Below are 55642 nucleotides of genomic sequence, written 5' to 3'. Positions count from 1 at the left end.
AGCAGGCGATGCACGCCGGCACGATAGGCACCCACCAGGGTCTTGCCGGCGACGTTGTACTGGCCGACGACATGGATGGCAGCGGAAGAGAAAGAAGCTTGCGTGGTCATGTGATTTCCTGGAAGTTGATCGGTCGCGGGATTCGCGATGGAGTGATCTTCTTCCAGACCGCCTAGGCCTGAAAAGCTAGAACCGTCGAAAAACTAGTCCAACTGCCCCAATTTTCCGGCCGCAGCCTGCCGATCATGCCGCAGCAGCCGCCCTGGCGCGCTTGGCCGGCGCGGCGGGCTTGCGCGGCGGCGCCTTGCCCGCGGCCGCCTTGGCCGGCACCTTCCTGGCGGCGGTCTTGGCTGCCGGCACCTTGGCCGCGGGGGCTTTCGCCGCGGGCGACTTCTTTGCTGCCGCCTTTTTGGCTGCGGGTTCCGCGGCAGGCTTTGCCGCCGCTTTCGCGACAGGTGCCGGTTCGGGCGTGGCCGCCTTCGGGGTCGCCGCGCCCGCTGCCGCGGGATGGCTCTGCGTGAGGCTCATCAGCAGCTGGTGCTCGGCCAGCAGGTAGTCGCCGATCTCGGTGATGTCGGGCACCGCGCGGCGGCAGGCGATGAGGCCGTAGTCCATGCGGCCGTTGTAGCTCTGCACCGTGACGTTGAGCGCCGTCCCGTGGCTCGCGATGGAGACCGGGTAGTAGCTGGTGACCAGCGCGCCTGCAAAGTACATCGGGAACGGCGCGCCAGCCACGTTGGAGATGGCCACGTTGGCGGCCGGCGGCAGCAGGTTCACGAGCCCCGAACGGCCGACCATCGAGGCGATGCCCGACACCAGCCAGGGGGCGGCAAAGGTGGGAAAGTCGTCCAGGATCACCGCCTTGAAGCGGTTCATGGTCGACTTCGAGCTGGTCGACGAGGCGTTGATGGCCTTGAGCCGCTGCACCGGGTCGGTGATGTCCGTGGCCAGGCTCACGAGGATCATGCTGGCCTGGTTGTTGGCGGTTTCGTCGCCCGCTTCGCGCAGGCTCACGGGCACGCCGGCCACCAGCGGCTTGGCGGGCAGCTCGTTGTTGTCGGCCAGGTAGTGGCGCAGCGCGCCGGCCACCGTGGCCATCACCACGTCGTTGAGCGACACGCCGAAGTGCTTGGCGATGTGCTTGGTCTCGGCCAGCGAAATGGTGCGGCCCGCAAAGGTGCGCTGGTTCGTGATCGACACGTTGAGCGAGGTGCGCGGCGCAAAGAGGTTGAACTTCTTCGGCGCGCTGGCGGCCGCCTTCTCGGCCGCCTTCTCGTCGGGCTTGGCGAGGCCGCCGAGCGCACGCGCGATGGCCGGCGCCATCTTGAAGAGCTTGACGTACTGCTGCGCCGTGTTGCGCAGCGCCGCGGTCGCGAGTTCGGCCATGCCGAGCTGGTAGCCGCTGCTGCGCGGGCGTGCGCGCGGCGGCTTCACCACTCGGCCCGTGGGCTCGAGATCGAAGATGGCCTTGCCAAGGGCCACGCCGGCCTGCCCGTCGATGCCCGCATGGTGCACCTTGGTGTAGAGCGCCACCTGCCCGCTTTTCAGGCCGTCGATGATGAAGAACTCCCACATCGGGCGGCTGCGGTCGATCAGCGTGGAATGCAGCCGCGCCACGTACTGCTGCAGCTGCCGGTTGGTGCCGGGCTTGGGCAGCGTGATGTGGCGCACGTGGTAGTCGATGTCGATGTCGCCGTCGTCCACCCACACGGGGTTGGTCATGTCGAAGGGCATCAGCGCGAGCTTGCGCGTGAACACGTCGGCCAGGTGGATGCGGCTGGCCATGAACTGCTTGGCATCCTCGTAGAAGTCGCCCTCGTAGCCCTTGGGCAGATCGAGCACGTTGAGCGAACCCACGTGCATCGGCATCTCGGGGGTTTCCAGGTGCAGGAAGGTGGCATCAAGACCGCTCAGGTGTTTCATGTGTCATGTCTCCTTGTGTGCGCAGGCGCCCTCCGGCAGGATACCCGTGCACGGCCCTGCCCATCGAGCCGAAAGCATCGAACGCGGGTTTGTCCCGAGACCCTTGCGCGGTGCGCTATTAATTCAATAGCTTCAACGGACCTTGCCCGGGACATGCCCTCTTCACGCCGGATTCGTACACTGGGCCCATGACATCCATCGCTTCCATGCAGACCGACGAGTTCCTGTGGCTCGAAGACATCGACGGGGCCGAACAGCTCGACTGGGCCCGGCAGCACAACGCGAAGACCGTGCAGCGCTATGCGCAATCGCCCGCCTTCAAGCAGATGGAGCAAGGCATCCTCGAAGTGCTCGACTCCGATGCGCGGATTCCGATGGTGCACAAGATCGGCCCGCTCTTCTACAACTTCTGGCGCGACAAGAAGAACCCCAAGGGCCTGTGGCGCCGCACCACGCTGGCCGAATACCGCAAGCCGCAGCCCGACTGGGAGACCGTGATCGATCTCGATGCGCTGGCCGAGGCCGACAAGGAAAACTGGGTCTGGCACGGCGCGCAGTGCCTCCAGCCCGACTACAAGCGCTGCCTGGTTTCGCTCTCGCGCGGCGGTGCCGACGCCGACGTGGTGCGCGAGTTCGACCTCGAGCTCAGGCAGTTCGTCACCGGCGGCTTCACGCTGCCCGAGGCCAAGAGCAACGTGGCCTGGAAAGACATCGATCATCTCTACGTGGCCACAGATTTCGGCCCCGGCTCGATGACCAGCTCCAGCTACCCGCGCATCGTGAAAGAGTGGAAGCGCGGCACGCCGCTTGCGAGCGCGGCGACGGTGTATGAAGGCGGCGCGGAAGACATGACGGTCAGCGCCTGGCGCGACAACACGCCGGGCTTCGAGCGCGACTTCGTGTCGCGCCAGATGGACTTCTACGACAGCGAGACCTGGCTGCGCGGCAGCGACGGCCGGCTGGCGAAGATCGACGTGCCCGACGACGCCAACGCCGAGGTCACGCGCGAGTGGATGCTGGTCGAGCCGCGCAGCCCCTGGACGGTGGGTGGCGCCACCTACAAGCCGGGCTCGCTGCTGGCGACGAGGTTCGACGACTACATGGCCGGCAAGCGCGAGATCACCGTGCTGTTCGAGCCCGACGACACCACCGCGCTCGACGACCATTCGTGGACCCGCCACCACCTGATCCTCAACGTGATGCACGACGTGGTGAACAAGCTCGAAGTGCTCACCCCGCAAGCGGGCTCGCAGGAATGGAAGCGCGAAAGCCTGGGCGGCGCTCCAGAGCTCTCGACCATCGCCGCCGGCGGTATCGACGAAGACGAGAACGACGACTATTTTCTGACCGTGAGCGGCTTCCTGCAGCCGACCACGCTCTACATCGGCACCATCGGCCAGGGCGAGCCCGAGCCGCTGAAAGACAGCCCCGCGTTCTTCGATGCCTCGCGCCATCGCGTGAGCCAGCATTTCGCCACCTCGAAGGACGGAACGCGCGTGCCCTATTTCGAGGTTGCCCCGAAGAACCTGCAGGCCGACGGCAGGAACCCGACGCTGCAATACGCCTACGGCGGCTTCGAGATCTCGCTGCAGCCCAGCTACAGCGGCAGCATCGGCCGTGCCTGGCTCGATCAGGGCGGCGTGTACGTGGTGGCCAACATCCGCGGCGGCGGCGAGTACGGGCCGCGCTGGCACCAGGCCGCGCTGCAGCAGAACCGGCTGCGCACCTGCGAAGACTTCGCCGCTGTTTCGGAGCACCTCATCGCGCGCAACATCACCTCGCCCCAACACCTGGGCGCCATGGGCGGCAGCAACGGCGGCTTGCTGATGGGCAACATGCTCACGCTTCATCCCAGACTCTACGGCGCCATCGTGAGCGAGGTGGCGCTGCTGGACATGAAGCGCTACACCCAGCTGTCGGCCGGCGCTTCGTGGATCGCCGAATACGGCGACCCGGAAGATCCGCAAGAATGGGCGTGGATGCAGGCGTTTTCTCCCTATGAGAACGCCCGGCCGGGGCAGCCCTACCCGCCGGCGCTCTTCACCACGTCGACGCGCGACGACCGCGTGGGCCCGGTGCATGCGCGCAAGATGTATGCGAGGCTCGCCGCCATGGGCTACGACACCAGCTTCTACGAGAACATGGAAGGCGGCCACAGCGCGGCGGCGGACAACAAGGAATCGGCCTTCATGGACGCCCTGGGCTACGCCTACTCTGGAAGCACATCGGACGCACATCGACATGAGCAACGACAACGGCACCACCCTCGAACTGATCGGCGCCCCCACCGACGTCGGCGCCAGCGTGCGCGGTGCCGGCATGGGCCCCGATGCGCTGCGCGTGGCGGGACTTCCGGAGGCGCTTGCGCGGCAGGGCTTCACCGTGCTCGACCGCGGCAATCTCGCCGGGCCGGCCACGCCCTGGACCGCGCCGGCCAACGGGCTGCGCCACCTCGACGAGGTGATTGCCTGGAACCGTTCCGTCTACGCCGCCGTGGACACCGCGCTGGGCACCGGCCATGTGCCGCTCATGATGGGCGGCGACCATTGCCTTGCCATCGGCTCGATCAGCGCCGTGGCCTGGCATGCGCGCAAGCGCGGCAAGAAGCTGCGCGTGCTGTGGCTCGATGCGCACTCCGACGTCAACACCGAAACCACCAGCCCGAGCGGCAACCTGCACGGCATGCCCGTGTCGTGCCTGCTGGGCCACGGGCCCGCGGTGCTCACCGGCTGGAGCGGCGAACGCGCGGCGCTGGAGCACGACGCCATCCGCTTCATCGGCATCCGCAGCGTCGACGCGGACGAGAAAGAGGCCATCCGCACCCTCGGCCTGCACGTGTTCGACATGCGCCACATCGACGAGCACGGCATGCGCACCACCATGACCGAGGCGCTGCAGGACGTGGACGAGGACACCCACCTGCACGTGAGCTTCGACCTGGACTGCCTCGATCCGGGCATTGCGCCCGGCGTGGGCACGGGCGTGCGCGGCGGACCGACCTACCGCGAGATGCAGCTGTGCATGGAAATGATCGCCGACACCGGCCGGCTGGGCTCGGTCGACGTGGTGGAGCTCAATCCTGCGCTCGACGTGCGCAACCAGACCGCCGAGGTGGCGGTGGAGCTGATCGAGAGCCTGTTCGGAAAATCGACGCTGGTGCGCTGAGCGCGTCAGGCCGGTCTCAACCCGGGATCGGAACCGGCTTCACGGGAAAAGGCGTGGCCGGCGCCGGGGGTGCCAACGGCGCCGATGGCCGCGGCGCTTCGGGCGCGACGCTGGGCACTTCGGGCTCTTCGCCGCCCTGGCCCTCGAGAAAACGATCGAGCAGCGCAAAGAAGCGGTCGTAGAAAAGCTCGTCGGTCAGCGTTTCGCTGGCTACCTTGACCATTGCGTCGTCGCTGCCGGCAAAAGGCAGCGAAAGCGAGCCGAAGGCGCCGACCCCCACGCTGGCCGAACTATTGACCTTCTTGATGCCGTAGCGGTCCTGCAGCGCGGTCGCAAAGGCCACGGTGCTGCGCTTGCCGGCCTTGCCGCCTTCGCGCGCGCACACCACGCGGAACTCCACCTCGACATGCACCTCGGAGGCCGGCTGGAAACTCTTGCGCCCCGTCACCAGGTCGGGGTTGGCCGCGCTGATCATGTAGCCCTGGCTCAGCAGGGCGCGGCGCGCGGCTTCGCAGGTCTGGGCCTCGGTGGCGGCGTAGGTGCGCGTGTGGGTGGTGGTGGAGTCGAACTCCTCGGTCTCGTACGACACCCGGCGCGGGCTGCTGCCGCAGGCGGCAAGCAAGAAGATCGACGACAGGCCGAGGACCAGAACCGGAGCGCGAACGACGGAAAAGGCGGAAGAGAAACGAAGGGGCATGGTCATGGAGCGGCGAATCCTAACCGGCGTCTCCGCCGGCGAGGTTTCGAGCATCGCCGGGCGCCGGCGTTCCCCAACGCGGCACAAGAATTTTCAGGACCAGCGCAGCACGTGGTGCGCACGCACGCGCGTCGCGGCAATCAAGCGGGCATTGGGCGCGTCGGTGCGGGCCACCCAGTCGCGCGCGGCCTCGGCGCTGCGGCCGAACTGCTGGTGGCGCTTTTGCAAGCGCTCTTCGCGCACCGCATCGTCGATCTCGACGTACCAGACCTCGTCGAGCATGGCCGCAGCGCCGGCCCAGGGGCCGTCGTCGTGCAGGAGATAGTTGCCCTCGGTGATCACCAGCTGCGTCTGCGGCAGCACCGCGATGGCACCGGCGATCGGCTCCTCGATCTCGCGGCGGAACTCGGGGGCGTAGACGATGGGGTCGTCCGGCCCCTGCGCGCGCAGCCGCTGCAGCAGCGCCACATAGCCGGCGCTGTCGAAGGTGTCGGGCGCGCCCTTGCGGCCGGCTCGGCCGAGCCGTTGCAGCTCGACGTTGGCCAGGTGGAAACCGTCCATCGGCACGACCTGCGCACGGCCCGCGCCCACGGCCTGAAGCAGTGCCAGCGCGAGCGTGGACTTGCCCGCGCCAGGTGCGCCGACCAGCCCCAGCAGCTTGCGCTGCCCGCTGGCCAACAGGGCCTGCAGGCGGGCCAGGCCGTCCGCAGGAATGGGAGGGAGTTTCTGCACGGGGATGGTGGTCATGCCCCGAGCGTACCGCCCCTTTCCGTCAAGAAATCACGGGTACAAACCGCGCTCTTGACGAGCCATCAGGATGCGTTCGCAAGCCACGGCATATGTCGCCGTGCGCAGCGAGATCTTGTGCTTGTCGGCCGTGTCCCAGATCTGGTTGAGCGCGTTCATCATGATGCGGTCCAGGCGCACGTTGATCTCGTCCTCGTCCCAGAAGAAGGAAGAGAAGTCCTGCACCCATTCGAAGTAGCTCACCGTCACGCCGCCGGCGTTGCAGATCACGTCGGGCACCACCAGCACGCCGCGCTCGGCCAGGATGTCGTCGGCCACAGGCACCGTGGGGCCGTTGGCGCCTTCGAGCACCAGCTTGGCGGTGGTCCTCTGCGCGCGCTCGGCCGTGATCTGGCCTTCGAGTGCGGCGGGAATCAGGATGTCGCAGGCCACGCCCCAGAAGTCTTCGTTCGGCACGATGTCGCCGCCGGCCTTGAAGCCGACCACGCCGTCGGTGCGCGAGATGGGCACCAGCTTGGCGAGGTCGAGGCCGTTCGAATTGACGATGGTGCCGGTGTGGTCTTGCACCGCGACGATCTTGGCGCCCGCTTCCGCAAAGAGTTCGGCCGCGACCGAGCCCACGTTGCCGAAGCCCTGCACCGCGATGCGCGCGCCGCGCAGGTCCATGCCAAGGCGGCGCGCCGCCTCGCGGCCGGTGACGAACACGCCGCGGCCGGTGGCCTTGACGCGGCCGAGCGAGCCGCCCAGGTGCAGCGGCTTGCCGGTGACCACGCCGGTGGCGGTGCCGCCGACGTTCATCGAGTAGGTGTCCATCATCCACGCCATGATCTGCGCGTTGGTGTTCACGTCGGGCGCGGGAATGTCGGTGTGCGGGCCGATGATGATGCCGATCTCGCTCGTGTAGCGGCGCGTGACCTTCTCCAGCTCCTGCAGCGACAGCTTCTTGGGATCGACGCGGATGCCGCCCTTGGCGCCGCCGTAAGGCAGGTTGACGGCCGCGGTCTTGATGGTCATCCAGGCCGACAGCGCCATCACTTCTTCCAGCGTGACGTCGGGGTGGAAGCGCACGCCGCCCTTGCCCGGGCCGCGGCTCATGTTGTGCTGCACGCGGTAGCCCTCGAAGTGGGCGATGGTGCCGTCGTCCATCTCGATCGGCACGTCGACGATCAGCGCGCGCTTGGGGCGCTTGAGTGTTTCGACCCAGCGGGCCAGCGGGCCGAGGTAGGGCACCACGCGGTCGACCTGCGAGAGGTACGTGCCCCAGGGGCTGTTGGCGGTCGGATTGACGAAGGAGAGCTTTTCACTCATGGGAGGTCCCTTGTTTTGAATGGATGGCCGCAACGATAGACCTCTCCCGCCCGCCGCGCCATGGCTTATGCACGCCGCGTTGGACGGTTATGCAAGAGCGGCTTGGCCGGCCACCCGCCCAAGGGCCTACGCCACCGCGCTCAGCAGGGCCGCATTGCCGCCGGCCGCCGTGGTGTTGACCGTGACCGTCTGCTCGGCGCAGAAGCGATACAGATAGTGCGGCCCGCCGGCCTTGGGCCCGGTGCCGCTCAGGCCCTCGCCCCCGAAGGGCTGCACGCCGACGACCGCGCCGATGATGTTGCGGTTCACGTAGATGTTGCCCACGTGCGCGCGGGTGGCGAGCGCCTGGGCGCGCGAATCGATGCGGGTCTGGATGCCGAGCGTGAGGCCGTACCCGAGCGCGTTGATGCGGTCGATCACCTCTGCGGGATCGCTCAGCCCGCCCCGGCCCCAGCGCGCGATCTGCAGCACCGGGCCGAAGATTTCGCTGGTCACGCGGTCGATGGAGGTCACCTCGAAGGCCTGCGGCACGATCAGGTTGCCCTCGGTCGAAGAAGAAGCCGGTGCAAGAAGACGCTTCGCCTCCGAATCCAGCCGCTTCAGGTCGCGCCGGATGTTGTCGGCGGCTTCGCGGTCGATCACGGGGCCCACGTCGGTCGACAGCCGGGCCGGGTCGCCGGCGGCCAGTTCCCCGGCCGCGCCGCGGATCATCTCGATCACCGCGTCGGCAATGCTGTCGTGCAGCACCAGGAGGCGCAGCGCCGAGCAGCGCTGGCCGGCCGAGCGGAATGCGCTTTGCACCACGGCATCGACCACCTGCTCGGGCAGCGCGCTGGAATCGACCAGCATCGCGTTGATGCCGCCGGTCTCGGCGATCAGCGGCACGATGGGGCCGTCCTTGGCCGCCAGCGCGCGATGGATGATCCGCGCCACCTGCGTCGAGCCGGTGAACACCACCCCCGCCACGCCCGGCGCCGCCACCAGCGCCGCGCCCACGGTTTCGCCCGGGCCATGCAGCAATTGCAGCGCGTCGGTCGGCACGCCGGCGGCGTGCAGCAGCTTCACGGCTTCGAGTGCGACGGCTGGCGTCTGCTCGGCCGGCTTGGCCAGCACGGTGTTGCCCGTGGCCAGCGCGGCCGCCACCTGGCCCATGAAGATCGCGAGCGGAAAATTCCAGGGGCTGATGCAGACCCAGGGCCCGCGCGCGGTGAGCCGCAGCTCGTTGCTCTCGCCAGTGGGACCGGGCAGTGCCACGGGCTGCATGATGCGTTCGGCCTCGTCGGCGTAGTAGCGCAGGAAATCGATGGCCTCGCGCACTTCGGCGACCGCGTCGCCCCAGGTCTTGAAGGCCTCCTTCACCAGCAGCGCGCAAAAGCGCGGCAGCTCGCGCTGGAGCGAATCGGCGGCCTGGCGCAGCATGGCGGCGCGCGCCTCGACCGGCGTCTTGCGCCAGCTGCGGAAGCTGGCGGCACTGGCGGCAACGGCCGTTGCCGCGCTGGCCGCATCGAACGCTTCGACGCGAGGCACGGCCGTGGTTGCCAGGGCCGCCAGCAGCGGCGCGCGCATCGACTCGACCGCAAGGTCCACGCCTTCGCTGTTGCGCCGCGCAGGAAGAGGCCCATAGAGCGCCGGCGGCAGCGGCAGGTTGGCGTTGGTGGGCTCGAGCCAGAGCGGCGACGTGAGCAGCTCGTCGATGTCCACAGCCTCGTCGCCCAGCTGGTTCACGAACGATGAATTGGCGCCGTTCTCGAGCAAGCGCCGCACGAGGTAGGCGAGCAGGTCCTTGTGCTGGCCCACCGGCGCATACACGCGCACCGGCGCGGCCGTGCTCTTCATCACTTCGCGGTAGACGCCCTCGCCCATGCCATGCAGGCGCTGCAGCTCGAACGGCGCCTGCGCCGCTTCGGCCATCTGCAGGATGGCCGCGATGGTGCCCGCGTTGTGCGTGGCGAACTGCGGATAGATCGCGTCGGGCGCCGCAAGCAGCGCACGCGCGCAGGCCAGGTAGCTGACGTCGCTGTGATGCTTGTGCGTAAAGACCGGATAGTGCGGCAGCCCGAGCTCCTGCGCGCGCTTGATCTCGGCGTCCCAATAGGCGCCCTTCACGAGGCGGCACATCAGGCGCAGCCGGTGCTTGCGCGCCACCGCCGTGACATGCTCGATCAGCTCGAGCGCCCGCGTCTGGTAGGCCTGCAGCGCGAGGCCGAAGCCGCGCCACTGCGGCTGCTCGGCCGCCACGCGCGCGGCCAGCGCCTCGAACACGTCGAGCGACAGCTCGAGCCGGTCGACTTCTTCCGCGTCGATGGTGAGGTTGAGGTTAGCCGCGGCCGCCAGCTCGCACAGCTGCCATACGCGCGGCACCAGTTCGCGCATCACGCGTTCGCGCTGCGCGTCTTCATAGCGCGGATGCAGCGCGCTGAGCTTGATGGAGATGCCGTCGTTGTGCTCGGGCGGTCGCGCCGCATCGGCACCGGCCGCGATGGCGCGGATGGCATGCGTATAGCTCTCGAGATAGCGCAGCGCATCGGCGTCGGTGCGCGCGCCTTCGCCGAGCATGTCGTAGCTGAAGCGCAGGGCGCCCTGCTTGCGGTGCGCCGAGCGGGCCTCGTCCATGGCTTCGGCGATGGTCTGGCCCAGCACGAACTGGCGCCCCAGCAGTTGCACTGCGCGCAGCGTGGCAGCCACCACCGTGCGCGCGCCGAGCTTGGCCATGAGGCCGGGCGGGTGGTCGCCTTCGGGCAGGAATTTCTTCGACATCGCGATGGCCGCGGAAGAAAGGCGCGACAGCGTGGAATCGGCCGCGCCCTCGAAATCGGCCCGGCCCAGCTGGTCGGCCGTGAGCGCGATGGCCGTGGCCGCGTCGGGCACGCGAAGCAGCGCCTCGGCCAGGCGCATCAATGCGAGGCCTTCGGCGCTGGAGATGGGGTATTCGCGCAGCAGGCTTTCCATGGCCCAGAACGGCGGCGGGTGCCGTCGCACCGCCTCCACCCAGGGGCGCGCGGCGGCGACGGCGGCGCTCCAGTCGAGGGCGCCTTCGAGCGAGGCAAGGCGGTGCGAGACGATGTCGGCTTCGGGCCGGTAAGGGATAGGCAGGTGCATGGCAGTTCCTTGGGGCTATCCCCTATGGTCTTTGGATATAGACCGAATCTTTTGCCAAAAAATATAGGCTCAACCGGATAATTCACCAATGCACGACCTGGACCTGGACCGCATCGATCTCCGGCTCCTGAAGATTCTTCAGCAGGATGGCCGCATCACCAACCTCAAGTTGGCCGAGGCGGTGGCGCTCTCGCCCACCGCGGTGCTGGCGCGGGTGCAGCGGCTCACGCGGGACGGCTTCATCCTGGGCTACGAGGCGAGGCTCGATCCCCACAAGCTCGGGCGCGGCCTCACGGTGTTCGTCGAAATACTGCTCGACCGCACCACGCCCAACGTGTTCGATCAGTTCAAGGCGGCCGTGCAGGTGCGCGACGAGATCATGGAATGCCACATGGTGGCGGGCGGCTTCGACTACCTGCTCAAGACCCGCATGGCCGACATGGCGGCGTACCGCGAGTTCGCGGGCACGGTGCTGTGGCAGTTGCCCGGCGTGCGCGAAACCCGTACCTACGCGGTCATGGAAGAAGTGAAGAGCAGCGCGCGGCTGCCGCTCGACGTCTAGCGTCAGGCCGGTTTTTTCGGGCGGCCGCCGAAGATGGCGGTGCCGATGCGCACCATCGTGCTGCCGGCGCTGATGGCCGCCTCGAGGTCGGCGCTCATGCCGAGCGAGAGCGTGTCGATCTCGATGCCGGCGGCTCGAATGGCGTCGTAGACGGCGCGGGCGCGCAGGCAGAGTTCGCGCTGCGCGGCGAAATCCGGCGCCGGTTCGGGAATGGCCATGAGCCCGCGCAGCTGCAAATGTGGCAACGCCGCCACAGCGCGTGCGAGCGTCAGCGCCTCTTCCGGCGGCACGCCGGACTTGTTCGCGCCGCCATCCACGTTGACTTGCAGGCACACCTGCAGCGGCGGCAAATGCGCCGGCCGCTGCGCGGAAAGACGCTCGGCAATCTTGAGCCGGTCGATGCCGTGCACCCAGTCGAAATGCTCGGCCACGGGCCGCGTCTTGTTGCTTTGCAGAGGGCCGATGCAGTGCCATTCGAGTTGTGCGCGCAAATCCGAAAGCGCCTCGATCTTGTCCAGCCCCTCTTGCACATAGTTCTCGCCAAAGGCCCGCTGCCCTGCCTCATGGGCCTCGCGCACGGCCTCCGGACCGAAGGTCTTGGACACCGCCAGCAACCGGACTTCGGTCGGGTTGCGCCCCTCGGCGGCGCACGCCTTTGCGATCCGGCTCTTTACTTGCTGGAGGTCGTCGCCAATCATCGTCATAATCGTCCCCAAATCGTATCAAAACGTCACCGAACTCGATCGAGGAGCCCCGTGGACATTACCCAACTGCTGGCATTCAGCGTCAAGAACAAAGCCTCCGACCTGCATTTGTCGGCCGGGCTCCCGCCGATGATTCGCGTTCACGGCGACGTGCGGCGCATCAACGTCGATGCGCTCGACCACAAGGCGGTGCACGCCATGGTGTACGACATCATGAGCGACACGCACCGCAAGCACTACGAAGAGTTCCTGGAGGTCGACTTCTCGTTCGAGATCGACGGCCTGGCGCGCTTCCGCGTGAATGCATTCAACCAGGCGCGCGGCGCGGCCGCGGTGTTCCGGACCATTCCTTCGAAGATCCTCACGCTGGAGCAGCTGAACGCGCCGAAGATTTTCGCGGAACTGGCGCTCAAGCCGCGCGGGCTGGTGCTGGTGACGGGGCCCACCGGCTCGGGCAAGTCGACCACGCTGGCCGCGATGGTCAACTACCTGAACGAAAACGAGTACGGCCACATCCTGACGGTGGAAGACCCGATCGAGTTCGTGCACGAGTCGAAGAAGTGCCTGATCAACCAGCGCGAGGTCGGGCCGATGACGCTCTCGTTCTCCAACGCCCTGCGCTCGGCACTGCGCGAAGACCCGGACGCCATCCTGGTGGGCGAGTTGCGCGACCTGGAAACCATTCGCCTCGCGATGACCGCGGCCGAAACGGGCCACCTGGTGTTCGGCACGCTGCACACCTCGTCGGCCGCCAAGACCATCGACCGGATCATCGACGTGTTCCCGGGCGAGGAAAAGGAAATGATCCGCGCCATGCTGTCCGAATCGCTGCAGGCCGTGATCTCGCAGACGCTGTGCAAGACCAAGGACGGCCAGGGCCGCGTGGCGGCGCACGAGATCATGCTGGGCACGCCGGCCATCCGCAACCTGATCCGCGAGGCCAAGGTGGCGCAGATGTATTCGGCCATCCAGACCGGCCAGGGCGCGGGCATGCAGACACTGGACCAGAACCTGACCGACCTCGTCCGGCGCAATGCCATTTCGGCGGCCGAGGCGCGCGGCAAGGCCAAGATCCCCGAAAATTTCCCAGGCTGATCCCAGCCCTTCGGAGCACCGACACATCATGGAACGCGATCAAGCCAGCCAGTTCATCAACGACCTGCTCAAGCTCATGGTGAGCCGCAACGGCAGCGACTTGTTCATCACCGCCGACTTTCCGCCCGCGATCAAGGTGGACGGCAAGGTCACCAAGGTGTCGCAGCAGGCGCTGGGCGCGCAGCACACGCTGGCGCTCACGCGCTCGGTCATGAACGACCGCCAGACGGCGGAGTTCGAGCGCACCAAGGAATGCAACTTTGCGATCTCGCCGACCGGCATCGGCCGCTTCCGCGTGAACGCGTTCGTGCAGCAGGGCAAGGTCGGCATGGTGCTGCGGACCATTCCGGCCAAGCTGCCGACCATCGACGGGCTGGGCATGCCGCAGGTGCTGAAGGACGTGTCCATGACCAAGCGCGGCCTCACCATCATGGTGGGCGCCACGGGCTCGGGCAAGTCGACCACGCTGGCCGCGATGATCGACTGGCGCAACGAGAATTCCTACGGCCACATCGTGACGGTGGAAGACCCGGTCGAGTTCGTGCATCCGCACAAGAACTGCGTGGTGACGCAGCGCGAAGTGGGCATCGACACGGACAGCTGGGAAGCCGCGCTCAAGAACACGCTGCGCCAGGCGCCCGACGTGATTTTGATGGGCGAAATCCGCGACCGCGAGACCATGGAGCATGCAGTGGCTTTTGCCGAAACCGGCCACCTGTGCATGGCCACGCTGCACGCCAACAGCGCCAACCAGGCGCTGGACCGGATCATCAACTTCTTCCCCGAAGAGCGCCGCGCCCAGCTGCTGATGGACCTGTCGCTGAACCTGCGCTCGCTGGTCTCGCAGCGCCTGGTGCCCACCGAGGACGGGCTGGGCCGCGTGGCCGCGGTGGAAGTGCTGCTGAACACGCCGCTCATTTCCGACCTGATCTTCAAGGGCGAGGTGGGCGAGATCAAGGAGATCATGCGCAAGAGCCGCAACCTGGGCATGCAGACCTTCGACCAGGCCCTGTTCGACCTGTTCGAGAGCCATTCGATCACTTTTGAAGACGCCATCCGCAACGCCGACTCGGCCAACGACCTGCGCCTGCAGATCAAGCTCAACAGCCAGCGCGCACGCAGCACCGACCTCTCGGCAGGCACCGAGCATTTCGCGATTGTGTAAGACGCCCCCCGAAGCGCCTTCGGCGCCTCCCCCCACTGGGGGGCGCACCCGGCGGCCCGGCAAAGCCGGTTCCGCGGGTGCACTGGGCTGAGCCTGTTCCGAGACGAAGGCGGCTCATTGGCTTTAAGCTCTCGTCCATGAGCAGCATCAATCCCCGAACCTACGAATCCACACCCTCCCAGACGGTGGCCTTCCTGGGCCTTGGCGTCATGGGCGGGCCGATGGCCGGGCACCTGGCCAAGGCTGGCCACAAGGTCACGGTCTACAACCGCACACCGGCCAAGGCCCAGGCCTGGGTGGCCGAATTCGGCGCCCCCGGCCGCCATGCCGCCACCCCGCGCGAAGCGGCAACGGACGCCGACATCGTGTTCGGCTGCGTCGGCAACGACGACGACCTGCGCGCCGTGGTGCTGGGCCCGAACGGTGCCTTTGCGGGCATGAAGCCAGGCAGCGTCTTCGTCGACCACACCACCGCTTCGGCCGACGTGGCGCGCGAGCTGTCGAATGCGGCGCAGTCGGCCGGCTTCCAGTTCATCGATGCGCCGGTGTCCGGCGGGCAGGCCGGCGCGCAGAACGGCGCGCTCACCGTCATGTGCGGCGGCGACAAGGTGAGCTTCGAACGGGTCAAGCCCGTGATGGCCGCCTTCGCGCGGGCCGTCACGCTGCTCGGCGCGAGCGGCGCCGGCCAGCTCGCAAAAATGGTGAACCAGATCGCCATCGCGGGGCTGGTGCAGGGCCTCTCGGAAGCCATTGCCTTCGGCCAGCGCGCCGGCCTCGACATGAAGATGGTGCTCGAGGTGATCGGCAAGGGTGCCGCCCAGAGCTGGCAGATGGACAACCGCGGCAAGACCATGATCGAAGGCAAGTTCGACTACGGCTTTGCCGTCGACTGGATGCGCAAGGACCTGGGCCTGGTGCTCGACGAGGCCAAGCGCAACGGCGCGCGCCTGCCCGTGACGGCGCTGGTCGACCAGTTCTATGCCGACGTGCAGCAGGCCGGCGGCAAGCGCTGGGACACGTCGAGCCTGATCACCCGGCTCAAGTAATAAAAAAAGCCCGCGCAAGCGGGCTTTTTCTTTGGTTTCTGGTCAGCGCACCGGCGTGGGCGTCGCGCCGCCGGGCTGGGCCGGCGGCAGCGGTTCCATCGGCGGCAGCGGCACGCGCGAAGAAGACGAGGACGGCGCGGGCCCAGGTGCAGGCGCAGGCGCCCCCGTGCCGCCCCGCTGCGCCTGGCTGGCCAGTTCGGCCTCGCTCACGATCTCGACCACGCGCACCACCTTCTGCACGCCCGAGACGCCGCGTGCGATTTCGGTCGCGCGGTCGGTTTCGCGCCGTGTGGCGATGCCCATCAGGTAGACCACGCCGCGTTCGGTCACCACCTTGAACGAATTGGCGAAGATGTCCTTGGCATCGAGCAGCGAAGCCTTGATCTTGCCGCTGATGAAGAGGTCGTTCGAGCGTTCCGGGAAGGTGCTGGGCTGGCCGACGGTGAGCTCGTTGACCACCGAGCGCACGTTGTCCACGCGCTGCACCAGGTCCTCGACGCGGCGGCGGTCGGCCTCGCTGCCCACGGCGCCCGTCAGCAGCACCTGGCGGTTGTAGCTCGTGACGCTCACGTACATGTTGTCGTTGGCAATCTCGCGCACGCGCGCGGCCGCGCGCAGTTCGATGCCCTGGTCGTCGAGCTGGGCTCCGGAGCTGCGGCGGTCGGTCGCCACCATGCCCATGCCCACCGCGGCGGCCCCCCCGACCACCAGCGGCACGCAGGCCGAAAGCGCGGCAACCAGCACGGCTCCCGAGGCAAATGCAATGGCGAGGCGTTGGAACGGTGTGGTCGTCATGTGGAAGCTTCCTGTTCTCCGAGTAACTGGGCATCCACACCGTCGCACAGGCAATGCAGTGCGAGCAGGTGGACTTCGTGGATACGCGCCGCACGTTCGTGCGACACGCCGATCTGGACATCCGTTTCGCGCAGCGCGCGTCCGATGGCGCCACCGGTTCCGCTGCTGCCCGCGCCGGGCGATGCAGCCTGGCCGGCGCTGGCATTGCCGAGCAGCGCGACCACGGTCATGTCGCGCTCGTGCGCGGCCAGAACCGCGGCCAGCACGGCGGCCGATTGCCCGCTGGCACTGAGCACCAGCAGCACGTCGCCGGCCTGGCCGAGCGCGCGCACCTGGCGCGCAAAGCGGTCGGCGTCGATGGCGTTGGCGCTGTCGGCCGTGGGGTCGGTGCTGTCGCCGGGCAGCGCGATGGCGGCCAGCTCAGGCCGCTCGCGCTCGAAGCGGCCCACGAAATGGGCCGCGAACTGGGCCGCGAGCAGGCCCGACACGCCCGCGCCGCAGGCCAGCACCTTGCCGCCGCTGGTCACGCACGCGAGCAAGGCCTGCATGGCTTGCGAAATGGGTTTGCTAAGGACTGGGCCGGCCTGGTACTTGAGGTCGGCGCTATCGATGAAGTGTTGCTGAATCCGTTGCTCGAGCATGGGGCGGGATGATACCGGGGGGCAATGAAACAAGACGTGTGCGGTGTGGAGCCTTCGCGGGCCGTTCAGTTCCCGCCCGCATCGAAAGCGCCCTTCAGCCACGTGATGCGCTCCTCGACCAGCACCACGTCGAACCGGCACGGCGGCAGCGCGCGCAGGCCGTTCAGGTAGTGGCGCGCCGCGAAGACGATGCGGCGCTGCTTGACCCCGTGATGCTGCCGCCGGCACCGCCGTGCGTGCCGGTGCTGCGCTGCCGCACCTCGACGAACACCAGCGTGGCGTCGTGCGGATCGCGCATGATCAGGTCGATCTCGCCGCCGCCGCGCCCGGGCATTCGATAATTGCGCGCAACCAGCACCAGGCCGGCATCCTGCAGATGGTCGAGCGCGGCGTCTTCCGCGGCATCGCCACGACGCTTCGTCGTCGTTGTGATGGTCTTCATGCTTGCTCCCTGTCGGCTTTCTTTTTTTGTTTCTTCGGAGAAACCCATTGGCTTCACTAGCACCCGCTTCTTTCGGCGCCGCCCTTGCAGCCGCGCGCGACGCCTCGGGTGCACAGCATTATCCGCAGGGCACGCTGTACGTGGTGGCCACGCCCATCGGCAACCTGGCCGACATCACGTTGCGCGCGCTGCACGTGCTCCAGATCGTGGACGCCATCGCGTGCGAGGACACGCGCCATACTCAGAGCCTGCTGCGCGCCTACGGCATCGACCGGCCGGGTGGCCAGCTGCTGGCCGTGCACCAGCACAACGAGGCCGAGGCGGCGCAGGCGGTGGTTGCGCGCCTCGCCCAGGGTGAGCGCATCGCCTACGTGAGCGACGCCGGCACGCCGGGCGTGAGCGACCCCGGCGCACGGCTGGTGGCCGCGGTGCGCGCAGCCGGCCAGCGCGTGCTGCCGCTGCCGGGCGCAAGCAGCGTGACCACATTGGTCGGCGCGGCCGGGCTGGTGGCCGAGGGTGGCAGCGACGGCAGCGCCAGCAGCGCCTTCGTGTTCGCGGGCTTCCTGCCGACGAAGGCGGGCGAGCGCGACACCGCCGTGCAGGCGCTCGCGCAAGAGCCCCGCGCGGTCGTGCTGCTGGAGGCACCGCACCGCATCGAGGCCCTGGCCCGCGCGCTGGCCGCGCTGGGCGAGCGCCGCATCACCGTGGGACGCGAGCTCACCAAGCAGTTCGAAGAGATTGCGACCGTTTCCGCCGCAGAGTTGCCGGGCTGGTTTGCCGCCGGCCGAGACCGCACGCGCGGCGAATTCGCGCTCGTGCTGCACCCGGTCGCCGCATCCACCGACGACGGCGCCGAAGGCGAACGCGTGCTGCGGCTGCTGCTGGCCGAGCTGCCCGTGAAGACGGCGGTGCGGCTGGCGGCCGAGATCAGCGGCGCGCCCCGCAATGCGCTGTACGAAACGGCGCTGCGCATCCGCAGCGAGGCCGGCTCGGCCGACGACGAATAACCTCAGCCGTCCAGCTCCGCATAGCGCCTGAAGATCCCGTCTTCGTTGAACGCGATGCGGCGCGGGCTTTGCAGGTAGTCGTGCACGCGCTGGCGGCGCCTGACGTTGTCGTGCAGCTTCTCGACCGCGGGCGTGGCGGCCAGCGCCCTGGCCGCAGCCTTGGGGAACGCATAGCGCAGGCCCTCCACCAGCTGGAAGAGCGACAGGTCGGCATAGGTGAGCACATCGCCCACGAGGTGCGACGGCCCCGCCGGATTGCGCTGCAGCACCCGCTCGAACCAGTTCAGGAACTTGGGAATCCGCTCTTCGCGGAAGGCCCGCGCGCGCTGCACGGCCGCGTCGCGCTGGTCTTCGTAGTAGGCGCCCGTGGAAATCGGATGGTGCGTGTCGTGCGCCTCCGCCACCACGTCGGCAATAGTGAGCTGCAGCTGGTGCGTCCAGAGGCCGTCGGATTCGCCGACGCCCGCAAGGCCGAGGCGAGGTCCGAGGTACAGCAGGATGGCCGCGGTCTGCCCGACGACGATGTCGCCATCGATCAGGAACGGCGGCGCGAAGGACGGCCGCACGATCTCGGGGTCGTCGAGCCGGTCGCCCAATGCGGCCTCGCCGCCGCCCTTCGATTCGGGCAGCCGCGCCACGTCGACATAGTTTGCGCCGGCCGCCTCGAGCGCGAGCCGCACGAATTCGCCGCGGCCCTGGATCGTGGGCCAGTAGTGCAGTTGATAGGTGGTCATGCGGCCATGGTGTCAGGGTCCGCGCGCCCCTGCAACCGGCCGCTCTCAGGCCCTCAGAGCCCCTCGGCAAGCTCGGCCGCGCGGCGTTTTGCATCGGTCCGCGCGCCGGCATCGACCTCGGGCCCCATCAAGGTCTTTTCGACCACGACCGCGCGCACCTCGCGCACGCCAATGAACCGCAGCCAGGTCTCGATGTAGGGCAGCTGAAAGTCGAGCGCGTGCGCCGAGCCATCCTTCCCCAAGGGATAGTCCAACCCTCTCGCGCACACCACCGTCGCCATTCGGGTCTGGAGCATGCCCGACAGGCCCGAGGCGTCGAAGCGGAACAGCACGTCCTTGTGCGACACCACGTCGATCAGGTGCTTCAGCTTGTAGGGAATACCAAAGTTCCACAGCGGCATCGCCAGCACGATGTGGTCCGCCGCGTGGAAAGGCGCGGCGATGCGCCGGACTTCGTCCCAGGCCGTTTGCTGGGCGGCGGTGAGCGGCACGCCGTTGATGCCGGCGTACTTGGCGTCGAGCATGTCCTGCGACAGCTCCGGAAGCGCCATCGTCCAGGGGTTGAGCGTGGTGACACGGCACGCCGGGTGGACGCGCTTCACCTCGTCGATGAATGCGCCGGCCACTTCGATGCTGGCCGAGCGCGTTTGCCTGGGAGAGGTCTCGATGTACAGGAGTTCTTTCATGGCTTGCAGAGCGTGAGTGGTTCAGGTCAACCGAGGCTAGACATCAACCAACACGCGCACAAGCAACATAATTTGCGGTAATTCAGAACAAACTGCACTGAATAAAAGCCATGCTCGATTCCCAGCAACTGCGCGCCTTTGTCTCGGTCGCCGACCACGGCAGCGTGACCCGCGCGGCCGAAGCCATGCACCTGACGCAATCGGCCGTCAGCGCACAGATCAAACGGCTCGAAGAACAGCTGGGCTGCCGGGTCTTCGAGCGCACCACTCGCTCGCTGCAGCTCACCGCCCAGGGCAGCGTGCTGCTGAGCTATGCGAGGAGCATCCTCAACCTGCAGCAGCAGGCGGTCTCTCGGCTCGCGGCGCCCCGCCATGCGCCGACGACGCTGCGCCTCGGGTGCTCGGAAGGATTTCCGAGCGAATGGCTGTTTGCCGCGCTCGCAGGCTTTCGCCAGCGCCGGCCCGACGTGCACGTGGAGATCACCGGCGGCATCAGCACGGTGCTGGCCAAACAGGTGCGGCAGCGCTCGCTCGACCTGATGGTCGGAACGGTCTGCGATGCCGGAAGCGACACCGAGACACTCTGGATGGAACCGCTGGTGTGGGCCTTTTCCGAGCGGGCGCTGCTCGACCCCGACGCGCCCGCGCCACTGGCCTTTCTTTCGGAGCCCTGCCCGTTCCGCGAAGCCGCGCTCGCTTCACTGGCCGGCCACGGCGCGGCGAGCTGGCAGATCGTGCTGACCGCCCAAAGTTCTGGCGCGCTGGTGTCGGCCGCCGCCTCCGGCCTGGCCATCACCGTGCTGACGCCGTCGGGCATGCCGCCCGGCCTGCGCTCCATTCCGCCGGGAAGTTTTTTGCCGGCGCTGCCGCCGGCGCGCTTCGTGATCCAGCACGCTGAAAGCGGCAGCGCTTCCGAAGCCCTGTCGGCGCTGGCCGATGAAGTTCGCGAAGCTTGCTTTCGGTGGCGCGGAGCGCACGCTGGTGCGGTCGAGCCGCGAGTTCGCGGGGCGTGAGTCGAATCAACTAGCGGTCAAGCTATCGATCAGCCACCGTGTAGAGCCTGAAGCGACACCGCGTCTTTCCGTAGTTCACACAGCCCCAGAACGGAGTGCCGCCTTCTTTGGGCTTTCTCTCCACCATCTTTACGCCGCAGTTCACGCAGGTCGGTTTCCTGGCTGCGAAAGCAAAGTGCGCCGCTGGAAAGAACCCGGCCGCGAAGGCCAAGCTTCTTGAGGTGCGCGCAAAGGTGCGCGAACTCACCCATCGGTCGGCGGAACTGTCGTCGGTGGCGCGCTGGTGCCTCCAGGTTCGCAATGAGAAACAACTGCTGAAGCTAGTAGCTTGAGGAGAGCGCGATGCCTATTCACCACGGCATCTGGCGCGTCGGCGATCAGCCGGCGCCTTTGGTTCCCAGCCGACAACGCCCAAGTGGCGTCACACGGTCGAGCGACTCAAGGACGTATTTCCGAGGTGGGCGGAGCACCCGGGCATCTGAGCGTCGCTGGGCGGCTGGTTGCGACGCACACCGGACAAGCCACGTTGGATATGCATGAACGGCAAGTTTCGCCAGCGGCGGTCGTTCTCCTCCGTCCGTCGGCAGCCAGTCTGAAGCCGCCCTTGAGCGAAGCTCACTTCGCGGCTGGCTTCAATGAGCTCACCCCAAGGCGCCCGGCATCCGACGCCGCTCAGAAAATGAGAGGCGTCGGCCCCCGTCCCCCAATCTGCCGATTTCGTACCCCGATCTGTACCCCAACTACCATCGGACTAGGTCCAATTTCCTCGGACCAATCGGGCGTTAGAAAAGAACTTCCCAGACAAGAAAGCAAAAAAACCGGACACCTTTGAAAGTGTCCGGCTTGCATTTGGTCCCGCCGCCAGGAATCGAACCTGGATCTCAGCCTTCGGAGGGCCGAATTCTATCCGTTGAAATACAGCGAGGAATCTGGGCTCCGGCAGAACCGGAGCCGCGCATTATCGCCCATCAGGCGACGACTTCTTCAGCTTCGTTCCCAATACCCGCTGCCGAGTTCCGCGCAAAGCCGAGTCCGGCCAGGTAAACGCGGAAGGTGCGCCGACCGGTGGGCACCAGGTCGAAGGCGGCCGGGTCGAGCAGCCAGTTCTGGATCAATCCGCTGATCAGCGCGTGCAGGCCCTGCGCCGCCACGTGGCCGGGCACCGGCAGCTTGATGTGGTCGCGGCGCGCGGCCGTGCGCAGGGCTTTTTCAAAATCGGCGACGCAGGCGTTGCGCGCGTCCAGGTGGCGCTGCTGCACCGAGGCCATGTCGTGGGTGTATTCGACCTTGTGGGTGGCCACGTCGAAAACTCGGCGCACCTGGGGGTCGGTGGCCATGAGGGTCAGGGCGTGCACCATGCCCTCTTCGATCTCGCCCAGCGGGTCGTCGTTGATGCCCGCTGCCGCGGCGGCCCTGGGGCCGGCCTCCAGCGGCAGGATGACGCGCTCCATCATGGCGTTGAAGAGGTCGGCCTTGTCCTTGAAGTGCCAATAGATGGCGCCGCGCGTGGCCCCGGCCTGCTGCGCAATCTGCTGCAGCGAGGTCTGCGAGACGCCTTGCGCCTGAAACAGCAGCTCCGCAGCATCGAGCAAGCGATGCCGCGTGGCCAGTGCCTCTTCCTTCGTACGACGTGCCACCAAGTCTCCCGTTTTGTAAAGCCAAGCCCTTTCGGTATCGTGGGGCCATTGGGGTTGTCACTATACATCCATGAATGTATGTAAACTAGCGGGCTTCCCCGATGGCCCGGCTGTTTACGCTGGCTTTCTGTTCGCTTCGCGAACACGCCGTCTCCCGTCTTTGCTTCAAAGGATTCGCATGCCTCTCCTGCATGTTTCGCGTCAGTCTTCGTTCTCGCCGCGCCTCGCGATCGTGGCCGCTGCCGTGGTGTTGGCGCTCGCGGCCTGTTCCAAGGGCGATGCGCCCGCCGGACCGGGCGGCGCAGGTGGCGGCGGCGGTGCCCGGCCCGCTCCTGAAGTGGGCGTGGTGGTTGCCACGCCGACCGACGTGGGCCTGGTGACCGAGCTGCCGGGCCGCCTCGAGGCCTCCCGCGTGGCCCAGGTTCGCGCCCGCGCCTCGGGCATCCTGCTCAAGCGCGAGTTCCGCGAAGGCAGCGACGTGAAAGCCGGCCAGCTGCTGTTCCGCATCGATCCGGCACCGCTGGTGGCGGCCGCGCAGAACGCGCAGGCCACGCTGGCCCGGGCCGAAGCCAACGCCGTGCAGGCCAAGGCACTGGCCGACCGCTACAAGCCGCTGGTCGAGGCCAATGCCGTGAGCAAGCAGGAATACGCGACCGCCGTGGCCTCGCAAAAGACGGCCGAGGCCGACGTGGCCTCGGGCCGCGCCGCGGTGCAGACCGCCAAGATCAACCTGGGCTATGCCGACGTGACCTCCCCCATCGCGGGCCGCATCGGCCGTGCGCTGGTGACCGAAGGCGCGCTGGTGGGCCAGGGCGACGCGACCGAGCTGGCCGTGGTGCAGCAGATCAACCCGATGTACGTGAACTTCACGCAATCGGCGTCCGACGTGCTGAAGCTACGCCGCGCGCTGGCAGCGGGCCAATACAAACGGGCCAACGGCGAAGAAGCCGCCAGCGTGACGGTGGTGCTGGAAGACGGCACCGAGTACGCGCTGCCCGGCAAGCTGCTGTTCTCCGACCTGACGGTGGATTCGACCACCGGCCAGGTCACGCTGCGCGCCGAGGTGCCCAACCCCAAGGGCGAGCTGCTGCCCGGCCTGTATGTGCGGGTGCGGCTGGAGCAGGCGCAGGCCAGCAACGCGATTGCGATTCCCCAGCAGGCCGTGACGCGCACCCAGCAGGGTGACACGGTGTCGGTGGTGGGTGCCGACGGCAAGATCAGCCCGCGCACGGTGAAGATCAGCGCCGCCAAGGACAACCAGTGGGTGGTGCTCGATGGCCTGAAGGCCGGCGAGCAGGTGATGGTCGACGGCTTCCAGAAGCTGCAGATGATGCCGCCCGGCACGCCCGTGAAGGCAGTACCTTGGAAGAAGCCGACGCCGAATGGCGCGGCACAACCGGCAGCGCAGGCGGCCTCCGCCCCGGCGGCGGCAGCCAGCGGTCCGGCGCCTGCCACGGCCGAGAAGAAGTAATCAGGAGCGCGCCCGCATGGCCAAATTCTTTATCGACCGACCGATCTTCGCCTGGGTGATTGCGCTGTTCATCCTGGTGATGGGCGGCGTCGCCATCACCCAGCTGCCGATCTCGCAGTACCCGCCGGTGGCACCACCGGCCATCGTGATCAACGTCGCCTACCCCGGCGCCTCGGCCCAGACTCTGGAGGACAGCGTGCTGTCCGTCGTCGAGCGCGAGATGAACGGCTCGCCGGGCCTCATCTATATGGAATCGGTGGCCCAGGCCGACGGCACGGGCACCATCACCATCAGCTTCCAGGCCGGCACCAACCCCGACCTGGCGCAGGTGGATGTGCAGAACCGGCTCTCGCGCGCCACGCCGCGCCTGCCGGCGGCCGTGACGCAGCAGGGCGTGCGCGTGGACAAGGCGCGCAACAACTTCCTGCTGTTCGCGATGCTGTCTTCGGACAACCCGGACTTCCCCCCGGTGGCGCTCGGCGACTATGCCGCGCGCAACATCGTGCCCGAGCTGCAGCGCGTGGTGGGCGTGGGCCAGGCCCAGCTGTTCGGCACCGAGAACGCCATGCGCATCTGGGTCGATCCGGCCAAGCTGCAGGGCTTCAACCTGTCGGCCACCGACGTGAACAACGCCATTCGCGCGCAGAACGCCCAGGTGTCCTCGGGCTCCATCGGCGACCTGCCCAACATCCCCGGCCAGGCCATTGCGGCCACGGTGGTGGTGAACGGCCAGCTCGCCAATGTGGAGCAGTTCAAGAACATCATTCTGCGGGCCAACACCGACGGCTCGGCCGTGCGGCTGAAAGACGTGGCGCGGGTCGAGCTTGGCGGGCAGTCTTATGCCACCTCGGCACGCCTGAATGGCGTGCCCGCGGTCGGCATTGGCGTGCAGCCCACGCCCAATGGCAACGCGCTTCAATCGGCCAAGGCGATCCGCGCCAAGATGACCGAGCTCGAGCGCTTCTTCCCGCAGGGCGTGAAGTGGACCATTCCGTACGACAGCTCGCGCTTCGTGCAGATCTCCATCACCGAAGTGGTCAAGACGCTGCTCGAAGCCGTGGCGCTGGTGTTCGTGGTGATGTTCCTGTTCCTGCAGAACTGGCGCTACACGATCATCCCGACCATCGTGGTGCCCATTGCGCTCTTGGGCACGTTCGCTTCGCTGCTCGCGCTGGGCTTCTCGATCAACGTGCTGACCATGTTCGGCATGGTGCTGGTGATCGGTATCGTGGTGGACGACGCCATCGTGGTGGTCGAGAACGTCGAGCGCATCATGAGCGAAGAGGGGCTCTCGCCGCTCGAAGCCACGCGCAAGGCCATGAAGCAGATCTCGGGCGCCATCATCGGCGTGACCGTGGTGCTGATCTCGGTGTTCGTGCCGCTGGCGTTCTTTGCGGGCTCGACCGGCAACATCTACCGCCAGTTCTCGGCGGTGATGGTGACCTCGATCGCCTTCTCGGCCTTCATGGCGCTGTCGCTCACGCCTGCCCTGTGCGCCACGCTGCTCAAGCCCGTAGAAGCCGGCCACCACCACGAAAAGACCGGCTTCTTCGGCTGGTTCAACCGCGGCTTCACGCGCACCGCCAAGGGCTATGAAGGCCTGGTCGCGCGCATCCTGCGCCGCGCCGCGCGCTACCTGATCATCTACGTGGCGATCATCGGCGCGGTGGTGTTCACCTACATGCGCCTGCCAAGCTCGTTCCTGCCGGCGGAAGACCAGGGCAACATCATCGTGAACGTGCAGTTGCCCCCGGGCGCCACGCAGGAGCGATCGCTGGCGGTCATGCAGCAGGTCGAGAACTTCATCCTGAAGCAGCCCGAAGTGCAGAGCATGGTGGGCGTCATGGGCTTCAGCTTCTCGGGCCAGGGCCAGAACGCGGGCCTTGCCTTCGTGACGCTGAAGGACTGGGAAGAACGCAAGGACCCGGCCCACTCGGCCAGCGCCCTTGCGGGCCGCGCCTTCGGTGCGCTCTCGGGCATCCGCGACGCCTTCATCTACCCGCTGAGTCCGCCGCCCATTCCTGAACTGGGCAATGCCAGCGGCTTCAGCTTCCGCCTGCAGGACCGCTCGGGCGCGGGCCACGAGGCGCTCATCAATGCGCGCAACCAGCTGCTGGGCATGGCCGGGCAGAGCAAGATCCTGTCGCAGGTGCGCCCCGACGGCCTGGAAGACGCGCCGCAGCTGCAGATCGACATCGACCGCGACAAGGCGAACGCCCTGGGCGTGACCTTCGACGCGATCAACGCCACGCTGTCGACCGGCCTGGGTTCGAGCTACATCAACGACTTTCCGAACCGCGGCCGCCTGCAGCGCGTGGTGGTGCAGGCCGATGCGCCGGCGCGCATGCAGCCGGACGACCTGCTGAAGCTGAACGCCAGCAACACGCAGGGCCAGCCGGTGCCGCTGTCGGCCTTTGCCACCACCAAGTGGGTCAAGGGCGCCACGCAGACGGTGCGCTACAACGGCTATCCCGCGATCCGCATCAGCGGCGACGCCGCCGCGGGCTTCAGCACGGGCGCCGCCATGGCCGAGATGGAAAAGCTCGCCGCCCAGCTGCCGCAGGGCTTCGGCTTCGAATGGACGGGCCAGTCGCGCGAAGAAAAGCTGGCGGGTTCGCAGGCCATCGTGCTGTACGGCTTCGCGATCCTGGCGGTGTTCCTGTGCCTGGCCGCGCTGTACGAGAGCTGGTCGATCCCGCTGTCGGTGATCCTGGTGGTGCCGCTGGGCGTGCTGGGCGTGCTGCTGGCGACGATGCTGCGCGCCTACTCGAACGACGTGTACTTCCAGGTGGGGCTGATCACCATCATCGGCCTCTCGGCGAAGAACGCGATCCTGATCATCGAGTTCGCGAAGGACCTGCAGGCGCAGGGCAAGGGCATCATCGAATCGGCCCTGGCCGCGGCCCACCTGCGGTTCCGGCCAATCGTCATGACCTCGCTGGCCTTCGGCCTCGGCGTGGTGCCGCTGGTGCTCGCCTCGGGCGCCGGCTCCGCCAGCCAGCGCGCCATCGGCACGGGTGTGCTCGGCGGCATGGTGACGGGCACGGCGCTGGCCGTGATCTTCGTGCCGGTGTTCTTCGTGGTGGTGCGCAGCCTGTTCAAGGGCAGTGCACGCCAGCATGAAGCTGACAAGCGGCATGCAGAAGCTGCCGGCATCACGGAGGAAAAAGCACATGACTAAGAAACTGATTCCCACAGCCCTGGCCGCGGCAATGCTGCTGGCCGGCTGCTCGCTGATTCCGACCTACGAGCGCCCCGCGGCGCCGGTGCCGACCACCTTTCCGGGCGATCCGGTGCAGCCGGCTGGCCAGGCCGCGGCGGCCGTGCCGTGGGAAGACTTCTTTACCGATCCGCGCCTGAATGGATTGATCCGCACCGCGCTCGAGAACAACCGCGACCTGCGGGTCTCGGTGCTCAACATCGAGCAGGCGCGCGCGCAGTTCCAGATCCAGCGCTCGTCGCTGTTCCCGGCGGTCGGCCTCACGGGCAGCGGATCGCGCTCCAGCCCCAACCCCTACCAGGCCTTCGACAGCAGCGTGGGCAGCGTGTCGTCCCAGTACAGCGTCAACCTGGGCGTCACCGCCTGGGAGATCGACTTCTTCGGCCGCATCCGCGCACTGAAGGACCAGGCGCTGGCGCAATACCTGGCCACCGAGGAATCGCGCAAGGCCGCGCAGGTGAGCCTGATCGCGGCGGTTGCCACCGGCTGGCTCACGCTGATTGCCGACGACGAACTGCTCGAACTCACGCGCCAGACCCTGGTCACGCGCGAAGAATCGGTGCGCCTGACCAAGATGCGCTTCGACAACGGCGTTTCGTCCGAGCTCGACTTCCAGGCCGCCAACTCGCTCGCCGAAACCGCGCGCGCCTCTTATGCGCAGCAGCAGCGCACGCGCATGCAGGACGAGAACGCGCTCGCCCTGCTGCTGGGCGCGCCGGTTCCCGCCGACGCCACCGCGGGCGGCATCAAGGGGCTGGACAGCGTCAAGCCGATGCCCGACGTGCCGGCCGGCCTGCCCTCCGACCTGCTGGCCGAGCGGCCCGACATCCGCGCCGCCGAGCAGCAGCTGATCGCGGCCAACGCCAACATCGGCGCGGCGCGCGCCAACTTCTTCCCGCGCGTGTCGCTGACCACGACGCTCGGCACCGCGAGCAGCGAGTTCTCGGGCCTGTTCGACAGCGGCTCCAAGGCCTGGTCGTTCGCGCCCTCGGTCACGCTGCCGATCTTCGACGCGGGCCGCAACAGGGCCACGCTCGACTCGGCCAAGGCCGGGCGCGAAATTGCCGTGGCGCAATACGAGAAGTCGATCCAGACCGCGTTCCGCGAAGTGGCGGATGCCCTGGCCGGCCGCGCCACGCTGGGCGAGCAGGTGCGTGCGCAGCGCGCGCAGGCCGATGCCGAGGCCGTGCGCTTCCGGCTCTCCGACATGCGCTACCGCAACGGCATCGCGAGCGCGCTGGACCTGCTCGATGCGCAGCGTTCGCTCTACACGGCGCAGCAATCGGCCGTCACCACGCGGCTCCTGCAGCTGCAGAACCAGGTCACGCTCTACAAGACACTGGGTGGCGGCTGGGCGAAGGCTGGTTGACGCCCCCCGAAGCGCCTTCGGCGCCCTCCCCCACCGGGGGGCGCACCCGGCGGGCCGGCAAAGCCGGTTCCGCGGGTGCACTGGGCTGAGCTCGTTGCATCGAAGCATCGCGGAGAGGCCTTCCGTCCTTTGGGCGGAGGGCCTCTCTATAATCGCCGGTTGATTCGAAAAAGCCCCCCGACGAGCCCCCGTTATTGAGGACGCCAATGAGCGCAGACCCGCATTACCAGGCCACAGAAGACGCCCACTCCGGCCCGATCAAGAACCCGAGGCAACTGCTGCTCGCGGTATTTTTCTCCTTCGTTGTACCCATCCTGATCATCGTCGGCCTCGTGGCCTATGTGGTTTCGGACACCAAGCCCGCGGGCACCGCCCAGGGCGACAACATGGCGCTCTACGGCGTCTCCAAGGATGCGCGCGACCGCGAAGTGGCCGAGCGGCTCAAGAAGGTCGGTGCCATCGAGATCCGCGATGCCAACCGCCCGCTCGCAGCCGGCGACGCCGTTTTCAAGGCGCAGTGCGCGGCTTGCCACGGCGCGCCCGGTATTCCCGGCGCACCCCACCTGAACGACGCCGCGGCCTGGGGCCCCCGCATCGGCCAAGGCTACGAGACGCTGCTCGACCATGCGCTGCATGGCAAGGGCGCCATGCCGGCCCAGGGCGGTGGCGACTTCGAAGACCTCGAAATCGGCCGTGCCGTGGTCTATATGGCCAACGCCGGCGGCGCCAAGTTCCCGGTGCCCGACCGTCCCGCGGCGGCAGCGGCTCCCGCCAACGGCGCTGCCTCGGCAGCCGCACCCGCGGCCAGCGCAAGCAAGTAAGCGCATCACCGCCCATGAAAAAGCCGGCTTCGAGCCGGCTTTTTCATGGGCGCCGCAAGGGGCGACCGCTATTTCGATAGCGCGGCAAGGCGGCGCGCCGCCGGGCTCAGCACATGGCCGAAGCGCTGCGGCAAGTCGCCCGCGTGCACCGCCTCGGGCGTCCACAGGCCCTGCTCCACGGCTTCGGCCGCAAGGCCCACGTCCTGCGTATGGACCAGCCCGAGCCCGAGCGGCGTGGCAAGGTAGAGGCGGCCCTGCTCGTCGAGCAGGCACGCCGTGATGCTGTCGACCGGCTGCCCCGTGTGGGCCGTGACGGCAAAGCCCTTCTCGTCGGCAACGCGCCAGACGAAAGGCGCGGCCTCCAGCTCGACGTAGACACGCTGCGGCCCATTCTGGAAGAACCACTGGCCTTCCCCGTCATGGTCGTAATTGCGCTGGATGAAGTCGATCAGCTTCTCGTGCCGCAGCATCGACCCCTTCTCTGCCGGGAAGGGCCCCAGGGCCTGCGTGCGGTCGTCGCGCATGTACCAGTTGCCGCGCGCGTCCAGGCCAAGCCAGCCGTAGCAGTGCGGCACGTTGGGCCACTTGGCGAGCGCCTGTTTAACGATGTCGTCCATGAAAGCTATTGTGCTCGCCCGCGCGCGGAATGGGGGCTGCAAACTGGCTGAGCCAGCCGCCCACCCGCTCCGGCATGCCGCGCACGTGCCCCGGCGGCACCCCCAGCGGAAACCCCACGTGGCCGCCGTGCGCGGGTTGCCACAGCGTGACGCACGGGCCGACCTCGCCGGGGCCGGGCAGGCTGCTGGCCGGAATGAACGGATCGTTGAGCGCATTCACCACCAGCGTGGGCACGCGGATCGCACGGAGGTGCGGCTTGGACGAACCCCGCGCCCAGTAGTCGTCGGTGTTGCGAAAGCCGTGCAGCGGCGCGGTGAACACGTCGTCGAAGGCATAGAGATCCCGCGCCGCAAGCAGCCGCTCGCGGTCGAACAGCCCGGGAAACTGCGCCAGCTTGGCCAGCGCCTTGGGCTTCATGGTCGAGAGGAACATGCGCGTGTAGACCAGCCGGTTGAAGCCGCGGCCGATGGCCTCGCCGCCGGCCGTCAGATCGACCGGCGCAGACACCGAAGCCACCGCATTGACCGAGGCGCGGGCCGTCTCGCCGGCCTCGCAGGCCCAGCGCAGCAGCGCGTTGCCGCCGAGCGAGACGCCCGCCGCCAGCACCGGGCCGCCGCCGCGCAGCACATGCTGGCCGTGCATGCGCCGCAGGATCCAGTCGATCTCTTCGTAGTCGCCCGAGTGGTAGGCGCGCGGCGCCAGGTTCATCTCGCCGCTGCAGCCCCTGAAATGCGGCACCGCGAAGGCCATCCCGCGCGCGGCCGCAAAGGCGGCGAACGCCTCCGCGTAGTGGCTGCGGGAAGAGCCCTCCAGCCCGTGGAACAGCACCAGCAGCGGCTGCGGGCCGGGCAAGGCCGCATCGACGAAATCCACATCGATGAAGTCGCCGTCGGGCGCGGTCCAGCGCTCACGGCGGTACGAGGGCGCCGCCCCGTCGAAGCGGCGGGCATACAGCGCCGGCCAGATGGTCTGCAGGTTGCCGCCGGGCAGCCAGCGGGGCGCCATGTAGCCCATGGCCGAATTCATGGAGGGTGAAGGGGGCGCTTCGGCGGGCATCGGTCAGTGCAGGGTCTGCGGTGGATCGTTCGAGTCGCTGGGCTCCCGCGCGCTGCCGGGGCTTGCATGGTGGGCCACCAGGCGCCAGCCTTCCACGGTCTTGTGATAGACGTTGGTGGCCAGCACGAAGGCGTGCTTGGGCCCTTCGGCGGTGAGCACCTCGATGCGTTCGAGCACGTTGTGCACGGCGCTCGCGAGCGATTCGATCTTGCGCACGCGCGCCGGCGTCGCATGGATGGCGCCGTTGCCGAACATCTGCTCGAAAGCCGCGCGGATGGCCGTGGCCCCGACCAGCCGCGGCCCGCCCGGATGGACGCAGAACACCTCGTCCTCGTCGGCCCAGCAGGCCATCAGTGCGTCGATATCGCCGCGCTGCAGCGCTTCATAGAAGGCCGCTTCGATGTCATCGGCAGTGCCGCCGATGGCCGCGGCGGCGCGGAGTGGGGTCTTGGGCATGGCGTGATTCTGCCGCGCGATCCGTGACTCGGACGCTGCACTGCTTTGGTCCGGCATGCACCGCACTGCCGCAACAGCGGCGGTTCGCTTGCTCCACTTTGGACCAAATGGTCAAACAAATACATATGAAAACATTCAAGCTGTTGATTTCAAACAACTTTTTGCATTGGCACGGGCCATGCATAGGGCTCTGCGATCTCGCAACAGGAGCTTCTGCATGAACGTCGGCATCTTCATTCCCATTGGCAACAACGGCTGGCTGCTCTCCGAAAACGCGCCGCAGTACAAGCCGAGTTTCGAACTCAACAAGGAGATCACGCTGACAGCCGAGCGCTACGGCGTGGACTTCGTGCTGTCGATGATCAAGCTGCGCGGCTTCGGCGGCAAGACCGAGTTCTGGGACCACAACCTCGAATCGTTCACGCTCATGGCCGGGCTCGCGGCCGTGACCACCAGGATCAAGCTCTTTGCCACCGCCGCCTCGCTGGTGATGCCGCCGGCCATCGTTGCGCGCATGGCGTCGACCATCGATTCGATCTCCAACGGCCGCTTCGGCCTCAATCTCGTCACCGGCTGGCAGCGGCCCGAGTATTCGCAGATGGGCATGTGGCCAGGGGACCAGTTCTTCGGCACGCGCTACCAGTACCTCTCCGAATACATCCAGGTGCTGCGCGACCTTTGGGGCACCGGCCGGTCGGATTTCAAGGGCGCGCATTTCCAGATGGACGACTGCCGCCTGAGCCCGCAACCGAAGGCCGACATGAAGGTGATCTGCGCGGGCCAGAGCGATGCCGGCATGGACTTCTCCGCCAGGTACGCCGACTACAACTTCTGCTTCGGCAAGGGCGTGAACACGCCCAAGGCCTTCGCGCCCGCGGCCGAAAAGCTCATCGAGGCCACCCGCAAGACCGGCCGCCACGTCACCACCTACGTGCTGGTGATGGTGATCGCCGACGAAACCGACGATGCCGCGCGCGCCAAGTGGGAGCACTACAAGGCCGGGGCCGACCACGAGGCCATTGCCTGGCTGGGGCAGCAGGGCGCGGCCGACACCAAGTCGGGCGCCGACACCAACGTGCGCCAGATGGCCGACCCGACCTCGGCCGTGAACATCAACATGGGCACGCTGGTCGGCTCCTACGCCACCGTGGCGGGCCTGCTCGACGAAATGGCCGAGGTGCCGGGCACCGAAGGCGTGCTGCTCACTTTCGACGATTTCCTGCAGGGCGTGCAGGCCTTCGGCGAGCGCATACAGCCGCTGATGAAAAGCCGCGCGCATGTGCGCAGCCCCGTGCCCTCGCAGGCCGAACCCGAGCGCCTTGCGGCCTGAGAGGAGACGCGCATGGCCACGCCCGCACGCAACACCACGCTCACCTCGACCACGCCCGTCGGTGCCCCGCGCCTGCCCGGCGCACCCGCGCCGCTGGTGCTGCCCGCGCGGCCCGAACCGCTGGCGCTGCATGCCACCGATTCGGCGCTCGTCGTCGTCGACATGCAGAACGCCTATGCATCGATCGGCGGCTACGTCGACTCGGCGGGCTTCGACATTTCAGGCGCGCAGGGCACCATCGCCAACATCGCGCGCACCATTGCGGCGGCGCGCGCGGCCGGCATGCTGGTCGTGTTTCTGCAGAACGGATGGGACGCCGCCTACGTCGAAGCGGGCGGCCCGGGCTCGCCCAACTGGCACAAGTCGAACGCGCTCAAGACCATGCGCGCCAGGCCCGAGCTGCAGGGCAAGTTCCTCGCCAAGGGCGGCTGGGACTACGAGCTCATTGCCCAGATGAAGCCGCAGCCCGGCGACATCGTGGTGCCCAAGACGCGCTACAGCGGCTTCTTCAACAGCACGCTCGACAGCACCCTGCGCTCGCGGGGCATCCGCCACCTGGTGTTCACTGGCATCGCGACCAACGTGTGCGTCGAATCGACCCTGCGCGATGCGTTCCACCTCGAATATTTCGCCGTGATGCTCGAAGACGCGACGCACGAACTCGGCGGTGCGGCCATACAGAAAGCGTCGGTCTACAACGTCGAGACCTTCTTCGGCTGGGTCTCCACGGTGGACCAGTTCTGCGGCACCTTCGCGCCGGCAGCCGTTGCCCAGTCTGCCCCGGCCGAAGCGGCCATTGCCTGATTTTTTCAAAGGAGCCCACCGCCATGCCCAAGCAAGCCATCATCCCGGCCGGAACCACCACGCCGATCGCCCCGTTCGTGCCCGGCACCATGGCCGACGGCATCGTCTACGTGTCGGGCACGCTGCCCTTCGACAAGGACAACAACGTGGTCCACGTGGGCGATGCTTCCGCGCAGACGCGCCACGTGCTCGAGACGATCCAGCGCGTGATCGCGACCGCCGGCGGCACCATGGACGACGTGACCTTCAACATGATCATGATCAAGGACTGGGCCGACTACGCGAAGGTCAACACGGTGTACGCCGAGTTCTTTCCGGGCACCAAGCCCGCGCGCTACTGCATCCAGTGCGGCCTGGTCAAGCCCGATGCGCTGGTCGAGATCGCCTCGATCGCCCACGTGGGCAACAAGGCCTGAACATGCCGCCGCTGCACTACGAAGTGCATGGGCCGGCCGAGGGCGAGGCGGTGCTGCTGTCGTCGGGGCTCGGCGGTTCGGCCACCTTCTGGCAACCGCAGCTTGGCGCGCTCGTCGAAGCGGGCCATCGCGTGATTGCGTACGACCAGCGCGGAACGGGCCGCAGCCCCGCGGCGCTGGACGCGGGCTACGCCATTGCCGACATGGCGCGCGACGTGGTGCGGATCCTCGACGCCACATCGACGCCGCGCTGCCACCTGGTGGGCCATGCGCTGGGCGGGCTCGTCGGCCTGCAGCTGGCGCTCGACGAGCCCTCGCGCGTGGCCAGCCTGGTGCTCGTCAATGCGTGGTCGAAGCCCAATCCGCATTCGGCGCGCTGCTTCGACGCGCGGCTCGCGCTGCTCGATGCCTGCGGCCCACGCGCGTATGTCGAAGCGCAGCCGATCTTCCTGTACCCCGCGGCCTGGTGCGCGGAACACGCGCAGCGCGTGGCCGACGAGGTCGACCATGCCTTTGCGCACTTTCCGGGCGAAGCCAACATGCGTGCGCGCATTGCCGCATTGCGCGCCTTCGATATCGACGCGCGCCTCGGCGACATCACCATGCCCACGCTGGTGGCCGCCGCCATGGACGACGGCCTGGTGCCGTGGACCTGTTCGCAGCGCCTGGCCGACGGCCTGCACGACGTCACGCTCCACTTCATGCCGCATGGCGGCCATGCGCACAGCGTGACCGAGGCCGAGGCCTTCAACCGCAGCCTGCTCGACTTTCTTTCCCGGGTCAGCGCACCCGGCGTTCTCGCATGACCATCACCTCCACCCTCGACAACGCCGCACTGGCGCTTCTTTTTACCGAAGCGCGCAGCCACAACGGCTGGACCACCGAACCCGTCACCGACGCGCAGATCCGGCAGATCTACGCGCTCGCCTGCATGGGGCCGACCTCGGCCAACTGCTCGCCCGCGCGCTTCGTGTTCGTTCGCACGCCCGCAGGCAAGCAGCGCCTGGCGCCCGCGCTTTCCAAGGGCAACCTCGACAAGACCATGGCGGCGCCGGTCACGGTGATTGCGGCGTGGGACCGCAAGTTCTACGACAAGCTGCCCACGCTGTTTCCGCATGCCGACGCGCGCAGCTGGTTCACCGGCAGCCCCGAGGCCGCGCACGAAACCGCCTTTCGCAACGCCAGCCTGCAGGCAGGCTACCTGCTGCTCGCCGCACGCGCCGTGGGGCTCGACGCCGGGCCGATGTCGGGCTTCGACAAGGCCAAGGTCGATGCCGCGTTTTTCGAGGGCACCGACTGGACCACCAACTTCCTGATCAACCTCGGGCACGGCGATACGGCCAAGGTGTTCGGCCGCCTGCCGCGGCTGGCCTTCGACGACGCCTGCCTTCTCGCCTGAAGCCCACGGGAGTTCCTCCTCATGCTGCTGAACGCAATGGCTTCCAACGTCACCCCGGGCGGCGCACCGCACGCGCTGCCGAAGGCCGATTACCGCAACGCCATGGCACGGCTGGGTGCGGCCGTCAACATCATCACCACCGATGGCCCGGCCGGCCGTGCAGGGTTCACGGCCTCGGCCGTGTGCAGCGTGACCGACGAGCCGCCGATGCTGCTGGTGTGCCTGAACCGCTCGGCCTCGGTGTACCCCGCGTTCACCGCCAACGGCGTGCTCTGCGTGAACGTGCTCGCGGCAGGGCACCAGGCGCTCTCGGGCCTGTTCGGCGGCAAGACGCCGATGGACGAGCGCTTTGCCGCCGGCCGCTGGAGCCGCAAGGCCACCGGCTCGCCGGTGCTCGACGACGCCGCGGCCTCGTTCGACTGCCGCGTGGTGCGCGCCACCAGCGCGGGCACGCACGACGTGCTGTTCTGCGAAGCGCTGGCGATCGCCATCGGCGGTGCGGCGCAGAGCCTCATCTATTTCGACCGGCGCTATCACGAGATCGCCACGCCGCCGCACTGACCTGGTCTTTTCCCCTCTCCCGGAGGGAGAGGGAGCAAGTCCTACCGCGGCATGATCCCCTGCAGCACGATGCGCTGCACGTTCTCCACCGTCTGCTCGAAGAAGGCCGCGTCTTCCAGCGTATGGCCTGTCAGCGCCTGCACCTGCACGCCGAAATCCGCATAGTGCTGCGTGATGGCCCAGAGCGCGAAGACCAGGTGGTGCGGATCGACCGGCGCGAGTTTGCCGGCCTCGATCCATGAACGGATGACCTCCGACTTGCGCTCCACCAGCGTGCGCAGTTCGCGGTCGAGTTCGTCGCGCAAGAGCGGCGCGCCCTGGATCATTTCGAGGCAGAACAGGCGCGACGCATCCGGCCGGTCGCGCGAGATCACGAGCTTGCGGCGGATGTAGCCGCCGATGGCTTCGCCCGGGTCTTGCTCGGCGCTGAATCCGCGCAGCGGCTCCAGCCACAGTTCGAGCAGGTCGCGCAGCACGTTGACGTACAGCTCCTCCTTGTTCGCGAAGTAGTAGAGCAGATTGCTCTTGGACACATCGGCGCGCGCCGCCACCTGGTCGATCGACGTGCCGTGCAGACCGAAGCGCGAGAACAGGCCCAGCGCGGCACCGAGGATGGCGCTGCGCTTGTCCTCGATCTGGCGCAGCCTGCGGCTCACCGCGGACGCGCTGCGCACGACGGGTTTCGCGCGCTTGCGCGCCGGGCTTTTTGTGCTGCTGGCTGCGGCCAGCGCCTTGGTCTTCGGCATCTTCCCTCGCTTCATCGATTACGGACTCTTTCAACGCGCACCACTGTAAGGCCGCGGTGCATCGCGTTGCGCCAAGCCGGCCTTTGAAGCCTCTGCGCGCGCACCATGCTGACGCGGCAGATGCGTTTTGTCCATTTGGTCCAACTGGCACAGACGTTGCATGGCGAAAGGCATGCCAAGCACGAGGACCGACACATGACAACACTGCTGTCCGTACCCATCATCGATCTCGCGCCCTACTTTGCGGGCACGCCCGAAGGCAAGGCCGAGGTCGCGACAAAGGTCGACGAGGCTTGCCGCAGCATCGGCTTCCTCGTCATCACGAACCACGGCATTCCAGCCGAGCTGATCGCGCGCGTGTCGCAGCTCTCGCGCCAGTTCTTCGACATGCCGCTGGCCGAGAAGCGCAAGGTCGATCGTCCGCGCCAGGACGCGGTGCGCGGCTACAGCGCCGTCGGCGAAGAAGGGCTTTCCTACAGCCTGGAAGAGGCCGCCCCCGGCGACCTGAAGGAATCGTTTTCGATCGGCCCTTCGAACGTGCCGGACGACGACTACCACCGCGGCCCCGCCGCCGGCCCGCACTTCGAGCCCAACAGCTGGCCGCCCATCGGCGGATTCCGCGAAGCGTACGAGAACTACTTCGAGGCCATGAGCGATCTCTCGCGCTCGCTGATGCGCATCTTCGCGCTTGGGCTTTCGCTGCCCGAGCTGTTCTTCGACGACAAGATCGACAGGCACATCAGCATGTTCCGCGTGCTGAGCTATCCCCCGCAGCGCGAAGCGCCGCTGCCGGGCCAGCTGCGCGCCGGTGCGCACAGCGACTACGGCAGCCTCACCATCGTGCTGCCCGACGACAAGGGCCTGCAGGTGTTCAACAAGGCGGGCCAATGGGTCGACGTGCCGCAGGTGGAAGGCGGCCTGGTCGTCAACATTGCCGACCTGATGATGCAGTGGACCAACGACCAGTGGGTGTCCACGCTGCACCGCGTGGTCAACCCGCCCTTCGAGGTGGCGAGCACCAACAGGCGCCAGTCGCTGGTGTTCTTTCACCAGCCCAACTACGACGCGATGGTCGCGTGCCTGCCGAGCTGCCTTGCGCCGGGCGAGCAGCCGAAGTACGCGCCCATTTCGTCGGGCGACCACCTCACGTCGAAGTTCGTCAAGCAGACCACATTCGGCGGCACCAAGGCCGTGGCCTGAGCATGGCGCATCTCTCCTACGTCAACGTCTTTGCGAAAGACGTGGTCGCGCTCAGCGGCTTCTACCAGCGCGTGTTCGGCTTCGCCGAGATCGAGGCGATCCGCTCGCCGATATTCCGCGGGCTGGACACCGGCAAGTCGAGCCTGGGCTTCAACGCGCTCGACGCCTACGAGCTGCTGCACCTGGCCGAGTTCTCCGACACACGCGGCGTGAAGTTCCTGCTGAACATCGACGTCGACAGCAAGGACGAAGTCGACCGCATGGTGCCGGTCGCGCTCGAGGCCGGCGCCACGCTGGTGAAGCCGCCCTACGTCACCTACTACAACTGGTACCAGTCGGTGCTGCTCGATCCCGAGGGCAATGTGTTCCGCATCAACTTCATGATGTGACGGCACGCGGCACGCCCCGCTCCCTTCATCACTCTTCTTCCTTGACTTGCTCCCCACGAAAGGTCGTTCCATGTTGCGCACTTCCCCCCACGGCTTCACCTTCGGCCTTGCCCTGGCGCTCGCAGCCGGCGGCGCGACGTTCGCGCTGCCCGCCATGGCGGCCGACGGCTTCACGCTGAAGGACAAGCCGAAGATCGCGATGCTCTATTTCGGCCCGAAGAACGACGGCGGGTGGACGCAGGCCTTCGACGAGGCACGGGCCAAGGTCGAGAAGGAAATCGGCCAGAAGATCCAGTTCGTCGAGAACGTGCCCGAAGACGCCTCGGCCATCAAGCCCGCGGCCGAGAAGTTCATCCAGCGCGGCGCCAACATCGTGATCGGCACGGCCTTCGGCTACTCCGACAGCTTCAAGGACCTGGCCGCCAAGTACCCTGGCGTGGCTTTTCTCAACGGCTCGGGCACCACCAACGGAAGCAACCTCGAATCGTTCTATGGCCGCACCTACGAGAGCCAGTACCTCTGCGGCATGGCCGCGGGCGCGGCGTCGAAGACCGGCAAGCTCGGCTTCGTCGCGGCCAACCCCTTCGGCGTGGTGAACTGGACCGTCAACGCCTTCGCGCTGGGCGCGCAGAAGATGAACCCCAACGCCACGGTCAACGTGATCTATACCGGCGCGTGGAACGACCCGGTCAAGGAACGCGCCGCCGCCGCTGCGCTGATCGACCAGGGCGCTGACGTGATCGGCCAGCACGTGGACAGCCCCACGCCGCAGATCGTGGCGCAGGAGCGTGGCGTGTACGGCACCGGCCACCACCGCGACCTGCGTCAGTTCGCGCCCAAGGCCACGCTGTGCTCGTCGGTGTGGGTGTGGGACCGCTTCCTGACACCCGAGCTCAAGAAGATCATGGCCGGCAACTGGAAGCCCGCGCCCTATGGCGCCTTCATCGAGATGAAGGACGGCGGCACCGACATCGCGGGCTTCGGCCCCGCGGTGCCCAAGGACAAGGCCGCGCAGATCACCGCCGAGCGCGACGCCATCATGAAGGGCAAGCAGGTGTACGCGGGCCCGCTCGCCGACCGCGACGGCAAGGAGCGCGTGGCCAAGGGCGCGGTGCTGTCGGACGCCGACCTCTGGAAGATGGACTGGTTCGTCAAGGGCGTGGTCACTCAGAAGTAAGAAGCAGGCAGGCAGCCAGTGTCCAACGCGCTCGAGCTCACCGGCATCCGCAAGTCCTTCGACGGCTTTGCGGCGCTGACCGACGCGCACTTTGCTGCGCGCTGGGGCGAAGTGCACGCACTGCTGGGCGAGAACGGCGCGGGCAAGTCTTCGCTGATGAACATCGCGGCCGGGCTCTACGCGCCAGAGGCCGGCCAGCTGCTGGTCGACGACAACCTGGTGCGCTTTGCCGGACCGGCCGATGCGGCCAGGCACCGCATCGGCATGGTCCACCAGCATTTCAAGCTGGTGCGGCCTTTCACGGTGGCACAGAACATCTTGCTCACCGCACCGCCGCCGGCCGAGTTCCAGAGCCACGGGGAACGCCTGCGCGAGATCTCGCGCGACATCCGCAACAAGGCCTCGGAGCTGGGCTTCGAGATCGATCCCGCCAAGCGCATCGATGCGCTCTCGATTGCCGAGCAGCAGCGGGTCGAGATTCTCAAGGTGCTGCTCGCGGGTGCGCGCATCCTGATCCTCGATGAGCCGACCGCGGTGCTCACCGACCAGGAAGCCGCGCGCCTGTTGCAGACGGTGCGGGGGCTCGCGCGCGCCGGCTCCGCCGTGGTGCTGGTCACGCACAAGATGGCCGACGTGAAGACCTACGCCGACCGCGTGACGGTGATGCGCGGCGGCCGCACGGTGGCCACGCTGGAGCCGGGTGCCACCTCGGTGGCCGAGCTCGTGAAGCTCACGGTGGGCGAATCGATTGCCGCTCAAGGCTTTCAGGCGGCGAAGTCCCCGCGCAGCCCGGTGCGGCTCACGGTGCGCGGCCTGCGCTCGGCGGCATCGCCTCAAGGCCGCCGAGTGCTCGACGGAGTCGACCTGCAACTCCATGCGGGCGAAATCTATGGCCTGGCCGGTGTCGGCGGCAATGGGCAGGGCGAGCTGGCCGACGCCATCATGGGCCTGCCCGACGCCGGCGGCGCGCTTGAAGGCGAGATCCATCTCGAAGGCCACGGCGATCTCAAGGCCATGGGCGCGCCGGAACGCCGCAACGTGGGCATTGCCGCGATTCCGGCCGATCGCTACGGGCTGGCGCTCGCGGGCAGCCTTTCGGTGGCCGAGAACTACGCCATCGGCCGCGTGCACACGGGGCGCTACGGTCCCGCCTGGCATCTGCGGCGCGGCCGTATCCAGGACGACACGCGGGAAGCAGTGCGCGCCTTCGACGTGCAGGGCGTGCGCTCGGTGGCGCAGAAGGCCGCGCTGCTCTCCGGCGGCAACGCGCAAAAACTGGTGCTCGCGCGCGAGTTCGGCAAGTCGCCTTCGCTGGTGCTGGCGCACAGCCCGAGCCGCGGGCTCGACGTGCGCGCCAGCGCCGAGGTGCATGCGCGCCTGCGCGCTGCGCGCGACGGCGGGGCCGCGGTGCTGCTGATCAGCGAAGACCTCGACGAGGTGCTGCAGCTCGCCGACCGCGTGGGTGTGATGACGCGCGGGCGCATTGCCGGCGAGTTTGCGCAGCCGGCCGACCGGCAGGCCATCGGACAGGCGATGGTGGACCATGGCTGACGCATCGCTCGTGGCCATCTCCGAGGCGGCGCAAACCGATCCGGAGGCCGCGCACCGGGCGCGGCGCCAACCGCTGGCGGGCCGGCGCTATGCGCTCGAAATCCGGCAGCACATGGGATGGCGGCGGCAGGCGCTGATTCTTGCGGCGGCGCTCCTGGTCGGGCTTGCGATTTCCGCCGCCATCCTGGTGGCGGCCGGCGTCCCCGCGGACGAGCTCGCCAACGAGTTCGTGATGCAGACCTTTTTCGACGGCCAGAACTTTCGCGCCGTGCTGTTCCAGGCCGCGCCCATGATCCTCGTGGGCCTGGCCGGCTCGCTGGCGTTTCGCGCGCGCTTCTGGAACCTGGGGCTCGAGGGCCAGATGATCTGGGGCGCCATCGGCGCAACGGCCGTCTCGATGTGGCAGATCGGGCCCGAGCCCTTGCGCCTGCCGCTGATGTTCGCGGCCGCCATCGGCTGCGGGCTGCTCTGGGTGCTGGGGCCGGCATGGCTGAAGATCAGGCTGGGCGTGAACGAGATCATCTCCACGCTGATGCTCAACTACATGGCGGCCAACTTCCTGCTGCACCTCGTCTACGGCAGCTGGAAGGACCCGAAGGACAACTTTCCCTATTCGCCGCAGTTCCGTGCCTTCGAACGGCTGCCCGAACTGGGCGCCGGCGTGAGCAGCGCCATCGTGCTGGCGGCCGTGGTGGCACTCGTCGCATGGTGGCTGGTGGGCGTGAGCCGCGCGGGGCTGTACCTGCGTTTTGTCGATGCCAATCCGCGCGTGGCGCATGCCAACGGCGTGCCGGTGCGCCGCACCATCTATGGCGCCGTGCTGCTGTCGGGCGCGATGGCCGGGCTCGCGGGCTTTGCGGTGGCCGCCGGCCAGGAAGGGCGGCTCACGCAGGCCTTCTACCAGGGCTATGGCTTCTCGGGCATCCTGATCGCCTTTCTCGCGCGCAACAACCCGCTCGCGGCCACCGTGGTGGCGCTGCTGGTGGCGGCCCTGTTCGTCACCGGCCGCAGCCTGCAGGTGTTCTACCAGGTGCCGTTCTCGATGGTGCAATTGATCCAGGCCGTCATCGTGGTGTGCGTGGCGTCGAGCGACTTCTTCATTCGCCACCGGCTGCGCCGTGTGGGTGGTGAGGCGGCTCAGTGAGCGGAAGCATCGCTCTCAACTGGCTCGCGAGCACGCCGGACTTCGCGGTGCCCTACGCGCTTGCGGCACTGGGCCTGATCATCAGCGAGCGCGCGGGCGTGCTCTCGCTCGGCGCCGAGGGGCTGATGCTGGTCGGTGCACTGGCCGGCATCGGCGCGCAGCTGGCGCTCGGGCAGCCGGCCGTGTCGCTGGTGCTTGCGATGCTCGCGGCCAGCGCGGTCTCGCTGCTGTTCGCGGTGATGGTGATCTGGCTGCGCGTGAACCAGGTGATCGCGGGGCTCGCGCTGGTGTTCTTCTGCCAGGGCCTCACGGCGCTGGTCGGATCGCTGGCCGAATGGACCAACCATGCCACCGAAGGCATCGGCGGCATGGCGTTGTGGCCGCTGTCGCTGCTGCCCGGCGTGGGCCGGCTGTTCGAACAGAACGCGATGGGGTGGCTCACGCTGCCGATCTTCCTCGCGGTGGCCTGGTTTCTATCGCGCACCTCGGCCGGGCTGCGGCTGCGCGCGGTCGGCGAGAACCCGCAGGCCGCCGACGCGGCCGGCATCCGCGTTGCCATGTGGCGGCTTGCGGCGGTGCTCGCGGGCTCGGCGCTGGTGGGCCTGGCCGGCGCCTACATCTCGGTGGTCAGCACCAAGCTCTGGATCGCGGGCATGACCGGCGGGCGCGGCTGGATCGCGGTGGGGCTGGTGATCTTCGCGCGCTGGTCGCCGTGGAAGGCGCTGGTGGGGGCGCTGCTGTTCGGCTGCATCGAGGCGCTGATTCCGCAGCTTGCGGCGGCCGGCGTGCAGCTGCCGCAGTACTTCGTGATGATGACGCCGTATGCCGTGACGCTCGGCGTGATGGTCTGGGTCGCGCTGGCCCGGCGCGGCGGCGACGACGAACCCGGCGCGCTCGGCCAGCCCTATGTGCGGGAGGAACGGCGATGAAGGCCTGGGTCTATGGCGAGGAGCGCGAGCTCGACACGGCGCAGTTCGCCGACTACCTGAACCCGGCCACCACCGCGGTCGTGTCCATCGACATGCACCGCGGCCACCTCGACGACAGCCCCGACTGCCCCTGCCCCGCGCCGCGGGCGCGCGACGTGGTGGCGCCCATCGACAGTTTTCATGATTCGGCGCGTACGCTGGGCGTCCGCATCGTGCACGTCAAATCGGTGCTGCGGCCCGATGGGGCCGACGACATCCACGGCATTCCATCCGCATGGCGCCGCACCTTTCCGCTGCATGTGGGCGCGATCCCGAACGCCGACGCGCATGCCATCGAAGGCTCGCCCTGGACCGAGTGGGTGACGCGCGTCGAGCCCGGCGACATGCGCGTGGAGACCAAGCGGCGCCTCTCGGCCTTCTATCCGACCGACCTCGACTTTCTGCTGCGCAACCAGCGCATCGAGACGGTGGTGCTGAACGGCGGCTTCACCGACTGCTGCGTGCTCAACACGGCCTTCGACGCCAACAACCACAATTACCGCGTGATCGTGCTGCGCGACCTGGTGCGCGGCACCGACGCGCACCTGGAAAGCGCAGCGCTCAGCATGGTGTCGCTGCACCTCGGGCTGGTGCTCGACTCGGCTGAAATGCTGTGCCAGTGGCGCGGCTGAGAAGCTAGCGCAGCCAGCGCTCGGCCACCGCCTGCATCTGGCCCTGCGCGGCCTCCCACACCATCTCGGGCGCGGCCACGTGCACGCCCGGCGGCGCGATACGCAGCGCGACATCGACCAGCTCGGCCACCTTGGAGGCGCGCACCGGCTGCTCGCTGCTCGGCACCATGAAGCGCACGATCGACAGCATCCAGGCCGCGAGCCTTTCGGCGGGATTGGCGAACTTCGCGTTCAGCGGCTTGCGCGCCGAGCGCACGAGGATCACGCGGTCGAATCCGTTGGCGACCACCGCCTGCTCGTCGAGGCTCGCAAGGCCGCGCTTGAGCGCCTCGGGCAGTTTGCCCTGGTCGTGCGGCTGCACGATGGCCAGCGTCTGCACGCCGCAGGCGCGCAGCCAGCGCGAGAGCTCGGGCAGGTCCGAAGGCTGCGGCACCCACAGCGCGCGCTCGCGGTCGTGGTACAGGCGGGGCGGATCGAAGGCAATCACCGCGGTGTCGGCCGATGTCAGCGGCCATTGCGCGATCGGCAGGCCGGAACTCAGGTAGCTTTCAACGCCACGCATCCCGTCGCGAATGGGTTCGCGCGACAACACGCGGGCGTGGGCATAACGGTGGCTGCCCGCGAGCCGGCGCAACAGCTCCTGCCCCAACGCACCGGTCGCGCCGGCAATCAGCAGCGTGCCGGCGGTGGCAACCACGGGCACGCCCGGGCGATTGGCAGCCTGCAGGGCTTGAAGTGGATCAATGGCCATGAAGCTATCTATGCTACCTTCCGGCAATTCTGCGGAGGTAATGCAAATGTCGATCGTGAAACGCTGGTTCCTGATTCTTGCTGCGGCCCTGTCCCTGGGCGGCTGCGGCTACAACGATTTCCAGTCGCTCGACGAGGCCAGCAAATCTGCCTGGAGCGAGGTGCTCAACCAGTACCAGCGGCGCGCCGACCTGGTGCCCAACATCGTGGCCACCGTGAAGGGCGAAGCCAGCTTCGAGCAGGACACGCTCACCAAGGTGATCGAGGCGCGCGCCAAGGCGACTTCGATTCAGGTGACGCCCGAGACGCTCAACAACCCCGAGGCCTTCAACAAGTTCCAGCAGGCGCAGGGCGAGCTCTCCTCGGCGCTGTCGCGGCTCATGGTGGTGGCGGAGCGCTATCCGGAGCTCAAAGCCAACCAGGCTTTCCGCGACCTGCGCGTGACGCTCGAAGGCACCGAGAACCGCATCACCGTGGCGCGCAACCGCTACATCGAGACCGTGCAGAAGTACAACGTGCTGGCGCGCAGCTTCCCGACCAACATCACCGCCAAGATCTTCAGCTACGAGCCCAAGCCCAACTTCTCGGTGCAGAACGAAGCGCAGATCTCGACGCCGCCCACCGTCGATTTCAGTACACCCAAGAAGTAAGACCCCCGCTCAATGGCACTTGCCCTGATCCGCCGTGCGCTGGCCGCCGTGCTGCTGGCGTCGGCCGCGTGGGCCGGCCTTGCGCCAACAGCATGGGCGCAGGGCCTGCTGCCGGTGCCCACGCTCACGGCGCGGGTGATCGACCAGACGCAAACCCTGGGCGAATCCGAGCGCGCCGATCTGGAAGCCAAGCTGGCCGCCTTCGAGCAGCGCAAGGGCTCGCAGATGGTGGTGCTGATGGTGCCCACCACCCAGCCCGAAGACATTGCGAGCTACGCCAACCGCGTGGGCAATGCCTGGAAGATCGGGCGCAAGGAGGTCGGCGACGGCATCCTGGTGATCGTGGCCAAGAACGATCGCAAGATGCGCATCGAGGTGGCCAAGACGCTCGAAGGCGCGGTGCCCGACCTCGCCGCCATCCGCATCATCGACGAGGAGATGAAGCCGCGTTTTCGCAACAACGACTTCGCAGGCGGGCTGAACGCGGCGGTGGCGCGGCTCATCGGACTGGTCGACGGCGAGGCGCTGCCCGAGCCGTCCAGCGGCAGCGACAAGGATTCCAGCGCAGGCATCGACTGGGAGAACCTCGCGATCTTCCTGTTCATCGGTGTCTTCATCACGGCGCCCATCGTGCGCTCGATCGTCGGTAAGAAACTGGGCTCGGTCGTCATGGGCGGCGGCATCGGCGTGATTGCTTTCCTCATCACCACCAGCGTGGTCATCGCGGTGCTGGCGGGCTTCGCGGCGCTCATGGTGTCGCTGTTCTCGGCCGCGGCTGCGTCGAGCCCTGGGCGCCGTGGTGGCGGCGGCGGATTCGGGGGCTGGGGCGGTGGTGGAGGCGGTGGCGGCTGGAGCAGCGGCGGCGGCAGCGGCGGAGGCGGTGGCTTCAGCTCCGGCGGCGGCGGCGATTTCGGGGGCGGCGGCGCCTCGGGGGATTGGTAGGCATGGCATCGCTCTTCTCCAGGCTCGGCCGCATCTGGCGCCACCAGTGGATGGACGAGGCCGACGTCCGGCGCGTGCTGCCCGATGCCGCCATGGAGCGCCTTGCGGCGCGTGTCGGCGCGAGCGAGCGGCGCCACAGCGGCGAGATCCGCATCTGCGTGGAGGCGGGCCTGCCCTGGTCCTACCTGAGGCGGAACGCGTCCGCACGCGAGCGCGCCGTCACGCTGTTCGGCAAGCTGCGCGTATGGGACACCGAGCACAACAACGGCGTGCTCATCTACCTGCTGCTGGCCGAGCACGCGATCGAGATCGTGGCCGACCGCGGCATCGACGCGCGCGTCGACGATGCCGAATGGGCCGCGATGGCGCAGCGCATGGGCGCGGCGTTCCACGAAGGCCGTTTCGAGGACGGGCTCACGCAGGCGCTGGAAGAAATGTCGGCCTTGCTGGTTGCGCACTTTCCGCTGGCGGACAATCAGCCCGACACCAACGAGCTGCCGGACGAGCCCGTCGTTCTCTGAGGTTGCTTTCTTTTCTCCCTCCCCTTCCGGGGGAGGGAGCCAAACGCTCAGTCCGATGCGGGCAAGGCCCACACGGACTTGCCGCCCACCGCATAGAAGCGCCTTCCCGGCGCCCGCTCCATCAACCACCCGCCGGTGAACTCGCCGAAGGCCGGCAGCACGGCCTGCTGCGCATCGCTCGCGAAACACGGCAGCCGCACACTGTCGCGCCCGGGCCCGTGCAGCCTGCACACGGGATGCAGGTGCCCGGCGAGCACGAAATGCGTGGCGTGCGTCTGCGGATGGTGGCAGCAGGCAAAAGGGCCGAGCAGACAAGGCTCGTCGACCACCTCGATGCCGAGCGCGGCGGGCGGGTCGCCCGCGCGGCTGTCGTGGTTGCCCCGCACCAGCGTCATGCCGATGGACGCATGCGCCGCGCGCCAGGCGCCAAGCGCCGCCAGCACCTGGGGCGTGCGCGCCTGCGCCGCATGCAGGAAATCGCCGAGAAACACGATGCGCTGCGGCGCGTGCTCCGCAACCAGCGCATCGAGCCGGGCCAGGTTCTGCCGGGTGGTGCCGCCCGGCACCGGCTGGCCCAGCGCGCGGTAGGTCGCGGCCTTGCCGATGTGCAGGTCGGCAATGAACAGCACGCGCCCGGCAGGCCACCAGAGGGCATGCTCGGGCAGCAGATGCAGCAGCTCGCCCGCCCAGTGGACCGGGAGCGCCGATGCGGGAAGAGGCTGCGAGGAGATCACGGGCAATGAGTGTCGCAAAAGATGTGTGGGCGGGCGGCCGTCTTGCAATTCACCCCTCGGGCCCCAGTTCTTCGGTATGACCGAATCGCCGCCGCTGCACATCGTCTGTCCGCACTGCCACACGACCAACCGCGTGCGCGCCGCCCAACTGGGCAGCGCGCCCGACTGCGGCAGCTGCCACCGCCCGCTGTTCACCGGCCATTCGACCGCGCTGCCGGACGAAAAGACCTTCGACCGCCACATTGCACGCAACGAGATTCCGGTGCTGGTCGACTTCTGGGCGCCCTGGTGCGGCCCGTGCCGCCAGATGGCGCCGGCCTACGAACAGGCCGCGGCCCAGCTCGAACCGCGGGTGCGGCTGGCCAAGGTCGACACCGAGGCGGTGCCGGCCCTGGGCGCGCGCTTCAACATCCGCAGCATTCCGACGCTGGCGCTGTTTCGCGGTGGCCGCGAAGTGGCGCGGCAGCCCGGTGCCATGGGCGCGGCGGACATCGTGCGCTGGGTCAAGGCGCACGGCGCCGGCTGACCGGCTTCACAGCGGCGGCAACGGCCGAGACCGCCGTGACGGCGGCCTGCGCTCGCGACGCGGCGCGGCCGGCTTGCCCGGCCCTTCCTGGCCGAACGCCAGCGTGCTCTTCACGCGCTCCACGCCCCCGGCCGTGACCACGCCGCCCGCGGCTTTTTCGAGCTGCTCGACCATGCGCGCAATGCGGTCGGCCACGTTCTCGTTCGAGAGCTTTTCGCGGAACAGCTCGACCATGAGCGGAAACGAGAACGGCGTGGGCCGCTCGAGCGTCTTCAACACCAGTTGCTGAGTGGCCATGCGCGCAAGGCTCGCGCGCAGCCTGCCGATTTCGAGCTCCTGCGCGAGCAGCTCCTGCTCCGCCTGCAGCAGCAGCTTGTTCGACGGGTCGTACTTGCGGAACACCTCCCAGAACAGCGACGAGGACGCCTGCAGCTGCCTGCTGCTGCGCTTCTCGCCAGGGTAGCCCTGGAAGATCAGGCCCGAGACACGCGCAATCTCGCGAAAGCGGCGCTGCGCGAGTTCACCCGCGTTGAGCGAGGCCAGTACTTCGTGCAGCAACCCGGCGTGCGCATCCTCGCCTTCGGGCAGGCGCAGCACCTGCGGCAGCAGCGCAGGCCAGTCGACCGGCAGGGCGCTGAGCAGTTCGAATCCGTAGTCGTTCACCGCGATGGAAAAAGTACGCGCCTCGTGCTGCGCCACGCGCCAGGCCAAGAGGCTGGCAAGCCCCATATGCACGTGGCGCCCGGCGAAGGGATAGAGAAACAGATGCGAGCCTTCGCGCGTGGTGAGCGTTTCGGCCAGCAGGGTCTGCGGCGTGGGCAGGGCCGACCATTGCTGCTGGATCTGGAGCAAGGGCCGCACGCACTGCAGCTCGGGCGACGGGTAGCGCCCCTCGCCGGCCAGCGCGAGCTGCTGCACCACGGCATCGGCCAGCGTGGTCGACAGCGGCATGCGCCCGCCGTTCCAGCGCGGCACCGCAGCGCGCTTGCCGCTGGCGCGCCGCACCCAGGCGGTCATGTCGTGGATGCGCACGAGCTCGAGCAGCCGGCCGCCGAACAGAAAGCAGTCGCCGGGCTTCATGCGCGCGACAAAACCTTCTTCGACGCTGCCGATCTTTGTGCCGCCCATGTATTGCACCGCCATGCTGGCGTCGCTCACGATGGTGCCGATGTTCATGCGATGTCGCCGCGCGAGGCGGGCATCCGGCACGCGCCAGACGCCTTCCGCATCGGGCACGGCGCGGCGGTAGTCGGGGTAGGCGGCCAGCGAAGGCCCGCCCTGCGACACGAAGGCCAGGCACCACGCCCAGCTCTCGCGCGACAGATCCGCATAGGCCGCGGTGCGGCGCACTTCGTCGTACAGGTCGTCGGGCACGAAGCCGCCGCCGAGCGCCACCGTCACGAGATGCTGCACCAGCACGTCGAGCGGCTGCACCGGCGTATGGCGCGCCTCGATGTGGCCGGCCGCGATGGCCGCGCGCGCCGCGGCGCCTTCGACCATCTCGATGCTGTGCGTGGGCACGAGCGTGATGCGCGATGGCCGGCCCGGCGCATGGCCCGAGCGACCCGCACGCTGCAGCAGCCGCGCCACGCCCTTGGGCGAGCCGATCTGCAGCACACGCTCCACCGGCAAGAAGTCCACGCCCAGGTCCAGGCTCGAGGTGCAGACCACCGCCTTGAGTTCGCCGTTCTTCAGGCCGAGCTCGACCCATTCGCGCACCGCGCGGTCGAGCGAGCCGTGGTGCAGCGCGATGAGGCCCGCCCATTCGGGCCGCACCTCGAGCATCGCCTGGTACCAGATCTCCGATTGCGAGCGCGTGTTGGTGAACACCAGCGTGGTGCTGCTGGCGGCAATTTCCTCGAGCACCTGCGGCAGCATCGTGAGGCCCAGGTGGCCGCCCCACGGAAAGCGCTCGGCGCGGCCGGGCAGCAGCGAATCGACCACCAGCTTCTTGGGCACCGCGCCCTGAACCAGCACGCCCTCTTCACCGCCAAGCAAGGCATGCATGGCCTCGTGCAGGTTTCCCAGCGTGGCCGACATGCCCCAGACCGCGAGCCCCGGATTCCAGCGCCTGAGCCGTGCGAGTGCCAGCTGCACCTGCACGCCGCGCTTGTTGCCAAGCAGTTCGTGCCACTCGTCGACCACGACCATCTTCACATGCCCCAGCACCTGGCTCGCATCGGCCCGCGCGAGCAGCAGCGAAAGGCTCTCGGGCGTGGTGACGAGCACGGTGGGCAGGCGCTCGTTCTGCGCGCTGCGCTCGGCCGACGAGGTGTCGCCGCTGCGCGCGCCCGCGCTCCAGGGATGCACCTCGGCGCCCAGGGCTTCGAGCGGCTGCTTCAGCGCACGCAGCGTGTCGGCCGCGAGCGCGCGCATGGGCGTGAGCCACAGCACGGTGAGCGGCGGCGCCGCGGGCCGCGCGGCCTCCTTCCTGGCTTGCGAGAAGACCTGCAGCGCGCCCAGCCACACCGCGTAGGTCTTGCCTGCGCCGGTGGTGGCGTGCAGCAGGCCGGACCTGCCTTCGGCGATGGCCTTCCACACGTCGCGCTGGAACTTGAAGGGCTTCCAGCCGCGTGCGGCGAACCATGTATCGAGCGCTGCCTTGACGTCCTTGAAGCGCCGCTTGCCCGGACCCCTGCCCTCCCCCGGAGGGGGAGCGAGAATTTCGGGGTCGGTCGGTTCGGTCATGACGGCAGCAGCGAGGCCAGCGTCTGCAGCGTGTCGGCCTCTTCCACGGGCTTGTCCTCGCGCCAGCGCAGCATGCGCGGAAAGCGCACCGCGATGCCGCTCTTGTGGCGCGCGCTGCGCGCGATGCCCTCGAAGCCGAGCTCGAACACCAGCGTGGGCTCCACGCTTCGCACCGGGCCGAAGCTCTCGACCGTGGTCTTGCGGATGATGGCGTCCACGCGCGCCATCTCGGCATCGGTCAGGCCCGAATAGGCCTTGGCAAAAGGCACGAGCTTGCGGTCGTCCTGTTCGGGCGGACCGTCCCAGACGGCGAAGGTGTAGTCGCTGTAAAGGCTGGCGCGACGGCCGTGGCCGCGCTGCGCGTAGATCAGCACCGCGTCGATGCTGAGCGGATCGATCTTCCACTTCCACCACACGCCCACGTCCTTGGTGCGGCCCACGCCGTACTGCGCGTCGCGGCGCTTGAGCATCATTCCCTCCACGCCCATGCTGCGGGCCGCTTCGCGCTGGCGTGCCAGGTCGCTCCACGCGATGCCCGCGAGTATCGGGCTGGGCAGCAGCGACGGATGCTGCACGCGCGTGACGAGTTCATCGAGCAGCAGCCGGCGCTGCGACTGCGGCAGCGCGCGCAGGTCGCGCCCTTCCCATTCGAGAATGTCGTAGGCCAGCAGTGCCACCGGGATCTCGCGCAGCAGCTTCGCGCCGAGTGTCTTGCGGCCGATGCGCTTCTGCAGTTCCGCAAAGGGCTGCACGCGGTCTTCGCGCCAGACCGCAATCTCGCCGTCGAGCACCGTGCCGTCGGGCAGTGCCTCGCCCAGCACGGCCAGCTCCGGAAAGCGCTCGGTCACCAGCTCTTCGCCGCGCGACCAGAGCCAGACTGCGCCCGCGCGCTTCACCAGTTGCGCGCGGATGCCGTCCCACTTCCATTCGACGATCCAGTCGGCCGGCGGACCGAGCGCGGCATCGAACTGTTCGAGTGGCAGGTTGAACGCATGCGCAAGAAAGAACGGGTACGGCTGCCCGCTGGTCTTCTGCACCTGTTCCGCGCCCGACTCCGGCGCGATCAGCACGCGATAGTCTTCCGCCCGCGGACGGCCACCGATGTGGGTGTAGCCCATGAGCCGCTGCGCCACGCGCTTGGGATCGATGCCGCCCACCGCCGCGAGCGCCTGCGTGACCTGCAGCTTCGACACGCCCACGCGGAAGGCGCCGGTGATGAGCTTGAAGTACACCAGCCGCTCTTCGGCCGCGAGCTGGCGCCACTGCGCACGCAGCCGCGCGGGGAGTTCGTCGGGCGCTGCCTTGCCGGCCTCGCGCAGCGGCAGCAGGTGCTCCTCGACCCAGCGCGCCAGCCCGAGGTCGTGCGCCTCGGTGGGTGGCGGCAGCAGCAGCGCGATGGTTTCGGCCAGGTCGCCGACCGCTTCGTAGCTCTCGTCGAACAGCCATTCGGGAAGGCCCGCCGCTTCCTGCGCGAGCAGGCGCAGCAGCTTGGTGGGCACCAGCTGGCGCGGCTTGCCGCCGGCCAGGAAGTACACGGCCCACGCCGCATCGGCGGGCTCGGCTTCGCGCAGGTAGCGCTGCAGCGCGGCCTGCTTGGCGAGGCTCGAGGTGCTGGCGTCGAGCTCGCGGTAGAGCGCGGCAAAATCTTTCACGTATCGGCTCCTTCCCCTTCCGGGGGAAGGTTGGGATGGGGGCTGGCGGCGTCCCCATCGAGCGCCGCTTGCCCCATGCCCTGCGCTCCCGCGGAAGGGGAGGGAGCTTCCTGGTCGTCCTCGTCGCCGTATTCGGTCTTGAAGCCCTGCGCATCCAGCCCGTTCTCGGTGAGCCAGCGCACCATCACCGCCACACTGCCATGGGTCACGAACACCCGGCTCGCGCCCGTGCCCGCAATGGCCTGCTGCAGGCCGGGCCAGTCGGCGTGGTCGGACATCACGAAGCCGCGGTCCACGCCGCGCCGGCGGCGCGTGCCGCGCAGCTGCATCCAGCCGCTTGCGAACGCGTCGGCATAGTTGCCGAAGCGGCGCATCCACGGCGTTGCCTGGGCCGAGGGCGGCGCCAGCACCAGCGCGCGCTTCAGCAGCGCGGCATCGACACCCGGGTCGGTCGCGCGCACGGTATCGGGCAAGGCCACGCCGGCGGCGCGGTACACCGCGTTCAGCGGCTCGACGGCGCCGTGCACCACGATCGGCCCGATGGAGGCGTCCACGCCATGCAGGATGCGCTGCGCCTTGCCGAAGGCATAGCAGAACAGCACCGACGCGCGGCCGGCCTCCGCGTTGGCGCGCCACCAGGCGTCGATCTCGGCGAACAGCGCGGCCTGCGTGGGCCAGCGGTAGATCGGCAGGCCGAAGGTCGATTCGGTGATGAAGGTGTCGCACGGCACGGGCTCGAAGGGCGTGCAGGTGCCGTCGGGCTCGGTCTTGTAGTCGCCCGAGGCGACCCACACGCGCCCGCCGTGCTCGAGCCGCACCTGCGCCGAGCCCAGCACGTGGCCGGCCGGATGCAGCGAGACGCGCACGCCGTGATGCTCGATGGCTTCGCCGTAGTCCAGCGTTTGCAGGCTGATCTCGCCCAGCCGCACGGCGAGCGTGCCGGCGCTGTCCCGGTGCGCGAGGTAGTGGCCGTGGCCGATGCGCGCGTGATCCGAGTGGGCATGCGTGATGACGGCGCGCGCCACCGGGCGCCAGGGGTCGATGTAGAAATCGCCCGGCGGGCAATAGAGGCCTTCGGGGCGGGCGATGACCAGGTCGTCGGGCATGGCGCACATCGTAGGCCGGCGCCCCCCTCTTCGCGCAGACGGGCCGACGCGAAGCTTTGTCGGCGCGAGCCTACTTCTTCCTTGCGCCGCCCGCTATCTCCAGCACGTTCATCTTCATGCCGTTCGACATCATCATGTCGCCCGGCTTCTGGCCAGCCTTGCAGGGCCCGACCCACTTGGCCTCGACGATGGCCGTGCCTTCCTTGCGGCCCATCATCGGCGGGTTGTAGCTGGAGCGGCTTTCCATACGGTAGCCGGTGCCGAAGTCGCCCGTGATCACCGAATGGGTGGTGGCGGTGGTGTTGCCGATCCTGCACACCGAGTCGACCACGATCCTGCCGCCCTCGGTGCGCATGTCCTGCTTCGAGCAGGCTTGCTGGCCGGTGCTGCTGCCCATCTCGCGCATGGCCTTGTCGGTGGCGCCATCGATGCACTGCTGGGTCTGCATGGCGGGGGTCTTGGACGCGCCGTCGTCCGACTGGATCGACAGCTCCCAGAGCCCCGGCTTGCGCGGCGGATAGTCGAGCGCGCGCGCCGCGCCGGCAACGAACAGGAGGCAGGTCGCGGCAGCGATCCCGAAGCGGGTGTGGGTCTTCATCGTGTACTCCAGCAGAGACGGGTCGGAAATGAAAGCCAGCCGCTTTCTAACCCACAAGCCGGATCGACGGAATATGGCGATCGGCCAGCAGACCCCCTGCCCGCCCTGCGCTCAGCGCTCCGGCACGCGCTTCAGGTCCTCGAGCCAGACCTCCGCTTCCGAGTCGCTCGGCGCGCGCCAGTCGCCGCGCGGAGACAGCGAACCGCCCGAGCCGACCTTGGGCGCGTTCGGCACGCAGGAGCGCTTGAACTGGCTGATCTTGAAGAAGCGGTAGAGGAAGGTGCCCAGATGGCGCTTGATGTCGGCCAGCGCGTACTCGTTGCGCGCCGGCTGCAGTTCGTCCTCGGGCCAGCGACCGCGCGTGCGGTCGCCCCAGGCCGCATGCGCGAGGAAGGCGACCTTGGTCGGCCTGAAGCCGTAGCGCAGGGTGTAGTAGAGATGGAAGTCCTGCAGCTCGTAGGGTCCGATCACGTCCTCGGTCCGCTGGCCGGGCTGCTTCGACGACCCGTCGGCGGCATCTTTCGATGCATCGTCGGGAATCAGCTCGGGGCTGACCTCGGTCTGGAGGATGTCGCGCAGCACCGCGCTGCCGTCGGCGCCCAGCACCCCCGTCGCCGCGACCCAATGCACCAGGTGCTTGATCAGCGTCTTGGGCACGCTCGCGTTCACGTTGTAGTGCGACATGTGGTCGCCGACGCCGTAGGTGCACCAGCCCAGCGCCAGTTCGCTCAGGTCGCCGGTGCCGACCACGATGCCGTTGTGATGGTTGGCAAGCCGGAACAGGTGGCTGGTGCGCTCGCCGGCCTGCACGTTCTCGAAGGTGATGTCGTACTGCGGCACGCCCTGGCCGAAAGGATGGCCGAGGTCTTCCAGCATCTGGCGGCAGCTCGGGCGGATGTCGATCTCGCGCGCCGTGCAGCCGATGCTGGCCATGAGCCGGTGCGCCTGCGCCAGGGTGCGGCCGCTGGTGGCGAAGCCCGGCATGGTGAAGCCGAGGATGTTGGCGCGCGGCAGGCCGAGGCGGTCCATGGCCTGCGCACAGACCAGGAGCGCGTGCGTCGAATCGAGCCCGCCCGAGACACCGATCACCAGCTTGTCGATGTGGCTGGCTTCGAGGCGCTGCACCAGCGACTGGACCTGGATGTTGAACACCTCGCCGCAGCGCTCGTCGCGCCGCGCCGGGTCCGATGGCACGTAGGGAAAGCGCTCCACCGTGCGCAGCAGGCCGCGCGGCAGCTGGCGCGGCGGCGCCAGATCGAACTCGACGGTGCGCCAGCTCGCCAATGCGCTCTTGTGCTTCTGGACCGAGGTGCCGAAGCTGTTCTGCCGCATACGCTCGCGCGACAGGCGCTCCAGGTCGACGTCGGCCGCGATGACGTGCGAGCGGTTGCTGAAGCGTTCGCTCTCGACCAGCATGTCGCCGCCCTCGCAGATCAGCGCCTGTCCGTCCCAGGCCAGGTCGGTGGTCGATTCGCCGATGCCGGCCGACGAATAGAGATAGGCCGCGAGGCAGCGCGCCGACTGCAGGCTGACCAGCCGATGCCGGTAGTCCGCCTTGCCGATCGTGATGTTGGAGGCCGAGAGATTGACCAGCACCGTCGCGCCGGCCAGCGCGGCGTAGCTCGAGGGCGGAATCGGCACCCACACGTCTTCGCAGATCTCCACGTGCAGCTTGAACAGG

At 68.1% G+C, this 55642-nt stretch carries 52 protein-coding genes, 1 tRNA gene and 2 pseudogenes (2 of these 55 cut by a window edge); 30 read left to right on the top strand and 25 right to left on the bottom strand.

Annotation, left to right across the window (positions count from 1 at the left end; genetic code table 11):
- Window positions 1-110 carry the 5' portion of a hypothetical protein gene (locus tag ACAM55_RS01980; protein WP_369654431.1) on the bottom strand. It extends 445 nt beyond the left edge of the window, so only the first 110 of its 555 coding nucleotides appear in the window; the start codon lies at window positions 108-110; the stop codon falls past the left edge of the window.
- A 133-nt stretch (window positions 111-243) separates the two neighbouring features.
- On the bottom strand, window positions 244-1923 hold the full coding sequence (locus ACAM55_RS01975; protein WP_369654430.1) for a wax ester/triacylglycerol synthase family O-acyltransferase: 1680 nt from the start codon (window positions 1921-1923) through the stop codon (window positions 244-246).
- Window positions 1924-2111: 188 nt separating this feature from the next.
- Here ACAM55_RS01975 and ACAM55_RS01970 point away from each other — a divergent pair.
- Together ACAM55_RS01970 and rocF are read left to right on the top strand one after the other, a co-directional pair.
- Window positions 2112-4043: pseudogene (locus ACAM55_RS01970) on the top strand (prolyl oligopeptidase family protein); the annotation flags it as partial.
- A 121-nt stretch (window positions 4044-4164) separates the two neighbouring features.
- Window positions 4165-5088 (top strand): arginase, encoded by a 924-nt coding sequence (rocF, locus tag ACAM55_RS01965; protein ID WP_369654429.1) that lies wholly within the window; start codon window positions 4165-4167, stop codon window positions 5086-5088.
- Between the two features lie 16 nt (window positions 5089-5104).
- On the opposite strand, the gene ACAM55_RS01960 is transcribed toward rocF, so the two are convergent.
- The 4 genes from ACAM55_RS01960 to ACAM55_RS01945 form a co-directional block, all read right to left on the bottom strand.
- A complete protein-coding gene (locus ACAM55_RS01960) occupies window positions 5105-5785 on the bottom strand; it encodes a DUF2242 domain-containing protein (RefSeq protein ID WP_369656488.1) in 681 nt (226 codons plus the stop codon).
- A gap of 93 nt (window positions 5786-5878) precedes the next feature.
- Entirely contained in the window at window positions 5879-6532 is a 654-nt protein-coding gene (locus tag ACAM55_RS01955; RefSeq protein WP_369654428.1) for a nucleoside/nucleotide kinase family protein, read from the bottom strand.
- A gap of 33 nt (window positions 6533-6565) precedes the next feature.
- On the bottom strand, window positions 6566-7840 hold the full coding sequence (locus ACAM55_RS01950) for a Glu/Leu/Phe/Val dehydrogenase (RefSeq protein WP_369654427.1): 1275 nt from the start codon (window positions 7838-7840) through the stop codon (window positions 6566-6568).
- 126 nt (window positions 7841-7966) lie between these two features.
- Window positions 7967-10939, bottom strand: a complete 2973-nt coding sequence (locus tag ACAM55_RS01945; RefSeq protein ID WP_369654426.1) for an L-glutamate gamma-semialdehyde dehydrogenase — start codon at window positions 10937-10939, stop codon at window positions 7967-7969.
- A gap of 88 nt (window positions 10940-11027) precedes the next feature.
- Here ACAM55_RS01945 and ACAM55_RS01940 point away from each other — a divergent pair, with 88 nt between their 5' ends.
- Window positions 11028-11501 (top strand): Lrp/AsnC ligand binding domain-containing protein, encoded by a 474-nt coding sequence (locus tag ACAM55_RS01940; RefSeq protein ID WP_369654425.1) that lies wholly within the window; start codon window positions 11028-11030, stop codon window positions 11499-11501.
- Between the two features lie 2 nt (window positions 11502-11503).
- On the opposite strand, the gene ACAM55_RS01935 is transcribed toward ACAM55_RS01940, so the two are convergent.
- Entirely contained in the window at window positions 11504-12205 is a 702-nt protein-coding gene (locus tag ACAM55_RS01935; RefSeq protein ID WP_369654424.1) for a YggS family pyridoxal phosphate-dependent enzyme, read from the bottom strand.
- A 51-nt stretch (window positions 12206-12256) separates the two neighbouring features.
- Between ACAM55_RS01935 and ACAM55_RS01930 the strand changes: the two genes are divergently transcribed.
- The 3 genes from ACAM55_RS01930 to ACAM55_RS01920 all read left to right on the top strand — a co-directional run bounded on the left by ACAM55_RS01930 (window position 12257) and on the right by ACAM55_RS01920 (window position 15511).
- Window positions 12257-13300, top strand: coding sequence for a type IV pilus twitching motility protein PilT (locus ACAM55_RS01930; RefSeq protein ID WP_369654423.1), 1044 nt, complete (start codon window positions 12257-12259; stop codon window positions 13298-13300).
- Window positions 13301-13328: 28 nt separating this feature from the next.
- Complete coding sequence (locus tag ACAM55_RS01925; RefSeq protein WP_369654422.1) at window positions 13329-14465, top strand: PilT/PilU family type 4a pilus ATPase; 1137 nt, start codon at window positions 13329-13331, stop codon at window positions 14463-14465.
- A gap of 137 nt (window positions 14466-14602) precedes the next feature.
- On the top strand, window positions 14603-15511 hold the full coding sequence (locus ACAM55_RS01920) for an NAD(P)-dependent oxidoreductase (protein WP_369654421.1): 909 nt from the start codon (window positions 14603-14605) through the stop codon (window positions 15509-15511).
- 42 nt (window positions 15512-15553) lie between these two features.
- Here the strand turns inward: ACAM55_RS01920 and ACAM55_RS01915 are convergent, their stop codons facing one another.
- The 3 genes and pseudogenes from ACAM55_RS01915 to ACAM55_RS01905 all read right to left on the bottom strand — a co-directional run bounded on the left by ACAM55_RS01915 (window position 15554) and on the right by ACAM55_RS01905 (window position 17389).
- Complete coding sequence (locus tag ACAM55_RS01915) at window positions 15554-16306, bottom strand: BON domain-containing protein (RefSeq protein ID WP_369654420.1); 753 nt, start codon at window positions 16304-16306, stop codon at window positions 15554-15556.
- Window positions 16303-16947: an SIS domain-containing protein gene (locus ACAM55_RS01910; RefSeq protein WP_369654419.1), complete on the bottom strand. Its 645-nt coding sequence runs from the start codon at window positions 16945-16947 to the stop codon at window positions 16303-16305. The genes ACAM55_RS01915 and ACAM55_RS01910 overlap by 4 nt, the downstream gene beginning before the upstream one ends.
- Before the next feature lie 65 nt (window positions 16948-17012).
- A pseudogene (locus ACAM55_RS01905) lies at window positions 17013-17389 on the bottom strand (YraN family protein).
- Window positions 17390-17436: 47 nt separating this feature from the next.
- On the opposite strand from ACAM55_RS01905, the gene rsmI reads away from it, so the two are divergent.
- Complete coding sequence (gene rsmI, locus ACAM55_RS01900; protein WP_369654418.1) at window positions 17437-18396, top strand: 16S rRNA (cytidine(1402)-2'-O)-methyltransferase; 960 nt, start codon at window positions 17437-17439, stop codon at window positions 18394-18396.
- 2 nt (window positions 18397-18398) lie between these two features.
- Here the strand turns inward: rsmI and ACAM55_RS01895 are convergent, their stop codons facing one another.
- Window positions 18399-19130, bottom strand: coding sequence for a glutathione S-transferase (locus ACAM55_RS01895; protein WP_369654417.1), 732 nt, complete (start codon window positions 19128-19130; stop codon window positions 18399-18401).
- A 53-nt stretch (window positions 19131-19183) separates the two neighbouring features.
- The gene (locus tag ACAM55_RS01890) at window positions 19184-19816 is read right to left on the bottom strand and encodes an FMN-dependent NADH-azoreductase (RefSeq protein ID WP_369654416.1); all 633 of its coding nucleotides are present in this window, start codon (window positions 19814-19816) and stop codon (window positions 19184-19186) included.
- A gap of 110 nt (window positions 19817-19926) precedes the next feature.
- Between ACAM55_RS01890 and ACAM55_RS01885 the strand changes: the two genes are divergently transcribed.
- Complete coding sequence (locus ACAM55_RS01885; protein ID WP_369654415.1) at window positions 19927-20829, top strand: LysR family transcriptional regulator; 903 nt, start codon at window positions 19927-19929, stop codon at window positions 20827-20829.
- Window positions 20830-20936: 107 nt separating this feature from the next.
- The gene (locus ACAM55_RS01880; RefSeq protein ID WP_369654414.1) at window positions 20937-21161 is read left to right on the top strand and encodes a hypothetical protein; all 225 of its coding nucleotides are present in this window, start codon (window positions 20937-20939) and stop codon (window positions 21159-21161) included.
- Window positions 21162-21679: 518 nt separating this feature from the next.
- Here ACAM55_RS01880 and ACAM55_RS01875 read toward each other — a convergent pair.
- Window positions 21680-21754 (bottom strand) — tRNA-Arg (locus tag ACAM55_RS01875).
- Window positions 21755-21797: 43 nt separating this feature from the next.
- Window positions 21798-22469, bottom strand: a complete 672-nt coding sequence (locus tag ACAM55_RS01870) for a TetR family transcriptional regulator (protein ID WP_369654413.1) — start codon at window positions 22467-22469, stop codon at window positions 21798-21800.
- 175 nt (window positions 22470-22644) lie between these two features.
- Here ACAM55_RS01870 and ACAM55_RS01865 point away from each other — a divergent pair, with 175 nt between their 5' ends.
- From ACAM55_RS01865 to ACAM55_RS01850, 4 genes are all read left to right on the top strand, one after another.
- Window positions 22645-23937 (top strand): efflux RND transporter periplasmic adaptor subunit, encoded by a 1293-nt coding sequence (locus ACAM55_RS01865; RefSeq protein WP_369654412.1) that lies wholly within the window; start codon window positions 22645-22647, stop codon window positions 23935-23937.
- A 16-nt stretch (window positions 23938-23953) separates the two neighbouring features.
- Window positions 23954-27118, top strand: a complete 3165-nt coding sequence (locus ACAM55_RS01860) for an efflux RND transporter permease subunit (protein ID WP_369654411.1) — start codon at window positions 23954-23956, stop codon at window positions 27116-27118.
- Complete coding sequence (locus tag ACAM55_RS01855; protein ID WP_369654410.1) at window positions 27111-28526, top strand: efflux transporter outer membrane subunit; 1416 nt, start codon at window positions 27111-27113, stop codon at window positions 28524-28526. Before ACAM55_RS01860 ends, ACAM55_RS01855 begins: the two co-directional genes overlap by 8 nt.
- 206 nt (window positions 28527-28732) lie before the next feature.
- A complete protein-coding gene (locus ACAM55_RS01850) occupies window positions 28733-29347 on the top strand; it encodes a cytochrome c5 family protein (RefSeq protein ID WP_369654409.1) in 615 nt (204 codons plus the stop codon).
- Window positions 29348-29415: 68 nt separating this feature from the next.
- Here the strand turns inward: ACAM55_RS01850 and ACAM55_RS01845 are convergent, their stop codons facing one another.
- Genes ACAM55_RS01845 through ACAM55_RS01835 form a run of 3 tightly spaced genes read right to left on the bottom strand, consistent with a single transcriptional unit; the run spans window position 29416 to window position 31477 of the window.
- Window positions 29416-29964, bottom strand: coding sequence for a DUF2946 family protein (locus tag ACAM55_RS01845; RefSeq protein WP_369654408.1), 549 nt, complete (start codon window positions 29962-29964; stop codon window positions 29416-29418).
- Complete coding sequence (locus ACAM55_RS01840) at window positions 29948-30979, bottom strand: YheT family hydrolase (RefSeq protein ID WP_369656487.1); 1032 nt, start codon at window positions 30977-30979, stop codon at window positions 29948-29950. The genes ACAM55_RS01845 and ACAM55_RS01840 overlap by 17 nt, the downstream gene beginning before the upstream one ends.
- A gap of 45 nt (window positions 30980-31024) precedes the next feature.
- Complete coding sequence (locus ACAM55_RS01835) at window positions 31025-31477, bottom strand: nuclear transport factor 2 family protein (protein WP_055808054.1); 453 nt, start codon at window positions 31475-31477, stop codon at window positions 31025-31027.
- Between the two features lie 217 nt (window positions 31478-31694).
- On the opposite strand from ACAM55_RS01835, the gene rutA reads away from it, so the two are divergent.
- The 6 genes from rutA to rutF are packed head-to-tail and all read left to right on the top strand — an operon-like array spanning window position 31695 to window position 35987.
- Entirely contained in the window at window positions 31695-32807 is a 1113-nt protein-coding gene (gene rutA / locus ACAM55_RS01830; RefSeq protein ID WP_369654407.1) for a pyrimidine utilization protein A, read from the top strand.
- A 12-nt stretch (window positions 32808-32819) separates the two neighbouring features.
- A complete protein-coding gene (rutB, locus tag ACAM55_RS01825) occupies window positions 32820-33611 on the top strand; it encodes a pyrimidine utilization protein B (RefSeq protein WP_369654406.1) in 792 nt (263 codons plus the stop codon).
- Between the two features lie 23 nt (window positions 33612-33634).
- Window positions 33635-34027: a pyrimidine utilization protein C gene (gene rutC / locus ACAM55_RS01820; protein ID WP_369654405.1), complete on the top strand. Its 393-nt coding sequence runs from the start codon at window positions 33635-33637 to the stop codon at window positions 34025-34027.
- A gap of 2 nt (window positions 34028-34029) precedes the next feature.
- Window positions 34030-34833: a pyrimidine utilization protein D gene (gene rutD / locus ACAM55_RS01815; RefSeq protein ID WP_369654404.1), complete on the top strand. Its 804-nt coding sequence runs from the start codon at window positions 34030-34032 to the stop codon at window positions 34831-34833.
- Window positions 34830-35426: a malonic semialdehyde reductase gene (locus tag ACAM55_RS01810; protein ID WP_369654403.1), complete on the top strand. Its 597-nt coding sequence runs from the start codon at window positions 34830-34832 to the stop codon at window positions 35424-35426. The genes rutD and ACAM55_RS01810 overlap by 4 nt, the downstream gene beginning before the upstream one ends.
- 36 nt (window positions 35427-35462) lie before the next feature.
- The gene (gene rutF / locus ACAM55_RS01805) at window positions 35463-35987 is read left to right on the top strand and encodes an NADH-dependent FMN reductase RutF (RefSeq protein WP_369656486.1); all 525 of its coding nucleotides are present in this window, start codon (window positions 35463-35465) and stop codon (window positions 35985-35987) included.
- A gap of 41 nt (window positions 35988-36028) precedes the next feature.
- Here the strand turns inward: rutF and rutR are convergent, their stop codons facing one another.
- On the bottom strand, window positions 36029-36733 hold the full coding sequence (gene rutR, locus ACAM55_RS01800) for an HTH-type transcriptional regulator RutR (RefSeq protein WP_369654402.1): 705 nt from the start codon (window positions 36731-36733) through the stop codon (window positions 36029-36031).
- Between the two features lie 195 nt (window positions 36734-36928).
- On the opposite strand from rutR, the gene ACAM55_RS01795 reads away from it, so the two are divergent.
- The 7 genes from ACAM55_RS01795 (at window position 36929) to ACAM55_RS01765 (ending at window position 43794) form a co-directional block, all read left to right on the top strand.
- Window positions 36929-37933: an isopenicillin N synthase family dioxygenase gene (locus ACAM55_RS01795; RefSeq protein WP_369654401.1), complete on the top strand. Its 1005-nt coding sequence runs from the start codon at window positions 36929-36931 to the stop codon at window positions 37931-37933.
- Window positions 37934-37935: 2 nt separating this feature from the next.
- Window positions 37936-38322 carry a VOC family protein gene (locus ACAM55_RS01790; RefSeq protein ID WP_369654400.1) on the top strand — a complete coding sequence of 129 codons (387 nt, stop codon included), beginning with the start codon at window positions 37936-37938 and terminating at the stop codon, window positions 38320-38322.
- A 70-nt stretch (window positions 38323-38392) separates the two neighbouring features.
- The gene (locus ACAM55_RS01785; RefSeq protein WP_369654399.1) at window positions 38393-39499 is read left to right on the top strand and encodes a BMP family ABC transporter substrate-binding protein; all 1107 of its coding nucleotides are present in this window, start codon (window positions 38393-38395) and stop codon (window positions 39497-39499) included.
- Between the two features lie 18 nt (window positions 39500-39517).
- Complete coding sequence (locus ACAM55_RS01780; RefSeq protein WP_369654398.1) at window positions 39518-41050, top strand: ABC transporter ATP-binding protein; 1533 nt, start codon at window positions 39518-39520, stop codon at window positions 41048-41050.
- Complete coding sequence (locus ACAM55_RS01775) at window positions 41043-42194, top strand: ABC transporter permease (RefSeq protein WP_369654397.1); 1152 nt, start codon at window positions 41043-41045, stop codon at window positions 42192-42194. The genes ACAM55_RS01780 and ACAM55_RS01775 overlap by 8 nt, the downstream gene beginning before the upstream one ends.
- Window positions 42191-43123, top strand: a complete 933-nt coding sequence (locus ACAM55_RS01770; RefSeq protein ID WP_369654396.1) for an ABC transporter permease — start codon at window positions 42191-42193, stop codon at window positions 43121-43123. Before ACAM55_RS01775 ends, ACAM55_RS01770 begins: the two co-directional genes overlap by 4 nt.
- Window positions 43120-43794 carry a cysteine hydrolase family protein gene (locus ACAM55_RS01765; RefSeq protein WP_369654395.1) on the top strand — a complete coding sequence of 225 codons (675 nt, stop codon included), beginning with the start codon at window positions 43120-43122 and terminating at the stop codon, window positions 43792-43794. The genes ACAM55_RS01770 and ACAM55_RS01765 overlap by 4 nt, the downstream gene beginning before the upstream one ends.
- 4 nt (window positions 43795-43798) lie before the next feature.
- Here the strand turns inward: ACAM55_RS01765 and ACAM55_RS01760 are convergent, their stop codons facing one another.
- Window positions 43799-44545, bottom strand: coding sequence for a hypothetical protein (locus ACAM55_RS01760; RefSeq protein WP_369654394.1), 747 nt, complete (start codon window positions 44543-44545; stop codon window positions 43799-43801).
- A 46-nt stretch (window positions 44546-44591) separates the two neighbouring features.
- On the opposite strand from ACAM55_RS01760, the gene ACAM55_RS01755 reads away from it, so the two are divergent.
- Genes ACAM55_RS01755 through ACAM55_RS01745 form a run of 3 tightly spaced genes read left to right on the top strand, consistent with a single transcriptional unit; the run spans window position 44592 to window position 46657 of the window.
- Complete coding sequence (locus ACAM55_RS01755; protein WP_369654393.1) at window positions 44592-45194, top strand: LemA family protein; 603 nt, start codon at window positions 44592-44594, stop codon at window positions 45192-45194.
- A gap of 12 nt (window positions 45195-45206) precedes the next feature.
- A complete protein-coding gene (locus ACAM55_RS01750) occupies window positions 45207-46136 on the top strand; it encodes a YgcG family protein (protein ID WP_369654392.1) in 930 nt (309 codons plus the stop codon).
- A 2-nt stretch (window positions 46137-46138) separates the two neighbouring features.
- Window positions 46139-46657, top strand: coding sequence for a TPM domain-containing protein (locus ACAM55_RS01745; RefSeq protein WP_369654391.1), 519 nt, complete (start codon window positions 46139-46141; stop codon window positions 46655-46657).
- Between the two features lie 47 nt (window positions 46658-46704).
- Here the strand turns inward: ACAM55_RS01745 and pdeM are convergent, their stop codons facing one another.
- Entirely contained in the window at window positions 46705-47388 is a 684-nt protein-coding gene (gene pdeM / locus ACAM55_RS01740; RefSeq protein ID WP_369656485.1) for a ligase-associated DNA damage response endonuclease PdeM, read from the bottom strand.
- Window positions 47389-47467: 79 nt separating this feature from the next.
- Here pdeM and trxC point away from each other — a divergent pair, with 79 nt between their 5' ends.
- Complete coding sequence (gene trxC, locus ACAM55_RS01735; protein WP_369654390.1) at window positions 47468-47917, top strand: thioredoxin TrxC; 450 nt, start codon at window positions 47468-47470, stop codon at window positions 47915-47917.
- A gap of 6 nt (window positions 47918-47923) precedes the next feature.
- On the opposite strand, the gene ACAM55_RS01730 is transcribed toward trxC, so the two are convergent.
- The 5 genes from ACAM55_RS01730 to ACAM55_RS01710 form a co-directional block, all read right to left on the bottom strand.
- Entirely contained in the window at window positions 47924-50605 is a 2682-nt protein-coding gene (locus ACAM55_RS01730; protein ID WP_369654389.1) for a ligase-associated DNA damage response DEXH box helicase, read from the bottom strand.
- The gene (locus ACAM55_RS01725; RefSeq protein ID WP_369654388.1) at window positions 50602-52257 is read right to left on the bottom strand and encodes an ATP-dependent DNA ligase; all 1656 of its coding nucleotides are present in this window, start codon (window positions 52255-52257) and stop codon (window positions 50602-50604) included. The genes ACAM55_RS01730 and ACAM55_RS01725 overlap by 4 nt, the downstream gene beginning before the upstream one ends.
- Entirely contained in the window at window positions 52254-53363 is a 1110-nt protein-coding gene (locus ACAM55_RS01720) for a ligase-associated DNA damage response exonuclease (RefSeq protein WP_369654387.1), read from the bottom strand. Before ACAM55_RS01720 ends, ACAM55_RS01725 begins: the two co-directional genes overlap by 4 nt.
- A gap of 70 nt (window positions 53364-53433) precedes the next feature.
- On the bottom strand, window positions 53434-53961 hold the full coding sequence (locus ACAM55_RS01715) for a DUF3617 domain-containing protein (RefSeq protein ID WP_369654386.1): 528 nt from the start codon (window positions 53959-53961) through the stop codon (window positions 53434-53436).
- Window positions 53962-54072: 111 nt separating this feature from the next.
- Window positions 54073-55642 carry the 3' portion of an NAD(+) synthase gene (locus ACAM55_RS01710; RefSeq protein ID WP_369654385.1) on the bottom strand. The gene runs 512 nt beyond the window's last position, so only the last 1570 of its 2082 coding nucleotides appear in the window; its start codon lies off the right edge, out of view — the gene reads right to left on this strand; its stop codon occupies window positions 54073-54075.

The organism is Variovorax sp. V213 (genome assembly GCF_041154455.1).
Taxonomy (GTDB): domain Bacteria; phylum Pseudomonadota; class Gammaproteobacteria; order Burkholderiales; family Burkholderiaceae_C; genus Variovorax.
This window is presented reverse-complemented; position numbering and strand designations above follow the sequence as displayed.

Bases quoted from the DNA above. Each gene is read 5' to 3' on its own strand.
- ACAM55_RS01935 (WP_369654424.1), bottom strand. From the start codon at position 12,205: ATGACGATGATTGGCGACGACCTCCAGCAAGTAAAGAGCCGGATCGCA.
- ACAM55_RS01890 (WP_369654416.1), bottom strand. From the start codon at position 19,816: ATGAAAGAACTCCTGTACATCGAGACCTCTCCCAGGCAAACGCGCTCG.
- ACAM55_RS01720 (WP_369654387.1), bottom strand. From the start codon at position 53,363: ATGCCCGACGACCTGGTCATCGCCCGCCCCGAAGGCCTCTATTGCCCG.
- ACAM55_RS01945 (WP_369654426.1), bottom strand. From the start codon at position 10,939: ATGCACCTGCCTATCCCTTACCGGCCCGAAGCCGACATCGTCTCGCAC.
- ACAM55_RS01955 (WP_369654428.1), bottom strand. From the start codon at position 6,532: ATGACCACCATCCCCGTGCAGAAACTCCCTCCCATTCCTGCGGACGGC.
- ACAM55_RS01760 (WP_369654394.1), bottom strand. From the start codon at position 44,545: ATGGCCATTGATCCACTTCAAGCCCTGCAGGCTGCCAATCGCCCGGGC.
- ACAM55_RS01915 (WP_369654420.1), bottom strand. From the start codon at position 16,306: ATGACGACCACACCGTTCCAACGCCTCGCCATTGCATTTGCCTCGGGA.
- ACAM55_RS01895 (WP_369654417.1), bottom strand. From the start codon at position 19,130: ATGACCACCTATCAACTGCACTACTGGCCCACGATCCAGGGCCGCGGC.
- ACAM55_RS01910 (WP_369654419.1), bottom strand. From the start codon at position 16,947: ATGCTCGAGCAACGGATTCAGCAACACTTCATCGATAGCGCCGACCTC.
- ACAM55_RS01865 (WP_369654412.1), top strand. From the start codon at position 22,645: ATGCCTCTCCTGCATGTTTCGCGTCAGTCTTCGTTCTCGCCGCGCCTC.
- rocF (WP_369654429.1), top strand. From the start codon at position 4,165: ATGAGCAACGACAACGGCACCACCCTCGAACTGATCGGCGCCCCCACC.
- ACAM55_RS01925 (WP_369654422.1), top strand. From the start codon at position 13,329: ATGGAACGCGATCAAGCCAGCCAGTTCATCAACGACCTGCTCAAGCTC.
- ACAM55_RS01765 (WP_369654395.1), top strand. From the start codon at position 43,120: ATGAAGGCCTGGGTCTATGGCGAGGAGCGCGAGCTCGACACGGCGCAG.
- ACAM55_RS01755 (WP_369654393.1), top strand. From the start codon at position 44,592: ATGTCGATCGTGAAACGCTGGTTCCTGATTCTTGCTGCGGCCCTGTCC.
- ACAM55_RS01785 (WP_369654399.1), top strand. From the start codon at position 38,393: ATGTTGCGCACTTCCCCCCACGGCTTCACCTTCGGCCTTGCCCTGGCG.
- ACAM55_RS01950 (WP_369654427.1), bottom strand. From the start codon at position 7,840: ATGAGTGAAAAGCTCTCCTTCGTCAATCCGACCGCCAACAGCCCCTGG.
- ACAM55_RS01810 (WP_369654403.1), top strand. From the start codon at position 34,830: ATGACCATCACCTCCACCCTCGACAACGCCGCACTGGCGCTTCTTTTT.
- ACAM55_RS01795 (WP_369654401.1), top strand. From the start codon at position 36,929: ATGACAACACTGCTGTCCGTACCCATCATCGATCTCGCGCCCTACTTT.
- ACAM55_RS01920 (WP_369654421.1), top strand. From the start codon at position 14,603: ATGAGCAGCATCAATCCCCGAACCTACGAATCCACACCCTCCCAGACG.
- ACAM55_RS01750 (WP_369654392.1), top strand. From the start codon at position 45,207: ATGGCACTTGCCCTGATCCGCCGTGCGCTGGCCGCCGTGCTGCTGGCG.
- rutD (WP_369654404.1), top strand. From the start codon at position 34,030: ATGCCGCCGCTGCACTACGAAGTGCATGGGCCGGCCGAGGGCGAGGCG.
- rutA (WP_369654407.1), top strand. From the start codon at position 31,695: ATGAACGTCGGCATCTTCATTCCCATTGGCAACAACGGCTGGCTGCTC.
- trxC (WP_369654390.1), top strand. From the start codon at position 47,468: ATGACCGAATCGCCGCCGCTGCACATCGTCTGTCCGCACTGCCACACG.
- ACAM55_RS01745 (WP_369654391.1), top strand. From the start codon at position 46,139: ATGGCATCGCTCTTCTCCAGGCTCGGCCGCATCTGGCGCCACCAGTGG.
- rutR (WP_369654402.1), bottom strand. From the start codon at position 36,733: ATGCCGAAGACCAAGGCGCTGGCCGCAGCCAGCAGCACAAAAAGCCCG.
- ACAM55_RS01845 (WP_369654408.1), bottom strand. From the start codon at position 29,964: ATGGACGACATCGTTAAACAGGCGCTCGCCAAGTGGCCCAACGTGCCG.
- ACAM55_RS01885 (WP_369654415.1), top strand. From the start codon at position 19,927: ATGCTCGATTCCCAGCAACTGCGCGCCTTTGTCTCGGTCGCCGACCAC.
- ACAM55_RS01960 (WP_369656488.1), bottom strand. From the start codon at position 5,785: ATGCCCCTTCGTTTCTCTTCCGCCTTTTCCGTCGTTCGCGCTCCGGTT.
- ACAM55_RS01940 (WP_369654425.1), top strand. From the start codon at position 11,028: ATGCACGACCTGGACCTGGACCGCATCGATCTCCGGCTCCTGAAGATT.
- ACAM55_RS01840 (WP_369656487.1), bottom strand. From the start codon at position 30,979: ATGGGCTACATGGCGCCCCGCTGGCTGCCCGGCGGCAACCTGCAGACC.
- rutF (WP_369656486.1), top strand. From the start codon at position 35,463: ATGGCTTCCAACGTCACCCCGGGCGGCGCACCGCACGCGCTGCCGAAG.
- ACAM55_RS01850 (WP_369654409.1), top strand. From the start codon at position 28,733: ATGAGCGCAGACCCGCATTACCAGGCCACAGAAGACGCCCACTCCGGC.
- ACAM55_RS01715 (WP_369654386.1), bottom strand. From the start codon at position 53,961: ATGAAGACCCACACCCGCTTCGGGATCGCTGCCGCGACCTGCCTCCTG.
- ACAM55_RS01975 (WP_369654430.1), bottom strand. From the start codon at position 1,923: ATGAAACACCTGAGCGGTCTTGATGCCACCTTCCTGCACCTGGAAACC.
- rutB (WP_369654406.1), top strand. From the start codon at position 32,820: ATGGCCACGCCCGCACGCAACACCACGCTCACCTCGACCACGCCCGTC.
- ACAM55_RS01835 (WP_055808054.1), bottom strand. From the start codon at position 31,477: ATGCCCAAGACCCCACTCCGCGCCGCCGCGGCCATCGGCGGCACTGCC.
- ACAM55_RS01730 (WP_369654389.1), bottom strand. From the start codon at position 50,605: ATGACCGAACCGACCGACCCCGAAATTCTCGCTCCCCCTCCGGGGGAG.
- ACAM55_RS01790 (WP_369654400.1), top strand. From the start codon at position 37,936: ATGGCGCATCTCTCCTACGTCAACGTCTTTGCGAAAGACGTGGTCGCG.
- ACAM55_RS01855 (WP_369654410.1), top strand. From the start codon at position 27,111: ATGACTAAGAAACTGATTCCCACAGCCCTGGCCGCGGCAATGCTGCTG.
- ACAM55_RS01775 (WP_369654397.1), top strand. From the start codon at position 41,043: ATGGCTGACGCATCGCTCGTGGCCATCTCCGAGGCGGCGCAAACCGAT.
- rutC (WP_369654405.1), top strand. From the start codon at position 33,635: ATGCCCAAGCAAGCCATCATCCCGGCCGGAACCACCACGCCGATCGCC.
- ACAM55_RS01860 (WP_369654411.1), top strand. From the start codon at position 23,954: ATGGCCAAATTCTTTATCGACCGACCGATCTTCGCCTGGGTGATTGCG.